At 60.0% G+C, this 57149-nt stretch carries 57 protein-coding genes (2 of these 57 cut by a window edge); 19 read left to right on the forward strand and 38 right to left on the reverse strand.

Going from position 1 to position 57149, the window contains the following annotated elements; translation table 11 throughout:
• The 4 genes from RHM62_RS14505 to RHM62_RS14520 all read right to left on the reverse strand — a co-directional run.
• On the reverse strand, positions 1–1893 hold the 5' portion of the coding sequence (locus RHM62_RS14505; protein WP_322122786.1) for a branched-chain amino acid ABC transporter ATP-binding protein/permease. 72 nt of this gene lie to the left of the window's left edge; only the first 1893 of its 1965 coding nucleotides appear in the window; the start codon lies at positions 1891–1893; its stop codon lies beyond the left edge, outside the window.
• 2 nt (positions 1894–1895) lie between these two features.
• Entirely contained in the window at positions 1896–2786 is an 891-nt protein-coding gene (locus RHM62_RS14510; RefSeq protein WP_322122787.1) for a branched-chain amino acid ABC transporter permease, read from the reverse strand.
• 226 nt (positions 2787–3012) lie between these two features.
• Positions 3013–4170: an ABC transporter substrate-binding protein gene (locus RHM62_RS14515; protein ID WP_322122788.1), complete on the reverse strand. Its 1158-nt coding sequence runs from the start codon at positions 4168–4170 to the stop codon at positions 3013–3015.
• Between the two features lie 524 nt (positions 4171–4694).
• A complete protein-coding gene (locus RHM62_RS14520) occupies positions 4695–4898 on the reverse strand; it encodes a cold-shock protein (RefSeq protein WP_009665193.1) in 204 nt (67 codons plus the stop codon).
• An 811-nt stretch (positions 4899–5709) separates the two neighbouring features.
• On the opposite strand from RHM62_RS14520, the gene RHM62_RS14525 reads away from it, so the two are divergent.
• A complete protein-coding gene (locus RHM62_RS14525; protein ID WP_322122789.1) occupies positions 5710–8487 on the forward strand; it encodes an EAL domain-containing protein in 2778 nt (925 codons plus the stop codon).
• 68 nt (positions 8488–8555) lie between these two features.
• Positions 8556–9566 (forward strand): AI-2E family transporter, encoded by a 1011-nt coding sequence (locus RHM62_RS14530; RefSeq protein WP_322122790.1) that lies wholly within the window; start codon positions 8556–8558, stop codon positions 9564–9566.
• Between the two features lie 42 nt (positions 9567–9608).
• Here the strand turns inward: RHM62_RS14530 and RHM62_RS14535 are convergent, their stop codons facing one another.
• Both RHM62_RS14535 and RHM62_RS14540 read right to left on the reverse strand, forming a co-directional pair.
• On the reverse strand, positions 9609–9794 hold the full coding sequence (locus RHM62_RS14535; RefSeq protein WP_322122791.1) for a Thivi_2564 family membrane protein: 186 nt from the start codon (positions 9792–9794) through the stop codon (positions 9609–9611).
• 125 nt (positions 9795–9919) lie between these two features.
• Positions 9920–10222, reverse strand: coding sequence for a collagen-like protein (locus RHM62_RS14540; RefSeq protein ID WP_322122792.1), 303 nt, complete (start codon positions 10220–10222; stop codon positions 9920–9922).
• Between the two features lie 322 nt (positions 10223–10544).
• Between RHM62_RS14540 and RHM62_RS14545 the strand changes: the two genes are divergently transcribed.
• Positions 10545–11288, forward strand: coding sequence for an SDR family oxidoreductase (locus RHM62_RS14545; RefSeq protein ID WP_322122793.1), 744 nt, complete (start codon positions 10545–10547; stop codon positions 11286–11288).
• On the opposite strand, the gene RHM62_RS14550 is transcribed toward RHM62_RS14545, so the two are convergent.
• The 10 genes from RHM62_RS14550 to RHM62_RS14595 are packed head-to-tail and all read right to left on the reverse strand — an operon-like array spanning position 11285 to position 20950.
• Complete coding sequence (locus RHM62_RS14550) at positions 11285–12304, reverse strand: XdhC family protein (RefSeq protein ID WP_322122794.1); 1020 nt, start codon at positions 12302–12304, stop codon at positions 11285–11287. The genes RHM62_RS14545 and RHM62_RS14550 overlap by 4 nt on opposite strands.
• Positions 12297–12752: a hypothetical protein gene (locus RHM62_RS14555; RefSeq protein ID WP_322122795.1), complete on the reverse strand. Its 456-nt coding sequence runs from the start codon at positions 12750–12752 to the stop codon at positions 12297–12299. Before RHM62_RS14555 ends, RHM62_RS14550 begins: the two co-directional genes overlap by 8 nt.
• The gene (locus RHM62_RS14560) at positions 12739–13452 is read right to left on the reverse strand and encodes a putative 2OG-Fe(II) oxygenase (protein WP_322122796.1); all 714 of its coding nucleotides are present in this window, start codon (positions 13450–13452) and stop codon (positions 12739–12741) included. Before RHM62_RS14560 ends, RHM62_RS14555 begins: the two co-directional genes overlap by 14 nt.
• Positions 13449–14393 carry an XdhC family protein gene (locus RHM62_RS14565; protein WP_322122797.1) on the reverse strand — a complete coding sequence of 315 codons (945 nt, stop codon included), beginning with the start codon at positions 14391–14393 and terminating at the stop codon, positions 13449–13451. Before RHM62_RS14565 ends, RHM62_RS14560 begins: the two co-directional genes overlap by 4 nt.
• A 2-nt stretch (positions 14394–14395) precedes the next feature.
• Positions 14396–15550: a vWA domain-containing protein gene (locus tag RHM62_RS14570; protein ID WP_322122798.1), complete on the reverse strand. Its 1155-nt coding sequence runs from the start codon at positions 15548–15550 to the stop codon at positions 14396–14398.
• A 17-nt stretch (positions 15551–15567) separates the two neighbouring features.
• Entirely contained in the window at positions 15568–16461 is an 894-nt protein-coding gene (locus RHM62_RS14575) for an AAA family ATPase (protein WP_009665183.1), read from the reverse strand.
• Positions 16462–16468: 7 nt separating this feature from the next.
• Entirely contained in the window at positions 16469–17038 is a 570-nt protein-coding gene (locus RHM62_RS14580; RefSeq protein WP_322122799.1) for an SRPBCC family protein, read from the reverse strand.
• Positions 17039–17089: 51 nt separating this feature from the next.
• Entirely contained in the window at positions 17090–19519 is a 2430-nt protein-coding gene (locus RHM62_RS14585; RefSeq protein ID WP_322122800.1) for an aerobic carbon-monoxide dehydrogenase large subunit, read from the reverse strand.
• A gap of 26 nt (positions 19520–19545) precedes the next feature.
• Positions 19546–20067, reverse strand: coding sequence for a (2Fe-2S)-binding protein (locus RHM62_RS14590; RefSeq protein WP_322122801.1), 522 nt, complete (start codon positions 20065–20067; stop codon positions 19546–19548).
• A gap of 16 nt (positions 20068–20083) precedes the next feature.
• Entirely contained in the window at positions 20084–20950 is an 867-nt protein-coding gene (locus RHM62_RS14595; protein WP_322122802.1) for a xanthine dehydrogenase family protein subunit M, read from the reverse strand.
• Positions 20951–21200: 250 nt separating this feature from the next.
• Between RHM62_RS14595 and RHM62_RS14600 the strand changes: the two genes are divergently transcribed.
• Complete coding sequence (locus RHM62_RS14600; protein WP_322122803.1) at positions 21201–22037, forward strand: LytTR family DNA-binding domain-containing protein; 837 nt, start codon at positions 21201–21203, stop codon at positions 22035–22037.
• Positions 22038–22090: 53 nt separating this feature from the next.
• On the opposite strand, the gene RHM62_RS14605 is transcribed toward RHM62_RS14600, so the two are convergent.
• From RHM62_RS14605 to RHM62_RS14635, 7 genes are all read right to left on the reverse strand, one after another.
• Positions 22091–24391 (reverse strand): xanthine dehydrogenase family protein molybdopterin-binding subunit, encoded by a 2301-nt coding sequence (locus RHM62_RS14605; protein ID WP_322122804.1) that lies wholly within the window; start codon positions 24389–24391, stop codon positions 22091–22093.
• Complete coding sequence (locus RHM62_RS14610) at positions 24384–24854, reverse strand: (2Fe-2S)-binding protein (RefSeq protein WP_322122805.1); 471 nt, start codon at positions 24852–24854, stop codon at positions 24384–24386. The genes RHM62_RS14605 and RHM62_RS14610 overlap by 8 nt, the downstream gene beginning before the upstream one ends.
• A gap of 297 nt (positions 24855–25151) precedes the next feature.
• A complete protein-coding gene (gene hemW, locus RHM62_RS14615; protein WP_322122806.1) occupies positions 25152–26408 on the reverse strand; it encodes a radical SAM family heme chaperone HemW in 1257 nt (418 codons plus the stop codon).
• Entirely contained in the window at positions 26405–26989 is a 585-nt protein-coding gene (gene rdgB / locus RHM62_RS14620; RefSeq protein ID WP_322122807.1) for an RdgB/HAM1 family non-canonical purine NTP pyrophosphatase, read from the reverse strand. Before rdgB ends, hemW begins: the two co-directional genes overlap by 4 nt.
• 8 nt (positions 26990–26997) lie before the next feature.
• Complete coding sequence (rph, locus tag RHM62_RS14625) at positions 26998–27732, reverse strand: ribonuclease PH (protein WP_322122808.1); 735 nt, start codon at positions 27730–27732, stop codon at positions 26998–27000.
• Between the two features lie 3 nt (positions 27733–27735).
• Complete coding sequence (locus tag RHM62_RS14630; protein WP_322122809.1) at positions 27736–28665, reverse strand: PP2C family serine/threonine-protein phosphatase; 930 nt, start codon at positions 28663–28665, stop codon at positions 27736–27738.
• Between the two features lie 45 nt (positions 28666–28710).
• Complete coding sequence (locus RHM62_RS14635) at positions 28711–29682, reverse strand: serine/threonine-protein kinase (RefSeq protein ID WP_322122810.1); 972 nt, start codon at positions 29680–29682, stop codon at positions 28711–28713.
• A 126-nt stretch (positions 29683–29808) separates the two neighbouring features.
• Between RHM62_RS14635 and RHM62_RS14640 the strand changes: the two genes are divergently transcribed.
• From RHM62_RS14640 to RHM62_RS14655, 4 genes are all read left to right on the forward strand, one after another.
• The gene (locus RHM62_RS14640) at positions 29809–30720 is read left to right on the forward strand and encodes a YicC/YloC family endoribonuclease (RefSeq protein WP_322122811.1); all 912 of its coding nucleotides are present in this window, start codon (positions 29809–29811) and stop codon (positions 30718–30720) included.
• Positions 30721–30864: 144 nt separating this feature from the next.
• Positions 30865–31509 carry a guanylate kinase gene (gene gmk / locus RHM62_RS14645; RefSeq protein WP_322122812.1) on the forward strand — a complete coding sequence of 215 codons (645 nt, stop codon included), beginning with the start codon at positions 30865–30867 and terminating at the stop codon, positions 31507–31509.
• A gap of 23 nt (positions 31510–31532) precedes the next feature.
• Positions 31533–31736, forward strand: coding sequence for a DNA-directed RNA polymerase subunit omega (rpoZ, locus tag RHM62_RS14650; protein ID WP_009664720.1), 204 nt, complete (start codon positions 31533–31535; stop codon positions 31734–31736).
• A 49-nt stretch (positions 31737–31785) separates the two neighbouring features.
• Complete coding sequence (locus RHM62_RS14655; RefSeq protein WP_322122813.1) at positions 31786–34083, forward strand: bifunctional (p)ppGpp synthetase/guanosine-3',5'-bis(diphosphate) 3'-pyrophosphohydrolase; 2298 nt, start codon at positions 31786–31788, stop codon at positions 34081–34083.
• A gap of 16 nt (positions 34084–34099) precedes the next feature.
• Here the strand turns inward: RHM62_RS14655 and greB are convergent, their stop codons facing one another.
• The 4 genes from greB to modA all read right to left on the reverse strand — a co-directional run bounded on the left by greB (position 34100) and on the right by modA (position 37168).
• Positions 34100–34663 carry a transcription elongation factor GreB gene (greB, locus tag RHM62_RS14660; RefSeq protein WP_322122814.1) on the reverse strand — a complete coding sequence of 188 codons (564 nt, stop codon included), beginning with the start codon at positions 34661–34663 and terminating at the stop codon, positions 34100–34102.
• A gap of 11 nt (positions 34664–34674) precedes the next feature.
• Complete coding sequence (locus tag RHM62_RS14665; RefSeq protein ID WP_322122815.1) at positions 34675–35592, reverse strand: 23S rRNA (adenine(2030)-N(6))-methyltransferase RlmJ; 918 nt, start codon at positions 35590–35592, stop codon at positions 34675–34677.
• Between the two features lie 110 nt (positions 35593–35702).
• Positions 35703–36422: a molybdate ABC transporter permease subunit gene (gene modB / locus RHM62_RS14670; protein ID WP_322122816.1), complete on the reverse strand. Its 720-nt coding sequence runs from the start codon at positions 36420–36422 to the stop codon at positions 35703–35705.
• Positions 36419–37168, reverse strand: coding sequence for a molybdate ABC transporter substrate-binding protein (modA, locus tag RHM62_RS14675; RefSeq protein ID WP_322122817.1), 750 nt, complete (start codon positions 37166–37168; stop codon positions 36419–36421). The genes modB and modA overlap by 4 nt, the downstream gene beginning before the upstream one ends.
• Positions 37169–37431: 263 nt before the next feature.
• On the opposite strand from modA, the gene RHM62_RS14680 reads away from it, so the two are divergent.
• The 4 genes from RHM62_RS14680 to RHM62_RS14695 are packed head-to-tail and all read left to right on the forward strand — an operon-like array spanning position 37432 to position 39582.
• Positions 37432–38118 carry a hypothetical protein gene (locus RHM62_RS14680; protein WP_322122818.1) on the forward strand — a complete coding sequence of 229 codons (687 nt, stop codon included), beginning with the start codon at positions 37432–37434 and terminating at the stop codon, positions 38116–38118.
• A gap of 31 nt (positions 38119–38149) precedes the next feature.
• Positions 38150–38758 (forward strand): hypothetical protein, encoded by a 609-nt coding sequence (locus RHM62_RS14685; RefSeq protein ID WP_322122819.1) that lies wholly within the window; start codon positions 38150–38152, stop codon positions 38756–38758.
• Positions 38739–39236 carry a hypothetical protein gene (locus tag RHM62_RS14690; RefSeq protein ID WP_322122820.1) on the forward strand — a complete coding sequence of 166 codons (498 nt, stop codon included), beginning with the start codon at positions 38739–38741 and terminating at the stop codon, positions 39234–39236. Before RHM62_RS14685 ends, RHM62_RS14690 begins: the two co-directional genes overlap by 20 nt.
• Before the next feature lies 1 nt (position 39237).
• Entirely contained in the window at positions 39238–39582 is a 345-nt protein-coding gene (locus RHM62_RS14695) for a hypothetical protein (protein ID WP_322122821.1), read from the forward strand.
• 8 nt (positions 39583–39590) lie between these two features.
• Here the strand turns inward: RHM62_RS14695 and RHM62_RS14700 are convergent, their stop codons facing one another.
• From RHM62_RS14700 to RHM62_RS14710, 3 genes are all read right to left on the reverse strand, one after another.
• Entirely contained in the window at positions 39591–41498 is a 1908-nt protein-coding gene (locus RHM62_RS14700; RefSeq protein ID WP_322125418.1) for an MFS transporter, read from the reverse strand.
• Positions 41495–42487 carry an NAD(P)/FAD-dependent oxidoreductase gene (locus RHM62_RS14705; protein ID WP_322122822.1) on the reverse strand — a complete coding sequence of 331 codons (993 nt, stop codon included), beginning with the start codon at positions 42485–42487 and terminating at the stop codon, positions 41495–41497. The genes RHM62_RS14700 and RHM62_RS14705 overlap by 4 nt, the downstream gene beginning before the upstream one ends.
• A gap of 132 nt (positions 42488–42619) precedes the next feature.
• Complete coding sequence (locus tag RHM62_RS14710; protein ID WP_040722195.1) at positions 42620–43066, reverse strand: CBS domain-containing protein; 447 nt, start codon at positions 43064–43066, stop codon at positions 42620–42622.
• A gap of 143 nt (positions 43067–43209) precedes the next feature.
• On the opposite strand from RHM62_RS14710, the gene RHM62_RS14715 reads away from it, so the two are divergent.
• Positions 43210–44529: an O-acetylhomoserine aminocarboxypropyltransferase gene (locus RHM62_RS14715; RefSeq protein WP_322122823.1), complete on the forward strand. Its 1320-nt coding sequence runs from the start codon at positions 43210–43212 to the stop codon at positions 44527–44529.
• Position 44530: 1 nt separating this feature from the next.
• The gene (locus RHM62_RS14720; RefSeq protein ID WP_322122824.1) at positions 44531–45364 is read left to right on the forward strand and encodes an alpha/beta hydrolase; all 834 of its coding nucleotides are present in this window, start codon (positions 44531–44533) and stop codon (positions 45362–45364) included.
• Here RHM62_RS14720 and RHM62_RS14725 read toward each other — a convergent pair.
• Complete coding sequence (locus RHM62_RS14725; RefSeq protein ID WP_322122825.1) at positions 45339–46643, reverse strand: YihY family inner membrane protein; 1305 nt, start codon at positions 46641–46643, stop codon at positions 45339–45341. The two genes, RHM62_RS14720 and RHM62_RS14725, sit on opposite strands and share 26 nt — an antisense overlap.
• Before the next feature lie 116 nt (positions 46644–46759).
• Between RHM62_RS14725 and wrbA the strand changes: the two genes are divergently transcribed.
• From wrbA to otnI, 5 genes are read left to right on the forward strand one after another with little or no spacing between them, the layout of a single operon-like run.
• Positions 46760–47368 (forward strand): NAD(P)H:quinone oxidoreductase, encoded by a 609-nt coding sequence (gene wrbA, locus RHM62_RS14730; protein ID WP_322122826.1) that lies wholly within the window; start codon positions 46760–46762, stop codon positions 47366–47368.
• Positions 47368–47775, forward strand: coding sequence for a DUF2069 domain-containing protein (locus RHM62_RS14735; RefSeq protein ID WP_322122827.1), 408 nt, complete (start codon positions 47368–47370; stop codon positions 47773–47775). The genes wrbA and RHM62_RS14735 overlap by 1 nt, the downstream gene beginning before the upstream one ends.
• A complete protein-coding gene (locus tag RHM62_RS14740) occupies positions 47772–49178 on the forward strand; it encodes an FAD-binding oxidoreductase (protein WP_322122828.1) in 1407 nt (468 codons plus the stop codon). Before RHM62_RS14735 ends, RHM62_RS14740 begins: the two co-directional genes overlap by 4 nt.
• Before the next feature lie 2 nt (positions 49179–49180).
• The gene (locus RHM62_RS14745; protein ID WP_322122829.1) at positions 49181–49636 is read left to right on the forward strand and encodes a hypothetical protein; all 456 of its coding nucleotides are present in this window, start codon (positions 49181–49183) and stop codon (positions 49634–49636) included.
• Positions 49637–49695: 59 nt separating this feature from the next.
• Positions 49696–50478 carry a 2-oxo-tetronate isomerase gene (gene otnI / locus RHM62_RS14750; protein ID WP_322122830.1) on the forward strand — a complete coding sequence of 261 codons (783 nt, stop codon included), beginning with the start codon at positions 49696–49698 and terminating at the stop codon, positions 50476–50478.
• A gap of 15 nt (positions 50479–50493) precedes the next feature.
• Here otnI and RHM62_RS14755 read toward each other — a convergent pair whose 3' ends face one another.
• The 7 genes in view from RHM62_RS14755 to RHM62_RS14785 are tightly spaced (at most 41 nt apart) and all read right to left on the reverse strand, a layout consistent with a single transcriptional unit that may run on beyond the window.
• Positions 50494–51279 carry an enoyl-CoA hydratase/isomerase family protein gene (locus tag RHM62_RS14755; protein WP_322122831.1) on the reverse strand — a complete coding sequence of 262 codons (786 nt, stop codon included), beginning with the start codon at positions 51277–51279 and terminating at the stop codon, positions 50494–50496.
• Between the two features lie 41 nt (positions 51280–51320).
• The gene (locus tag RHM62_RS14760; protein ID WP_322122832.1) at positions 51321–52040 is read right to left on the reverse strand and encodes a TetR/AcrR family transcriptional regulator; all 720 of its coding nucleotides are present in this window, start codon (positions 52038–52040) and stop codon (positions 51321–51323) included.
• Between the two features lie 5 nt (positions 52041–52045).
• Positions 52046–53848, reverse strand: a complete 1803-nt coding sequence (locus tag RHM62_RS14765; RefSeq protein WP_322122833.1) for an AMP-dependent synthetase/ligase — start codon at positions 53846–53848, stop codon at positions 52046–52048.
• A 1-nt stretch (position 53849) separates the two neighbouring features.
• Positions 53850–54647, reverse strand: a complete 798-nt coding sequence (locus RHM62_RS14770; protein WP_040722202.1) for an ABC transporter ATP-binding protein — start codon at positions 54645–54647, stop codon at positions 53850–53852.
• A 28-nt stretch (positions 54648–54675) separates the two neighbouring features.
• Positions 54676–55848 (reverse strand): ABC transporter substrate-binding protein, encoded by a 1173-nt coding sequence (locus RHM62_RS14775; RefSeq protein ID WP_322122834.1) that lies wholly within the window; start codon positions 55846–55848, stop codon positions 54676–54678.
• A gap of 24 nt (positions 55849–55872) precedes the next feature.
• Positions 55873–56913, reverse strand: a complete 1041-nt coding sequence (locus RHM62_RS14780) for a branched-chain amino acid ABC transporter permease (RefSeq protein WP_322122835.1) — start codon at positions 56911–56913, stop codon at positions 55873–55875.
• Positions 56913–57149, reverse strand: the 3' end of a protein-coding gene (locus RHM62_RS14785; protein ID WP_322122836.1) for a branched-chain amino acid ABC transporter permease. It continues 648 nt past the right edge of the window; the window shows 237 of its 885 coding nt (coding positions 649–885); its start codon lies off the right edge, out of view; its stop codon occupies positions 56913–56915. The genes RHM62_RS14780 and RHM62_RS14785 overlap by 1 nt, the downstream gene beginning before the upstream one ends.

Below are 57149 nucleotides of genomic sequence, written 5' to 3' on the forward strand. Positions count from 1 at the left end.
TTTTGGATCGGCTTGCACCGCAGCCGGTTTTCCTTCAGCAATTTTCTGCCCGAAATCAAGCACAGTCACGGTATCCGAAATCGACATCACGACGTCCATGTGATGCTCGATCAGAATGATCGTGATGCCGTGCTGCTTGATCTTGCGAATGATGGCGATGAGTTCCTTAATATCAGGAGCAGTCAGTCCGGCAGCAGGTTCATCGAGCAATAGCAACTGTGGATTCAGTCCGAGTGCACGGCCGATCTCAAGTACGCGCTGCTTACCGTATGGCAAGTTGCGTGCTTCTTCGTCGGCCAGCGATGCCAGACCAGCGAACTGCAGAATCCCAGCGGCCCGCTCGCGTGCCCGGGCTTCTTCACGCCGGTAACGCGGCGTACTCAACATCACATCGAGCACGTTGCTGCGGAAAGTATTATGCAGGCCGACCAACACATTTTCAGTCGAGGTCATTTCACCGAAAAGTTGCACGTTCTGGAAGGTCCGCGCTACACCGCCAAGTGCAATTGACGAAGGTGTCCGCCCAGAAATTACTTCACCATTGAATTCAACGGTGCCAGCTGTCGGTTTATATATACCGGTGAGGACGTTCATCATCGTGCTCTTGCCGGATCCATTTGGTCCGATCAGGCCATGTACCGTCCCTTTAGCGATCACGAGATCAACTTGATTGAGCGCCTTAAGGCCACCGAATTGCATCAAAATGCTCTTCGCATCAAGCAAGGTTGACCCGATACCGGCAGTGCTTGGCGCAACCGCCCAGGCTTTTGACTCATCGCCTTGCGTACCAGCACGGTTTGCATCACGAACGGAACCCTTGACGAACAAACTACGCAAGAATCCGATGATGCCGTCTTGGAGGTAGTACACGACAAACAAGGTCATAAGTCCAAATACCGTCAAGCGCCAGTCAGTGATATTTTGGAGCTTGTACGAAAACACTGCCATCCCGACTGTGGCAACCACAGGCACGGCAACCTCTCGCAATGTTTTACGCCCCTTGGCCAGCATGAAACCGGCACTCAGCACGCCAACGACTGCGGCCACGGTCGCAATCTTGCGGAACAATTCGATATCAGCAAGCAGGCTTGGCAGCATCACGACAATCAGCGCACCCAGCAACGCCCCGCTGCGTGTCTTACGTCCACCCATGATGACGGCCAGCAGAAACAAGATGGTTAGCTCGAAGTTATAGGTATTCGGCGAAATATATTCTTCCGAATACGCATAGAGGCTACCGGCCAAGCCCGCCAGGCCAGCACTGATGACGAACGCGTACACCTTGTAGCGGTACACCGAGACTCCCATACAGTCGGAAGCAATCGGGCTGTCGCGCAAAGCTTGGAAAGCCCGACCCAAATGTGATTTGAGAATGCGATCAACGACAATCAGTGACAACACCATCAACACGGCGACAAGATAAAAGAATTCGACTTCGTTGACCTTATGTCCGAAAAATTCCGGTTTGGCTACTTTCAAGCCAAGAGGTCCTTCGGTAAGGAAAGTCATCTCGTTAATCAAAATCTGGACGATGGTTCCGAACGCCAGCGTGACCATCGCCAGATATGGTCCCGTTACGCGTAATGCAGGCAATGCCAACAGCGCCCCGAACAGCGCGGTAACAGCAATACTGGCTGGTGCCGCGATCAGGATAGGCAAGCCGAATTTCAGGTAGAGCACACCTGTCGTATAGGAACCGATACCGAACAAAGCCGAATGTCCAAGTGACACTTGCCCGGTGTAGCCCACGACGATATCGAGACCAAACAGCAAAATCGCGTAAATCAGGATGGTTTCAGCGAGGTGAATATAGTAAGGGTTGTGAAATACCAGAGGGAATGCCGCCAGTACCGCAATTCCAATAACGGAAGCGACGAGTGTTTTCTTGTCCATGCTCATACTTTCTTGATCGTAGCTTTACCGAACAGTCCGGCTGGTTTGATTGCCAGCACGAGCAAGAGCAGTACCAATCCAGGTACTTCCTTGTAGCCAGTCGAAATATAAAATCCTGTGGTGGTTTCGGCGATACCGAGAATCAGTCCGCCAACAATGACACCCATACCGGACGTGAGTCCGCCGATAATTGCTACTGCAAAGGCTTTTAATCCCAAGGCGGTTCCCATCGTCGCGCCTGTCAACGTCAGCGGCGCGATCAAAACCCCGGCCAGCGCAGCCGTCGCTGATGACAATGCATAAGAAAAGGTAATCACCATGCTGGTGTTGATACCCATCAGCCCAGCGGCATCGCGATCGTTTGAGGTTGCCACAACGGCCTTGCCGTATATCGATTTGCGATTGAACACCTCGACCGCCAACATCATTGCCAGCGCACCCAGTACAACGACCACCTGCATTGGCTGCACGTTTGCACCAAGTACCTGGAAAGGAGTTGCAGGCAAAGGAGTAGGAAACGGAAGGTCATCCTTACCCCAAATATTTTCAGCGACATTCTTGAAAATGATGGCCAGTGCGATTGTCGACATGATCCAGCCAAATTCGGACTTGATTTTGATCGCAGGCCGGACGCCTATCCATTCAACGAATACACCCTGCATCGCACCAAATACGATAACCACCGGAATCATCAACCAGTAATTCAAATACGGACCACCGTGGATGTTCCCAACAAGACTGAGACCAACCAGCGCGCCAAGCATCAACGCCTCGCCCTGTCCAAAGTTCAGGGTACCTGAGGTAGCAAAAGTGAGCTGGTAACCAAAAGCGATAACGGCATAAATCATGCCTAGTGCAACGCCACTAAAAACGAGTTGCAAGAAAATTTCCATTATTTCCACCTGTATTACAGCCGCCGCAGCAGCAGGTTTCAGTTATGCCAAGGGCCTATCCCGATATGATGCCCCCACACTTCAACGTGGAAAGCAGCAGCCGCACCAGTGCTGGTGCGACCTGCACAAATGTATCGGGATAGACGCTCGATGCCGGAGCCAGATCTGACAACCGGCAATCATGAACAACATAGCTATAGCGCCGCAGCGCTAAGGCACTGGCTAATTATTTCGCCAGAATAACGCGACCATCTTTGACTTCACCAAAAACCGGGACGTCAATTTTAATAGCCTCGTGATCGTCCTTGCTGAACGGTTTGTTGTACGAAGTAACAACGCCATCGACTTTCTCTTTCAGGCTTTCGAGTGCTTCGCGCACTTTCGGTCCATCAGTCGTACCAGCTTGCTTAATCGCAGCGGCCAAAAGGAAAATGGAGTCATATCCCTGCGCAGCTGACACAGGCGACGGGATGCGGCTAGCTGGCGGGCTATAGGTCTTGACGTAGGCATCGATAAATGTCTTCCGCTTTGGCGTTGTTGGCTCCTGGATAAAGGTTTGCGGCATCAAGGTACCGTCACCATTTTTGCCAGCATTGTCAATGAAGTTTGCCATCGACAAAGTCCAGCTACCGATCAGTGGCACTTTCCAGCCGAGCTTTTCCATGCCATTGGCGATTTGTGCCAGCTCTGGGCCGATACCATAAGTCAGCACTGCTTGAGCGCCAGCTTGCTTGGATTTCAACAACTGGGCTGTCATGTCGACATCCTTGATGTTGTACTTCTCAATCGCAACCGCTTTGATACCTTTTTTGTCGAGCGCTTTTTCTAGATCTTCGCGTCCGAGCTGACCGTAGTTAGTCGAATCAGCCAGAATCGCCAGCTTTGTGAATTTTCGTTTGGTGACTGCTTCTTCGACAATCATTGCCGACTGAATCGAGTCGTTGGCAGCATTGCGGAAGATGTAATTTTCAGGCTGGTCAGCGAACTGCTTGGTGACGATGGATCCTGTCGCCACGTTGTTCATGACCGGGATCTTGGCTTCCTGATAGAAACGCTGGGAGGCCAGTGCAACGCCGGTGTTAATGAATCCGACGGTCGCCACGACTTTTTCTTTGTTGATCAGTTCCTGGGCAACCTGAACACCACGTTCGTTCTTGGCTTCATCATCGCGTTCAATCAACTGGATCTGACGGCCAAGCAAACCACCTTTTGAGTTGATTTCAGTGACTGCAAGCTTAACTCCATCGCGCATCGACACGCCCATCGGTGCGGAACCACCTGTGAACGGCCCGGACACACCAATTTTGATCGGCTCCGCAGCGATACCCGTAGCCGACCAGACTAATACTGCTGACGCAACCAGTGCTTTGATTTTGTATGACATGTCATCCTCTATGTTTTTAAATGCGAAACGTTATTAGCAAGCCAATCCAACTTTATTTGTCTGCCACGGGATTGTATGAGCCGCATGCTGTACCGGCAATAGAAACCTCATGCGGCACCGCAACATACAATACGTAAGTAAAACTACTCACATCCGACTTACCAACGGCCATTTCCAGCAAATCAATCAAATATTCGGCCTACCAAGACCAAACACTTCAATTGCAGAGGCACCCTTCATCGCTAGAGCCAAACTATTCAAGCGCAATAGATTCAATTACGAGGAGAAACTTTCATGATCGAATGAAAATAATTCAGGTTATTTTCATTCGCACGACTCGTAACCCACTTTGAGTGTCGGCGAAAGAAGTGCAGTGAGGTGTGTGTAATATCAATATTTAAGCGCATTGATCTTTAGAAATCCTCGTTCGAAGAAAAGCGTATGCGCTGCAAATAACTTTATAACTAAAAAAAAGGCGAAAAAAAACCTCGGCGGACCGAGGTTTTGGTAACGCTTAATTCAGCTTAGATAGGCTGAATGTTCGAAGCTTGCTTGCCTTTAGGGCCGGCGGTAACTTCGAAAGAAACGCGTTGATTTTCTTGCAGCGATTTGAAACCACTCGACTGGATAGCCGAGAAGTGAGCGAACAAATCTTCGCCGCCTTCGTCAGGTGTGATAAAGCCAAAACCCTTCGAATCATTGAACCATTTTACGATGCCAGTTGCCATTACAATTCCTATTTCAGTTAAGTTGGGCTGTTGCCCGTTAGATCGTTTCAACCAAGACAGGAAGAACAGACTGATACTGCGCTGCTAGCTCGAATCTCAACGATGGCTCGATTATAGCCGAATAAAACAGAAAATCTACAACTCCTTCAATCTAAATATTTCAGTAACGTCATCACTCCCGATAATTCTGCGTTCATTTCACAGTGGAAAAATATTCCTGCCAGTCGAAATGATCAACTGCCAAATGCATCCCTGAATAATGCATCGCAAAATACCCTGCACCCGCCATTCGACGCCAACATGGACCTGTTAAAGTCTGTCGCTTGTTAATTTTTACCAGACGGGTAAATCAGACCAGAAAAAATAGTGAAAGGGCCGGTTGCATGCAAACGAGTGAGATCTCAATGGTCCAAAACAGCCTGGTCCCAGCACGTCCCGCCCTGTTTTCCCGGGCTACCCGGTGAAAAGCCGGACTGGTTCGATCAGCGCCTTGGTACTGGTGCTTTGTGTAGGGACGACACTACTCGCCATTTTCAGTCAGACCTGGTGGACGATACGCGTGGACCGCAGCGTCTCCATCGAACAAATAAAAAAAGACCAGCTAACCACGATACGGTCGATCGAAGAACACGCATTTCAGACTGTACAAGACGCCGACCGTGCTATCAGCGCATCCATCGAAGCTATCGAAAGTGATGGTGGTTTGCTCTTACAAAATCCGGCGGCATTACGCCAGGTCTTGATACGGGAACGACAAAACACCACACAAATACAGTCACTGCGATTCATCAGCCCCGCCGGAATTAGCTCGGTGACGACATTTGAAGATCCGATGGTCAAAATTGACATCAGCGATCGTACCCATGTCCGTCAAATAATCAATGATCCGGCAAGCCGGACAGTCCATATCGGCCCTCCGGTCAAGAGTCGCTACGATGGTAAGTGGGTACTTCCCGTCAGCCGCAACATCCATGGGCGCGACGGCACGCGGCTCGGCATGCTGTGTGCGTACCTGACACTGGACTATTTCGACGAGTACTACCATCGCATTGCCGAAAGTCGCAAGGCTACGGTATCGGTGCACTCGGACGAGGGTATCGTCATGATCGACTGGCCATTCGATGCCCGACGGCTAGGCGAAGATATCAGCGCGACAGCAAGTGCAATCCGAATACAAGCGGGGCCGCGCGAAGGATTCTTCGAATCAGTCGAAATGAACGACAACGCCGCGCCAGTCTTTCTGGCCTATCGCAAGCTGGCAGCCTTGCCATTGACAGTCGTTTATACGTATCGACTCGATGAAGCGCTCCTGCCCTGGCAGCAACGCACTTCGAACAGATTACTTTTTTCCGGCGCAATCACCGGATTGATCCTGCTGCTGACACTCCTGCTCCTGCAGCACATACGCCGCCTGCATCGATTCGAAGAACATCTGGTCGCCAATGAAAACCGCTATCGCATGCTGTACGAAAGTGCCACCGACGCAATCCTGCTGATTAATCGCCGCCGGGAATATGTCGATTGCAACCCGGCGGCGCTGATCCTGTTCGATGTGACTAACAAAAACCAGTTGGTCGGCAAGCACTTCGACGACACCATGCCCTCTATTTCACTGGCTGATGGCAAGCAACACGCACCCGATAAATTGATTGCTCTCGCGCTGGATGGCCAGTCACAATTATTCGAATGGGCCATGTTGCGCAGAGGCGTTCCGTTTTTTAATGAGGTCACGCTCAGCCGCGCACGCATCAATAACGAGGAGTTACTCGTTGCCGTCTTTCGCGACATCAACGCACGCAAACGCGCCGAGCGGCTGCAGGAAAGTCAGAACCAGATCCTCCACATGATCAGTGCCGGCATCGGGCTGCAACCCATCGTGCACACCATTACGCAGTTTCTTGCACGGCATGCGCCTGGCACCCGCAGCATGGTGCTGCTGGTCGATACCGGAAGGCCACGTTTCACCGGCGCGATTGGTGCCAATTTCGCAACCGGATTTTTGGACAGTGCGGCCCGACTGGAGATCATCGATCACACCACCACGATGTCCGAAGCCGTCCTGACTCGCGCTCCCGTGATGTCGACCGGATCCGGAGCGAGCGCAGCAGCATTTCCGGGGCGCTGCAGCTCCTGGCCCATCCTGACACAGCGCGGACAAGTCCTGGCGGTACTCAGTATTTTCCATTTACCCGAAGACCGTCCGGGCAGCGATCTGATGCAACTGATCGACATCGCGATCGATCTCGCCGGCATCACCATCGAAAGCCGTTATGCCGAGCAGCACATCCGTCGTCTGGCGCACTACGACGAACTGACCGGGCTGCCGAACCGGGTGCTGTACAGCCAGCAGCTCGACAAGGCACTGCTGCATGCGCAGCGACACGCGCGCCAGGTGGGCGTCCTGTTCATCGACCTTGACCGATTCAAGAATATCAACGAGACCTTCGGCCATGATGCCGGCGATAGCGTCCTGCGCGAAGTGAGTTCGCGCTTTCTGGATACCCTGCGACCCAGCGACCTGATCGCCTGCGCCGGCGGTGATGAATTCATTGTCCTGGTCGATGGCTATGACGATCCGCTCGAACCTGGCGACATCGCCAGGTGTTTGCTGCAGGCCGCGTCACGCCCGTTCACTATCAACGGCCAGGAATGTCAGCTGGGTGCCAGCATCGGCATCGCCACATTTCCACAAGACGGGAACACTGCGCAGGCGCTACTGAAAAACGCTGACATCGCCATGCACCGCGCCAAAGATGCCGGCAAGAATAGTGTCCAGTACTACAGCATCGACATGCATACGCACAGCGTGGAGCGCCTGGCTCTCGAAGTGCGGCTGCAACGGGCCATCGGGCGACGCGAACTGGTCATCCACTACCAGCCAAAAATCGATGTCACCACTGGCCGGATCACCGGTGCAGAAGCACTGGTACGCTGGAACCATCCCGAACGTGGCCTGCTCTATCCGACCGAATTCATCGACCTGGCCGAAGATACCGGCCTCATCGGCGCGCTCGGCATGCTGGTACTCGACACCACCTGTGCCGACATCCATGAGTTCCGTCTTGCCGGCATCGAGGTGGGCCGGATCGCCATCAACCTGTCCGGCAGCCAGTTCAACGACAGCCGTTTGCTCGACAACATGCTGCAGGTCATCCGGACAAGGCAGGTCGACCCGTGCTCCCTCGAATTCGAAATCACCGAAGGCATGGTGATGCATAAGCCCGAGCAGGCCATCGCGCTGATGGAAGAAATGATCCGGCAGGGCTTCACGCTGGCCATCGATGACTTCGGCACCGGTTATTCGTCGCTGGCGTATCTCAAGCGCTTTCCGGTCGGTAGCGTCAAGATCGACAAGTCCTTTATCAACGACATTCCGGACGACCCGAACGACTCCGCCATTGTGCGGGCGATCATCGTGATGGCTCGTTCACTGGGCATGAAAGTCGTCGCCGAAGGGGTCGAAACCCGCACCCAACTGGCTACCCTTGAAGCCTTTGGCTGCGATGAATACCAGGGCTATTTTTTCAGCAAGCCGGTCGCGGCCGCTGACTTCATTGCCCTCGCGCGACATGCCGCAACTGCGCGATGACTGTGCGGCAAACTTCGCGCCAGGCGAAATCTGCGTTAGATTCGACTTTTCGACAAACAGACAACGCCATGCGCAATGCAACATCCCCGACCCCGGTCGACTACGCCGCCTACCTCCTCGCTGCAGCCGCCTTGTTGCTCATTCTGATCAAAGGCTTGCTGGCGGCGCTGTTTTCGGGACTGCTGGTGTATTCGCTGGTGCACATGACGACGCCGCTGCTGGGCAAGCAGATCAGCAGTACGCGCGCGCGCATGGTCGCCGTTGCCGCAATTGGCATCCTGACCGTCGCCCTGCTGTGTCTCGCCATCTGGGGCTCGATGACATTTTTCAGCAGCGAGGCGGGCAGTTTGCCGGTCCTGCTCCAAAAGATGGCCGACATCATCGAAAAATCACGCGACCAGATTCCGCTCTGGCTCAGTGCGTATTTGCCGGAGAGCGCCGATGCCTTGCGACTGATGATCACAGATTGGCTGCGGGTCCATGCACTGGAAGCGAAAATCATCGGGCAGGAAACCGGCCGGATTCTTGCGCACATCCTCATCGGCATGATCATCGGTGCCATGGTGGCCCTGTATGACAGCAGCCCGAAAACCTACCTGCCGCTTGCCGCCGCCTTGCGCGCGCGCTTGCATCATTTGAGCGAAGCCTTCCAGCGCATCGTCTTCGCCCAGGTCCGCATCGCCGCGATCAACACGGTACTCATCAGTATCTATCTGCTGATCATCCTGCCACTGCTCGATATCCATCTGCCGCTGACCAAGACACTGATTGCCCTGACATTTTTCACTGGCCTGCTCCCCGTATTCGGCAACCTGATCTCCAACTCGCTGCTAGTGGTCATCGGTCTGGCCCACTCGCTGCACACGGCCATCGGGTCGCTGGTGTTCATGATCGTCGTGCACAAGTTCGAGTACTTCCTGAACGCCAAAATCATCGGCAGCCACATCAATGCCCGCTCCTGGGAATTGCTGATTGCGATGTTGGTCATGGAATCGGTCTTCGGCATGCACGGCATCATCGCCGCGCCGGTGCTCTACGCGTACTTGAAAAGGGAATTATGCGAACGCCACCTGGTATGAAAAAACCCGGCGCGAAGGCCGGGTTGACAAGGAAGACGAGCGTTACAGTTTGAATTGCGGGACGTAGCCGCCCGGCAGAATCCCGAACGCTGACAGCAAGATCAGGATCAGCATGATGATGAACAGCACGCGCACAATCTGTGCGACTGGCGATGGCAGCGGCAGCATGCCGACCAGCCACCAGACCAGGCCGAAAACCACCAGGGTAATAATTAAGCTGACAATCATTGGCATTCCCTTGGACTGAATTGGATATCAAAAAAAGGAAACCCCCGCACCGGAGGTTTCCTCGTCGTATCGCTCTGTCGTTGCCCTGCGCCTCGACGCAGACGCAAAGCGATTAACGCAATAAGTTACTTGGCGGCAGGAACGACGATGACGGTGTCGCCCGTCTTGCCGGTGTCGCCGGTAGCACCCGTTGCACCCGTTGCACCTGCTGCGCCGGAGTCACCGGTTGCACCGGTAGCACCCTTTGCACCATCCATGCCGGCTGAACCGGAACCGGTCGATCCCGTCGAGCCAGTAGCACCAGTGGCGCCAGTGGCACCGGCAGGACCAGGAACTGCGACCGGCACGGCAACTGTCGTAGAAGGACGCTCACATGCCGTCAGTGCCAGCGAACCAACCAGGGCAAGCAAAAGAATTGAATATTTCATGGTGAACCTCTCTCAGTGGGCCAACTCCTGCAACAGCAGGAAAATTAAATAACGGGTGTCGCTATCGACTCCCGAAAACAGCTTATCGGACTGGTCCGGACCCTCCCGGCCCGGCGTGAGCAGACAATGCGCCGGAAGTTCCTGCCGTTCTGTTCGACAGCGAACTTAATCCTGAACTCACGCAGGTAAATCATGATAATGTGGTAACGAAACGTTACCGCGAGACGCCGGATTTACCGCCATAGCTATGTACGGTTAGGTATAAACACCTGGCAGCCGGATGTGCCACCATGCAGGCTCAAAAAAGCAAGGGGTCGAAACTATGAGCAACAACATCGCAGGCAAAGTCGTCGTCATTACCGGTGCCAGCAGCGGACTGGGCGAAGCCACCGCGCGCCACCTGTCGCAGCTTGGCGCCATCGTGGTGCTGGGCGCGCGTCGCATCGAACGCATCACCGCACTGGCCGGCGAACTGGCTGGCAGCACCGGACAGGCGCTCGCTGTACAAACCGACGTCACCGACAGCAAGCAGGTCCAGCGATTGGTCGACGCGGCAGTCAATTTCTATGGCCGCATCGACGTGATGATCAACAATGCCGGCCTGATGCCGCACTCGCCGCTGGAGAGACTGAAGATCGCCGACTGGGACCAGATGATCGACGTCAATCTGAAAGGCGTGCTGTACGGAATCGCAGCCGCCCTGCCCTATATGCAGGCTCAAAAATCCGGCCACATCATCAACGTGTCCTCGGTCGCCGGCCACAAGGTCCGACCTGGCGCTGCCGTCTACGCCGCCACCAAGCATGCGGTGCGCGCGCTCTCCGAAGGCCTGCGCCTCGAAGTCAAGCCGTACAACATCCGCACCACCGTGATCTCGCCGGGCGCAGTCGCCACCGAACTGCCGGACAGCATCACCGAGCCGGATGTCGCCGCCAACGTCAAAAAAATCTATGAAGTCGCGATCCCGCCGGACGCCTTCGCCCGCGCTGTCATCTATGCGATGAGCCAGCCGGACGATGTCGACATCAATGAAATCCTGTTCCGTCCGACCTTGCAGGAAGTCTAGTAAGCAGTCACCACATCAATCGCCAGCATGCGTTGGTGACGCTGGCCATCGGGAATCTCGCGCTTCTGCAGCACCGGTACCTGATGCCTGACGGCGGTGATTTCGGCCAGTATCGAGATCGCCATTTCGGCCGGCGTATTCGCACCGAGGTACAGGCCGACCGGACCATGCAGGCGATCGATCTGCTGCGCCGTCAAGTCAAATTCCAGCAGCCGCTCCCTGCGCCGTGCCGTGTTGGCCCGGCTGCCGAGCGCGCCGACATAGAACGCCGCCGACTTCAATCCTTCCATCAACGCCAGGTCATCGAGCTTGGGATCATGCGTCAACGCGACGATGGCGGTATGACTATCAACCGCGAGTTCGAGGATCACGTCGTCCGGCATTCCGCGCGACAAAGTCACATCAGCCGATGTCAACGCCGTGCCGAATTCTTCACGCGGATCGATCACGATCACTTCGTAATCCGCGCCTAGCGCCATCTGCGCGACATGCTGCGACAGCTCGCCGGCACCGATCAGCACCATGCGCCAGCGCGGTCCGTGGATGGCACGCAAGAAGCGTTCGTCGAACTGCAAGACATCGCTGCGCCCGGCTGCAGCCAGCGTGGCGATGCCGGTCTGCAGGTCAAGCACGCGTGCCGTGATCTGCTTGGCACGGATGCGCGCCAGTAGCGCCGCGAGCAACGCCAGGTCGGGACGCGGTTCCAGCACCAGCCGCAACGTACCGCCGCAAGGCAAGCCGAAGCGCGCAGCTTCGTCGCGCGAGACGCCATACCGGACGATCTGCGGCAAGGTCGCCACCGGCAAATCGGCCCGTACCTGTTCGATCAAATCATCCTCGACGCAGCCGCCGGAGACCGACCCGACCAGCTGACCGTCATCCCGGATGGCCAGCCACGCGCCGACCGGACGCGGTGCCGATCCCCAGGTCTGGACCACGGTAGCCAGCATCACCTGATGGCCGGATTCCAGCCAGCCTATGCAGGTTGTCAACACAGCGAGATCAGTACTATCCATGCACAAGCTCCGGTTTGCCACGTAAAAATCGGGTCAAAAAAATCAGCCGGCGCATCGCTCTGCCGGCCAGCATCCCGCCCGCCATGCCCGCACCCATCATGACCAGCATGCCGACCGGCAACGCCGGCCAGCCCGGCAGCATCGCGGCCGCCATCGCCCCGCCCGTCATGCCGGCCATCATCCAGGCCGAACAGACCAGCTGGCGCAGCAGCGGCGCAGCGCGACCATGGCGGGCCGACCAGCCCAGCGGCAGCACGATCATCCCGACATGCATCGCCGGCAGCCACATCCAGTGCAGCCGCAGCGTCACCAGCAAATCGGGCGCCGCATCGACGCGACACAGCGACGACAGGATCGCCAGCCCCGGACCATGCAAGTCCAGCAGCAGACCCAGCGCCATGCCGGCCAGGCCGAGCAACAGCAAGACCAAGGTCTCAGGAAAAATCATACGGTTTGAACGCCGTGCGGCCGTCCGTTTCGACGCTGGCATTAAATGAAATTGCCACCCGGTCGCGCGTACCGGCATACGGAAATGCCTGATGCTTCAGCGACGACGGGAACAGCACCAGCAAGCCCGGCTCCGGCGCGATATCCCGATGCGCGTCCATCAGGTAGGTATTCCCGGCATCGATATGGGCACCGGCCAGCTGGTCAAACCAGGGCCCGTAAAACCGCAGCATTCCGTTGCGCGCACCATAAACCGGATGCGCCAGTCGTTGCGAGGCCGGATCGATATCAACGTAATACACGCCCGACCACGAGCAATTGCCATGCGTATGCACATCATGAAAAGCGCCATCGTTCTGCACCTGAAACCAGCTGCCGGCGATCGCAATGCGTGCACCGCTGACGCCGTGATCGTGCCAGGCTTGCCGGTTCAGCGACGACACCAGCGCCCCGAGGCGCGCGCCGATAAAAGCAAACAGCGTCTGCATTTCGGCAATATCGCAGCGCGACAGCAGGTCATCGGCACTCACGTAAAAGGAGGCCGGGGTGGCGCTCGCCGGACGCGGATCGCACTGCCGCATCATCGCAAATGCGCGCAACAGTTCGGCATTAACCGGTGCCGCATCCGGCAGCAGCGCGCTCGCCAGCGGGATGCCCCACAGCGTCTCGATGGCCATGCCGGCCTGCGCATCGCCACTCATGCCGGTACCCCGCGCGCAATCGCCAGGTACTTGTCGGGGGCGTCTTCAAACCGCAGCTTGCAACCGTCGCAGCAAAAATAATGCGACATGCCGCCGAAGGCGATCACGTGTTTTGCGGTGGCCGGATCGACCGCCATGCCGCACACCGGATTGACATACGCAGGCGCAGCCACGACCGGCACCACGGCTTCGGTTGTACGGCGCAACGCCACTACCGCTGCGATCGCACCGAGCGCGACTTCAGCCGGCGTACGCGCATGCAGATACGGTCCGGCCGGTGCCTGTAAGACGGCCAGCCGGTCTTCAGCAATGCCTTGCAATTGCATGCGCTCGCGCAGTTGTGCTGCCTTGCGCGGACTGGCAATGAGCAGCACCGCCGGACAAGGGCTGCGCAGCGCCGCATCGAGCGCCGCTTCGTCGCCCTCGCCTTGCGTGACGATCAGCACGAAGGCCGGCTGCAGCAATTCCAGCGTCGCCAGATCGGACTGGCTGTCGGCCAGCGCACTGACCCGCAAGCCCATCCGTTGTCCAAGCACGCGCGCTTCGGCCGCTGCCGGTGTCGCGCCCAGCACCACCAGCAACGGTGCCGGCACCACCGGCTGGATGAACAGTTCCAGCGTGCCGTTGCTGGCGCAAGGCATCGCATGCTGTTCGACATCGGCGTCGGCGTCGGCCAGCGCACCGTCATTGCTGATGCGAATACGCCGTGGCAAACCGGCGACTATCGCCTGCTGCGCCGCCTGCACCACCACCGCTTTCGCACAGCCGCCGCCGACCCAGCCATGCAGCGTGCCATCGGCTTCGATGATGGCTTGAGCGCCGACCACGGTCGAACTCGGCGCGCTGACGCGGATCACGGTGGCAAGGGCGAACGGACGCTGTGCCGCGATCAGTTGCGGTGCCAGCGCCAGCATGGCGAATTCGGTGGGCAAGTTGGACATGGTCAATGGAGTGCCTGCAAGAGTTGAGGCAGCACCCGCGCAATACTGGCGAGGTCGCTGCCGGGAGCAAACAGATCGAGGTGCGGCAGCGCAGCTTGCATGCCCGCACTCGATGGCGTGTAACCGGGTCGGCTGGCCAGCGGATTGAGCCAGACCACGCGACGCGCGCGCCGCCGCAAGCCGACCAGCGCACTGACCAGCCGCTGCGGCGCACCGGTGTCATAGCCATCGCTGACGATGATGACGGCGCTGCGGGCATGCAGCAACCGGCCGGCATGGTGCTCATTGAATTCGGCCAGGCAGTCGCCGATGCGGGTCCCGCCGGCCCAGCCGGCCGACAGCAATTGCAGCCGCTCCTGCGCGCGCCACGCATCCGGATCGCGCAGCGCTTCGGCCACGCCGATCAGCCGCGTGTGATACAGAAAACAATGCACATCGGTCAGCAGCAGCGACAGCGCGCGCGCCAGCCGCAAATAAAAAAAACTGTACAGACTCATCGAACGGCTGACATCGAGCAGCAGCACCAATCGCGGACGCTGGGTGCGCGGCTTGCGCCAGGCCAGATCCAGCGGCACGCCGCCATGCGCGATGCTGCGGCGTATCGTGCGGGCCAGATCGATGCGGCGACCGGTGCTGGCAAGCTGCTCGCGGCGCAGCGCCAGCAGGCGCAGCCGGCGGGCAAATTGCCGCATCAGCGCATCGAGCGCCTGCAGTTCCTCGGGCTGGTGCAGATGCCGGAAATCCGCCTGCCCCAATGCCTCGTCGAGACTGGCACCGTGCTGCGCCGTCGCGCCGTCGGTGTCGTCGCCATCGGTGCCGCCGGCCGACGCCAGCGGCGTGCCGTCGCTGCTGTCGCGCAAGCCACCGGCCTCACCGGCCAGGTCGACATGACCCGCACCGCCGGCATGGGTCTCGACAGTTTTCTGCCGGTTCGGCGGCAAAAAATACGCATCGAATAATCCATCAAAACGCCGCCAATCTTCGGCCCTTGAACACAGCAGCGCGCGTAAATTCCAGCGCAACAGCGACGCATCGAATTGACCCGATTGCTCGGCCACCCGCAGCGCATCGGCGCCATCCGCACTGGCAACCTGCATACCGTTTTCACGCAGGAAGCCGATAAAGCCGACGTAGCGCGCGGCCAGCCTGCGAGACAACTCAGGAGCCAACTCCGTCAGCACGCCGCCGCCAGTTTCTGCACCACGACACGACTCAGGCTGGCACCATCAGCCTGCGTTTTCACCAGCGCCGACAGCGACGCCATGATGCCGTCCAGACCTTCTTCGTCGAAGCGACTCACGCCCAGTTGCAGCAAGGCCGCCGCCCAGTCCAGCGTTTCGGCGATGCCGGGTTTTTTCTGCAAATCCATCTGGCGCAAGGCCTGGACAAACTCGACCACCTGCCGCGCCAGCTGCAGCGGCATCTGCGGCAAGCGTGTCTCGACGATCAGCAATTCCTTCTCGAAACCCGGGTAGTCGACGTATTGGTACAGGCAGCGCCGTCGCAACGCATCCGACAATTCGCGCGTGCCATTCGAGGTCAGGATCACGATCGGTCGCGACACCGCCTTGATGGTACCCAGCTCCGGAATCGACACCTGAAAGTCGGACAGCAACTCCATCAGATAGGCTTCGAAGGCTTCGTCGGCGCGGTCGATTTCATCGATCAGCAAGACCACCGGCGTCGGGCTGCTGATCGCTTCGAGCAAGGGCCGGCGCAGCAAATAGCGCTCGGAAAAAATGTCCTGCTCTTTCTCGGCGACGGAGCGCGTATCGTCATCGAGCAGTTTGATGGCCAGCAGCTGGCGCTGGTAATTCCATTCGTACAGCGTCGAATGCGCGTCCAGTCCTTCGTAGCATTGCAGCCGGATCAGCCGGGTCTGATGTACCTGCGCCAGCACCTTGGCGATCTCAGTCTTGCCGACACCGGCCTCGCCTTCGAGCAGCAGCGGCCGCCCCATCGCCGTCATCAGCAACAGCGTCGCGGCCAGCCCCGGCTCGGCCACATACCCGAGCTGCTGCAGTTGTCGCTGCAGCGTCAGGACCGTGTGCATGCGCGCGCTCGTCATGCTTGCCTCAAGCCGACTTGCCGGCAAAGAGGCCGCGCCACCAGTCGCGCACCACCGCCCACGCCAGCGCCAGTCCGTTCATTTCGGATTGCACCGGTGCTGGCGCGATCTGCTGCGATTGCAGCGCCTCCACCTGCAGCGCAAAGTTGGCCGCGAACTGCTTGAGGATCTGCTCGGCCACCGAGTTCATCACGCGCCCGCCGAAGGCAGCGGCCTTGCCGGTCATGCCGACCTCGCTCTTGCCGACCAGTTCGCATGTCGTGCCGCCGGTGTCCTTCACGGTGGCCACCAGATCCATCGACGCACCCGAAGTACCGGTCACGTCGGAGCCGGTACCGATCAGGTGCAAGGTGCGGGTGGCGGCATCGACTTCGCGCACTTCGATATTGCCGCGAAAGGACATCGAGGCCGGTCCGACCTTGACGCTGACGGTGCCCTTGTGATTCTTGTCATCGACGCGCTCGGTGATCTTCGCGCCCGGCATGCAATTGCCGACGCCTTCGATATTCTGCAAGAACTGCCACGCAGTATCAGCGCTGCAGGGCATAGCAAAAACTTTTTCTATGACGACATTCATGCGTGATTCCTTATTCTGAATTGAGGCTGTCCGGCGGGATCAATCACTGGCCTAGCGCTGATCCAGGTTCAGTGCATGGCTTTGCTGCCAGACCCGGAAACTGTTGTGCGGCATGTTCATGTGAGTCACGCCGAGATGGGCAAACGCATCGACCATCGCCGCCGTGAAGCATGGAATCGACCCGACGTGCGGCGACTCGGCGACACCCTTGGCACCGATCGGATGATGCGGCGACGGCGTGACGGTGAAGTCGGTTTCCCAGTGCGGCGTTTCCATGCTGGTCGGCAGGAAGTAATCCATCAGCGTGCCGCCGAGTACGTTGCCGGCATCGTCATAAGTCAGCTGCTGCCCCATCGCCACCGCAAAGCCTTCGGTCAGTCCGCCATGAATCTGGCCTTCGATGATCATCGGATTGATGCGGGTGCCGCAATCATCGAGCGCATAAAAACGCCGGATCTTGGTCTCGCCGGAATAGCGGTCGACATCGACCACGCAGATGTAGGTGCCGAACGGGAAAGTGAAATTCGGCGGGTCGTAATAGTCGACTGCTTCGAGTCCCATCTCCATCCCTTCGGGGACATTGTTGTAGGCCGCCCAGGCGACTTCCTTGATGCTCTTGGCCTGGTCCGGCGCACCCTTGACGACAAAGCGATCGAGGTCGAATTCGACATCATCCGGACTGACTTCGAGCAAATGCGCGGCGATCTTGCGGGCCTTCTCGCGGATCTTGTGCGAGGCACGCGCGATCGCGGCACCGGCCACCGGCGTCGAGCGTGAACCGTAAGTGCCGAGTCCGTACGGCGCGGTGGCGGTATCGCCCTCCTCGACCGTGATCAGTGACGCCGGGATGCCCGCCACCGACGCGATGATCTGCGCATACGTGGTCTGATGCCCCTGCCCCTGACTGATCGTACCCATGCGGGCAATCGCCGAGCCATCCGGATGGACGCGGATCTCGCACGAATCAAACATGCCGATGCCGAGGATGTCGCACATCTTCGACGGACCGGCACCGACGATTTCGGTGAAGGTGCAGATGCCGATACCCATCAGCGTGGCGGCATCCGGATCGGCCCGGCGCGCGGCCTGTTCGGCCCGCAAGGCCGGATAATCAAGCGCCGCCAATCCCTTGCGCAGCGCCGGTTCGTAATCACCCGAATCGTATTCCAGACCGAGCGCGGTCTGGTACGGGAACTGGTCTTTGCGCAGGAAATTGCGGAAGCGGATTTCGGCCTTGTCGATGCCCAGTTTTTGCGCCAGCACGTCGACCATGCGCTCGATCAGATAGACCGCTTCGGTGACGCGGAACGAACAGCGGTACGACACGCCGCCCGGACATTTGTTGGTGTAGATACCGTCCACCGAGACGAAGGCATTCGGAATATCGTACGACCCGGTGACGACGTGGAACATGCCGGCCGGCCATTTGCTCGGATCGGCGCAGGCATCGAAAGCACCATGGTCGGCGGTCACATGGACCCGCAACGCCTTGATTTTGCCGTCCTTGTCAGCGGCCAGTTCGCCGGTCATGTGATAGTCGCGGGCGAACGCGGTGGTGGTCAGGTTTTCGGTGCGCGACTCGATCCATTTGACCGGCCGGCCCAGCACGATCGCCGCGACGATCGCGCACACATAGCCGGGATAAATGCCGACCTTGTTACCAAAGCCGCCGCCGATGTCCGGCGAGATGATGCGGATTTTTGATTCGGGAATCGACGACAGCATGCCGACCACGGTGCGCACCACGTGCGGTGCCTGCGACGTGATGTAGACCAGCAGATCGCCACGGATCTTGTCGAACGAAGCGACGCAACCGCAGGTCTCCAATGGACACGGATGGACGCGCTGGTAAATCATGTCCTGCTTGACCGTGACTTCTGCATTATCGAAAGCGCGGTCGGTCTTGTCCTTGTCGCCGATGTCCCACGTGAAGATGTGGTTCGGATGCTTGCGTGCGCCGTGCGCGCCGACGTCCTTGTCCTTGATATCGTCGCGCACGGTCGGCGCATCGGGTGCCATCGCCTTCAGAGGATCGACCAGCACCGCCAGCGGCTCGTACTCGACCTCGACCAGCTCGGCCGCGTCGGCGGCGATGTAGCGGTCTTCGGCCACCACGAACGCGACTTCCTGATTCTGGAACACCACCTTGCCATCGGCCAGTACGGCCTGCACATCGCCGGCCAGTGTCGGCATCCAGTGCAGCTTCAGCGGCTTGAGGTCGTCGGCCGTCAGCACCGCATACACGCCGGGATGGGCCAGCGCCTTGCTGGTGTCGATGCTCTTGATGCGGGCATGCGCATACGGACTGCGCACCATGACCCCGACCAGCATATTGGGCATCTTGATGTCGTCGACGTAATTGCCCTTGCCTTGAATGAAGCGCGGATCTTCGTAGCGCTTGCGCGAACAGCCCATGCCTTCGAGCTTGGCCAGGCGCTCTTCGTTACTCGGTACTGCCTTGCTGTCGATTGTTGCGTCCATGATTGTCTCCGTCAGTCTCAGTGCGCTCAATGCGTCGTGGTTTCCATCAGCGGATACGAGGTCTGTACCGGCTCGCCGCGCAACTTGCGGGCGGCGTACTGGACCGCCTTGACGATGTTCTGGTAGCCGGTACAGCGGCACAGATTGCCGGCCATCCAGTAGCGGATCTCGGCTTCGGTCGGGTCGGGATTTTCTTTCAGCAGACGATAGGCGCGGGTGATCATGCCGGGCGTGCAGAAGCCGCATTGCAGGCCGTGTTCCTGCATGAAGCCTTCTTGCAGCGCATGCAGTTCGCCGCCTTGCGCAAAGCCTTCGATGGTCAGCAACTCGGATCCGTCGGCCTGCACTGTCAGCATCGTGCAGGACTTGACCGACATGCCGTCGACATCGACGGTGCAGGCACCGCAGTGCGACGAATCGCAACCGATGTGCGGGCCGGTGTGCAGGCATTTTTCACGCAAGGTGTGGATCAGCAGTTCGCGCGGCTCGACCACCACATCGGTGGACTTGCCGTTGAGTTTGAAGGTCACCATCATTTTTTTAATCATCGCAATTCTCCAGAGTTCAGGCGCTGCAGCGCGACAGCGCGGTGCGCAAGGCGCGTTGCGTCATCTCGCCGGCCATCGCGGTTTTGTACTCGATGTCGCCGCGCAGGTCGGCGGCCGGTTCGCAGATCGCCATCGCCAGCCGCGCGGCTTCGCGAATCGTCGCGTCGTCGAGCGGTTTGCCGCGCAGGTAGTTTTCGGCGTCGTTGGCCTTGAGCGCGGTTTCGCCGAGATTGGTCAGCGTGATGGCGACCTCGGCGACCACGCCGCCTTGCATGCGCAGCAGCACGGCGGCTGCGGCGGTGGCGTAGTCGCCGGTCTTGCGCTTGAGCTTGGCGTAGCAGGAACCGCTGCCGGCGGCCGGGATCGGGATGCGGATCTCGGTCATGATTTCGCCGGCTTCGAGCAAGGTGTAATACAGCCCGAGGAAGTAGCCGTCGGCGCTGACCACACGCTCGCCGGCCGCGCTGGTCAGCACGAACGAGGCGCCCAGCGCGATCATCAGCGCCGGATGATCGTTGGCCGGGTCGGCATGCGAGATGTCGCCACCGAGCGTGCCCATGTAGCGCACCTGCGGGTCCGAGATCAGGCCGGCGCCTTCGACCAGCAGCGGACACTTTTGCTGCAACAGCGGCGACCAGATCAATTCGTTTTCGGTCGTCATCGCACCGATGCGGATTTCATTGCCGACCTCGCGGATGCCCTTCAGCGCGGCGATCTTGCGCAGGTCGATCAGGTGGGCCGGCTCGGCAAAACGGAGCTTCATCATCGGCAGCATGCTGTGGCCGCCGGCCAGCAGTTTGGCTTCGTCACCGTATTGATCCAGCAGCGCAATAGCCGCAGGCACAGTGGTTGGGGCGTGGTATTCGAATGGGCGCGGGATCACGCTGTCTCCTCGTTGTTATGGGTATGCCAGCACGATGCCAGTGGCTGGAGTGGCCATAATTGCATGCGAAGTGGTGCCAACGAGCAAGCAATTCCCGAACGGTAGAAGCGGCTTCCCGAGTCGCGGGAAAGCTTGCACGAACGGCGGAAAGCGGCGATTATAAAAAAACAAAAAATCAACAACCAGCCAGAACAAACTGGCAACCGGAGACACGCATGACCCTAGTGATCCATCCATCGGCATCACACCGATGAAGCCTTTCGAACCGGCCGTCCAGGAAACCTTCCTCCACAAACTCGAACAGTTCAATCCCGGCATGGTCTGGCTGGACCCAACCAACCATGTCACGGCGATGAACGATGTCGCGGCCCAGTTACTGGGACCGGCGGCCCAGTATTCGATGGGTACCGATCCCGATAAATTGCTCGGCATCGACGTGCTGCAAATGCATCCCGAAAAAAGCCGCGACAAATTGCGCCTGCTGCTGCAGACCGGACAGGACGGCGCCTGCCCGATGAAGTCGCCGGCACCGGTGGCGATGATGATCAACATTCCGGACCGGATACTGGTCGTGAAGGTCTCGAAGATGGTGGGGATCGCCGGCGTGGTCGGCACCTGCATGATTTTTTATGACCTGACCGATATCACAACCGCACCGGCTGGCGCACCGGCAAGTGCGCGGTCCGATCCGCCACCGCGCCGCTTGCTGAAGATTCCGGTGTATCGCAAGAACCGCGTGATGCTGATCGACATGAAGGACGTGGTGCGCTTTCAGGCCGATGGCCACTACACCACCATCGTCACCGCCGACGACCAGTACCTGTCGAACCTGTCGCTGACCGATCTGGAAGCGCGGCTCGACCCGGCGATTTATTTCCGCACTCATCGCAGCCATATCGTGAGCCTGCCGCATGCGCTCGAACTGGTCATGAAAGACGAGTCGGTCAGCCTGATGATGGCCGATCATCAACAGACCGTGGTGCCGGTCAGCCGGCCCAATACCGCGCATCTGAAGGAGTTGCTGGGGATCGCGCAGGTCGGTCCCAAAAGCGCAGCCGAGAAACAAAACAGCCCGGTACGCGCTTGATGCGCGGACCGGGCTGTCGGCTTACTGCTTGCTGATTAGTTCAGCACGAAAGGTCAGGCTACCGGCTTTTTCCCCATTGCCTTGAGCAAGGCGGCAGGCCGCATCGGCAAGTCGCGCAAGCGCACGCCGACGGCGGCATGAATCGCGTTGGCAATGGCCGGACCGACCACGGTCGTCGGTGGTTCGCCCATGCCGGTGGCGGTGGCGGTGCTGGCGACGAACTCGATGTCCATCTCCGGCACGTCGGCCATGCGCAGCGGTGTGTAGGCACCGAGATTGGTGTCACGCACCTGGCCATCAACAAACTCGGTGCCTTCGTGCAGCGCCATGCTCATGCCCCACAAGGCACCGCCCTCGGCCTGCGCCAGCGCGCCATCCGGATGAATGATGGTGCCGGCATCGATGACCATGAACAACTTGACCACAGTGATGGCGCCGGAAGCGCTGTCGACCTTGACGCGGGCCACGCAGGCAGTCCAGGTCGGCATGTCGCGTTCCTGGCCAAAGGTGCTGGCGATACCGAGTCCGGTACCGGCCGGCATCGGCTTGCCCCAGCCGGCTTTTTCAGCAGCACGACGCAGCACATGCGCCATCCGTGCGGCACCGCCAACCGAATTGGGTGCGCTACCGGCGTTCTTGCCGCGGCCATCAAGCAGCGCCAGACGGAATGCCAGCGGATCGGCCTTGGTCGCCAGTGCGGCTTCGTCGATGAAGCTTTCCACGGCCCAGTTGGTCCAGCCCGGTCCGACCGAACGCAACCAGCCAGGACGGAAAGTGCTGTTGGCGAGGTCGTTCGAAATCGCCCGCACGCGATGCGCACCAACCGTGTACCAGTGATCGGCACCGGAAATGGCGAACGGATCATACGGCTCGCCGTTCTTCCCCTTCGGCATGAAGGCCGGCACCATGACTTGGGTCGGCCAACCGGCGCTGGCGTGATGTTCCATCGCCGTGACCGCACCCTTCTTATCGAAAGCCATGCGCAGTCGCTGCAGCGAAGGTGATCGCGGCGAATCGAAGCGGGCGTCGTCGGAACGGGTGCAGATCATCTTCACCGGACGGCCCATTTCCTTGGCGGCCAGTGCAGCAGGAATCGCGTAATCGCCATTGAGCCGGCGACCGAAACCGCCACCGAGCAGATAGGTGTGCATGATTACGTTGGCTTCCGGCACGGCGAGTGCTTTTGCCAGTGTCGGCAGCGCCAGCGATTGCCACTGATTGCCGGTATGGATATGCCAGATACCGTCTTTTTCGAGCGCCAGTGCATTGACCGGTTCGAGCTGGAAATGCAGCACAGTGCTGGTGGTGTACTCGTGTTCGATGCGCGAACCGGCTGTCGAGAACGCTGCTTCGACGCCGTCGTCGGCGACCACCAGCGATCCTTTCGAGGTATCGCCGATGAGCTTGCTGGCATGCGACAGGATGTCGGCTTCGGACACGCCGGCAGTCGCGCCGGCTTGCCACTTGATCTCCACCAGGTCGGCCGCGCGCATGGCTGCCGAGTAGGAATCGGCATACACCATGACCCAGCCCGGCACCGTGTCGGACGGATCCTTGAGGGCGACCGACTTGAGGTAACCCTTGACCTTGCGGGCGGCGCTGTCATCGATCGACAGTACGGTCGAACCGTAGCGGGTCGGCGGGATGCGCGGACGGGCGTAGACCATGCCTTCGACGACCGCATCAATGCCGTAAATCGCGGCACCATTGGTCTTCGATGGCACATCGACGGCCTGCACGTCGCGGCCGATCAGGCGGCGCTGGTCCGGTGTTTTCAGGACGATGGCTTTCAGTGCTTCGGGCGTGAAGGTGCGGCCGAGCTTGCCGGTGCGGACGATCTCGGCATACGTGATCGACTTGCTGCCGGCGGTGATGACACCGTCGCGGGCCTGGCAATCGGTGACCTTGACCTTGAGCAGACGCGCTGCCTCGTCGATCAGTGCGATGCGACCGGCGGCACCGGCGCGGCTGAGCGGATCGAAGCTCTGCCAGACCGACCAGCTACCGCCGGTAATCATCATGCCCCACTTCGGATCGGTATCGACGTAGTTCAATCGTACTGATGACCAGCTCACTTCGAGCTCGTCGGCGACGATGCGCGCCAGCGCGGTACCGATGTGCTGGCCCATTTCGGCCTTGGCAATATTGACGGTGACGATACCGTCGCGGTCGATCCGGAACCAGATAGTCGGATCAAATACCGGCGCGTCAGCGCTACCTGCCTGGCCGGCAGCCAGCGCCAGTGTCGGGCTCAGGAAAGCCATCGTGAAACCGGTGCCGGCAGCAGCGATCATGAAGCTGCGACGGGTCAGCGAACCGACCGGCGGCTGTTGTTTGATGAGTCGATCAAGCACGGGTAGCTCCCTTCATTTCGGTCGCGGCCAACTTGATGGCTTTGCGGATCCGCACATAGGCCATGCAGCGGCACAGGTTGCCGCTCATGACGGCGTCGATGTTGGCATCGGTTGCCTCCGGAAAATCCTTGAGCAGCGTGGCTGCCTGCATGATCTGGCCCGACTGGCAGTAACCGCATTGCGGTGCCTGCGTGGCGATCCAGGCTTTTTGCAGCGGATGCTGGCCATCGACCGACAGGCCTTCGATAGTAGTGATCGCCTTATTGGCGACGATGCTGACAGGCGTGATGCACGAACGGATGGCGCGCCCATCGACGTGCACGGTGCAGGCACCGCACATGCCGATGCCGCAACCGAACTTGGTGCCCTTGAGGCCGATTTCATCGCGGATCACCCACAGCAGCGGGGTGACGGGATCAACCCCGGTAACAATGGCGTTGCCATTGACGGTAAATGTGGTCATGTTGTTTCACTTTGCAAAATGGGAAAAGGGCCGGTTCAGGGCGAAGATTTTTTTCTTGCCAGGGCAATGCTGGCATCCAGGTTTTCCGGACTGGCAGTGCGGTTGAGCGCAAATGCTTTCGTCCCGACCGACGCGGCGCAGGATAACCCGAATCAGGTTAGCCGGCTGAGCAGTCACCAACACTTGCGGATAGGCCGGGTGCCATTGCGGGCGCCGCTCAGTGATCCGTGAAGCATAAAAAAAAATGTGCGCGCTGTCTGTTAGACAGCGCGCAGAGGGAGTCAGAACGCGCGTCGCTTAATCGGCCAGGAACATTTGCTGCAGATCGTTCAGGAAGCGCTGGCCAAGCTGCGTCGGCCGGATGGTTTTGTGGTCGCGATACAGCAAGCCCTTGGCCTCGGCTAACTGCAAAGCCGACTCGACCGCATTGAGTCCCAGCCCGGTCCGTTCGGCAAACAGGTTGACCTCGAATCCGCTGGTCAGACGCAAGGTGTTGAGCATGAATTCGAAGCCGAGTTCGCCGCGCGCGATCTCGTTTTCTTCCTGGATCGCGCTGCCGCGCGCCATGTTTTCCATGTAGGACTTCGGTTGCTTGAAGCGGGCCTGGCGAATGATCCGGTGCGGGAATGACAGCTTCGAATGTGCGCCGGCACCGACGCCGAGATAGTCGCCGAACTGCCAGTAATTGAGATTGTGGCGCGACTGCCGGCCGGCTTGCGCGTAGGCCGAGACTTCGTAATGCCCGTAGCCGGCAGCGCCGGTCTCGGCGGCAATCATGTCCTGCATGTCGGCACTGAGGTCATCGTCCGGCAAGGCTGGCGGGAACTTGGCAAAGACCGTGTTCGGCTCCATTGTCAGGTGGTACAGCGACAGATGCGGCGGCGCATAGCCGAGTGCGGTGCGGATATCCTGCGTGGCTTCGGCCAGCGTTTGCGATGGCAGCGCGTACATCAGATCGAGGTTGAAATTATCGAAGGTCGCGTGCGCGATATCGACCGCACGACGGGCTTCGTCGTGGTCGTGAATGCGACCCAGCGCACGCAGATGATCGCCATTGAAACTCTGGATACCGATCGATAAACGGTTGATGCCGCTGGCGCGGAAGCTGCGGAATTTCTCGACTTCGAAGGTACCGGGATTGGCTTCCATCGTGATCTCGGCCGCGCCATCGAGTGGCAGCAGCGTGCGCACATCCGACATCAGCCGGTCGAGTCCGGCCGCCGACATCAGGCTGGGCGTGCCGCCACCGATGAAGACCGTGTAGATCTTACGGCCCCAGATCAGCGGCAACGCGCTTTCGAGATCGGCGCGTACGGCATCGAGGTAAGCCTCTTCCGGAAAACCGGACTGCGACTGGCCGGCCACTTCATGCGAATTGAAATCACAGTACGGACATTTTTTGACGCACCACGGAAAGTGGATGTACAGCGCCAGTGGTGGCAAGGCCGACAGGTTCAGGATGCCGGGACGCAGATAGGCATTGGCTGCGGTCGCGGCATCAGCAACCGGCACCGCCGTACTGCGTGCCGGCTGGATCGGAATAATCGGGATCATCGTAATTTGTCGAGCAGCACGCGCAGCGCCTGAGCCCGGTGCGACAGCTGATTCTTTTCTGCCGCGCCGAGTTCGGCGGCCGTCTTGCCGAGGCCATCGACCTCGAAATAGGCGTCGTAACCGAAGCCGTTGCTGCCGCGTGGCACATCAATGATCGTGCCCTTCCAGCGACCATCGGCGATGACCGGTTGCGGATCATCGGCATGACGCACGTAGACCAGCACGCAATAGTAGTAGGCCGATTTATCGGTATGGGTTTGCAGGTCGGCGATCAGTTTTTCGCTGTTGCGGACATCCGATTTGGGCGCGCCGGCATAGCGTGCCGATTGCACGCCGGGCTGGCCGGCTAGCGCATTGACGCAGACACCGGAGTCATCGGCCAGTGCCGGCAAGCCGGTCAGGCGTGCTGCGTGACGGGCTTTTTCAAGCGCGTTTTCGACGAAGGTGTGGAACGGTTCGTCGGCTTCAGGAACATTGAATTGGCCTTGCGGACGCACATCGAATCCGATCGTTGCCAGCAGCGTACCGAACTCGGCCAGCTTGCCCGGATTGTTCGAAGCGAGGACCAGTTTGCTTGTCATCTTTACGCTCATGCGGGCAAACCCAGTTCGCGCCGTTGCAGGGCGATCAGGTCGCGGATGCCGCTGTCGGCCAGGTCGAGCAACTGGTTCATCGTGGCGCGATCGAAGGCCGCACCTTCGGCCGTGCCCTGCACTTCAATGAAGTGGCCGGCATCAGTCATGACGATGTTCATGTCGGTGTCGCAGGTCGAGTCTTCGTCGTAATCGAGGTCGAGCACCGGTGTGCCCTGGAACACGCCGACCGAGATCGCGGCAACGAAATGCTTGAGCGGCATCGCACTCAACACGCCGGTGTCAACCAGCTTCGAGAACGCGTCATGCGCGGCCACCATGGCACCGGTGATCGACGCGGTGCGGGTACCGCCATCGGCCTGGATCACGTCGCAATCGAGGTGCAAGGTGCGCTCGCCGAAGGCTGACAGGTCGAACGCGGCGCGCAGCGAGCGGCCGATCAGGCGCTGGATTTCCTGGGTGCGGCCGGACTGCTTGCCCTTGGCCGCTTCGCGAGCCATGCGGGTGTGCGTCGAGCGCGGCAGCATGCCGTATTCGGCGGTCATCCAGCCCTGCCCCTTGCCTTTCAAAAAGCCCGGCACCTTGTCTTCGATGCTGGCGGTGCAGATGACCTTGGTGTCGCCGAATTCGATCAGGACCGAGCCTTCGGCATGTTTGGTGTAGTGGCGTGTGAGGCGTACCGGACGCAATGCATCGGCGGGGCGACCGCTCGGACGGAGTTGAACTGACATGGCTTAATTCCTGGAAGTGATGCGTGCAGATTTTTCAATGGCGCCGCGAATTTCTTCGATGGCTTTTTCTATGGCGCTGTCGTCGTAGCCGTCGACCGGTTCCGCAGCCGACTGCAAGGCCGACTGGATCGTGGTGGTGACGGCACCCGGCGGCAGTACGTTGGTGGTGATGCTGTTCGGGTCAGCCAGACTGGAACCGCTTTCCCACATCATCGCCAGCGCGGTGACATTATCGCTGTTCTTGCCGGCGATGCTGGTGGCACTGCTGATGAGCTCCGGCACGGCGCGCACGATGGTCTTGTTTTGCAGGCTTTGGACCAGTACGTTATCGGGCAGCACACCCCACAGGCCATCCGAACAGAGCAACATCACGTCGCCGGCCTGCAGGCTGGCACGCCGTGAAATTTCGACGATCGGCAGGTTGGGCGCACCGAGGCAATTGAACAGCTTGTTGCGATCGGGATGCGTAGCCCGTTCGGACGGATCGGCGCGGCCCTGGGCGATCAGCGTTTCGATGCGCGAGTGGTCACGCGTGCGGGCCAGGATCTCGCCATCGCGCATCCAGTACAGGCGCGAATCGCCGCAATGCGCCCAGTACGCGGTGTTGTGCTGGACCACGCAGGTGACGATGGTGGTGCGCGGCGTTTCCGGCAGGCTGTGGGCGGCGCGATAACGATGGATTTCGCGGTGGGCAGCGAAGAAACTGTCTTCCAGAAAGCGTTCGGGTTTCTTGATGTAGGGGTCAGCCTGCTGCTGGAACATCGCTCCTATCGTCTGCATCGCAATGGTGGCGGCGATTTCGCCGTGCGCGTGGCCGCCCATGCCGTCGGCCAGTAACAGCAGTAAGGCATCGCGCGTGTAGCTGTAGCCCATGCGGTCCTGATTGACCTTGCGGCCACCGATCTGGCTTTCCTGGTAGACGGAGAATCTCATTGCATGCTCGCTAAAAAAAGAGGGACAGGCATGACCACATTGATCTCAGAGTGCTTGGCCGGATCGGCCGAACAGGCTTTTGAGCCGGTCGAGCGTGGCACTAAATTTACCGGCTGCGGGTTTTTCCAGCACCGGTTCCTGCAAGGCTTTTTGCAACGCAAAGACACTTTGCGGCCGCTCCAGCGGATCGATCATCAGGCTCCAACGGATCACCTGGATCAGGTCGGGGGAGTAAATACCCTCGAGCTTTTGCAGATGGCCATCCATCTTGTCGTTGAGCTTACGCTGGTCGGCCGGTTGCGGCGGCGCGCCAACCATGCACGCAAACATCGAGGCACCGATGCTGTAGATGTCGGTCCACGGACCGAGGTTGCCGTTCTTCGAATACAGCTCGGGCGGCGCAAATCCGGGCGTATACATCGGATATAACTTCGGCAGATCGGCTTTCAGCGTTTGCCGTGCCGCGCCGAAGTCGAGCAGGATGGGCGTGCCATCGACGCGCAGATAAATATTGGCGGGCTTCAAATCGAGGTGCAGCAACTTGTTGGTGTGGACTTCGCGCAGGCCATTCATGACCTGGCTGAACATCTTGCGGATAAAGCGTTCCGATACCAGCGGCTTTTCGCCTTTGTCGCGGCGGCGCAGGATGTGGTCCTGCAGCGAGCGTCCGGACTCGTAGGCCATGACCATGTAGACGGTATCGTTGGCCCTGAAAAAATTGACCACGCTGACCACGTTCGGATGCGAGATGCGCGCCAGTGCGCGACCCTCTTCAAAAAAACATTTCAGGCCGATGCGAAAGATAGGCAGGTTTTCCGGCGAGATGGTCGGTGCCAGTTCGCCCGCTTCGCGCAGTGCCAGCGAGGATGGCAGGTACTCCTTGATTGCGACGGCGTTACCGTCTTCGTCATAGGCAAGATAGACGATACTGAACCCGCCGGAGGCGATCTTCTTTACAATGCGATATCCCGAAATTTGCAGTCCGTCAGGAAGGGGTGCGTTGTTTTGTGCTGCCATGTTTTCCTAAAACGTGTTGGCCGGACCGCAGCAAAAACCGCAGCCAGCGAACCGCCGGACCGCCGTCTGGTCCGATGGATTGTGTGGACTTATCCCTGATTTGTAAAGTACAACCGAGGACTCAATTTGGCTATCAGCAGCATGACCGGCTATGCCGTCGTCACCCGTGAAACCTCCGGTGGCACCCTGACCATCGAAGTCAAGAGCGTCAATTCCCGCTTCCTCGACCTGCAGTTCCGTATCAACGATGACCTGCGCGCGTTCGAACCGATGCTGCGCGAAGCGATCATGGGCCGCCTCACGCGTGGCAAGGTCGAATGTCGCGTCAGCTTCGGCCGCAAGGCGGCCACCGGTGCATCGCAACGCATCAATACCGGACTGCTCAAATCATTGGCACTGCTGCAGGCCGAAGTGCGCTCGCACGTGTCGTCGGCCACGCCGATGTCGGTCGGTGAACTGCTGCGCTGGCCCGGCATGATCGAGGATGCCGAACTCGGCCAGGACACTTTGCAGACCGATGCCGCTGCCGCGATCGGCGAGACACTGGCCGCTTTCATCGAATCGCGCGAACGCGAAGGTGCAGCGCTTGCAGCCACACTGATCACACGCATCGACGCGATGGACGGGATCGTGCGCCGTATCGCGCCGCTGATCCCGCAAGTCATCGCGCAATTCCAGCAAAGGTCGGTCGAGCGCCTCGAAGAAGCGCTCGGACTGGCGCTGCAACAACCCGGTGTAAGCGCCAATCTTTCCCGTGACGAAGTCATCGAACGGATCCGCCAGGAAGTGACGCTATACGGCATCCGCATCGACGTCGCCGAAGAACTGTCGCGCCTGGCAACGCATCTTGACGAAACCCGGCACATCCTGAAAAAAGGCGGCCAGGTTGGCAAGCGACTCGACTTCATGATGCAGGAGCTCAACCGCGAAGCCAATACGGTCGGCTCGAAAGCGGCACTGAAGGAACTGGCCGATGCGGCCATGGAGCTCAAGCTACTGATCGACCAGATGCGCGAGCAGGTCCAGAACCTCGAGTAAATGCGGATGGCCCACGCGCTGCCGAACACATTCGGCAGCGGGAATAGCTGCCTTTTTTGCGCTTATCGTGTAGCCTCGGTACACCCTATTTTTCCACCACGCTGCAGCCACTGTGGCTGCAGCTGTTTCACTTCCGGGATTTCTATGCACGACGACAATACCTCCTCCGGCAGCCTGTTCATGGTGGTCGCCCCTTCCGGTGCGGGCAAGTCAACGCTGGTCAATGCATTGCTGGCGCAGGAGCCTGTCCTGAAACTGTCGATCTCGTACACGACACGTCCGCCGCGCCCCGGCGAACAGCACGGCCGCGAGTATTACTTCACGACTGCTGCTGATTTTCTGGCACGGCGCGACGCCGGCGAATTCCTCGAATCGGCCGAAGTGCATGGCAATTACTACGGCACTTCGCGCGTGATGATCGCCGACCAGATCAAGTCGGGCACCGACGTGCTGCTGGAAATCGACTGGCAAGGCGCGCAGCAGGTCAAGAAGCAGTTTCCGTACGGCGTCGGGATATTCATTTTGCCGCCGTCGATCGATGCACTCGAAGAACGCCTGAACAAACGTGGACAGGACGAGCCACACATCATCACGCGCCGTTTGCTAGCCGCTGGCGGCGAAATGGCGCATGCCGGTGAGTTTGAATATGTTATTATTAATCAAGACTTTGCGTGTGCCTTGGCAGAACTTGCCGCAATAATTCAGGCAACCCGCTGCAGATTCTCGCAACAAGCCGCTCGCAACGCATCCCTCTTTGCCCAGTTGGGCATCCACGCCGCAGTACATTGACACCGCAATTTCAGGAGCATCTTATGGCCCGCATTACTATCGAAGACTGCACCAAATACATTCCGAATCGCTTCCAGCTGACCCTCGCCGCCACCTATCGCGCGCGCCAGTTGCTGCAAGGTCATACACCAAAAGTCGATGCCAAGGACAAGCCTACCGTCGTCGCGCTGCGTGAAATCGCTGCAGGCAAAGTCGGCATTGAGATGCTCAAGAAAGTCCCGAACTGAGCAACGTCCCCCGTAATTCGAATGACCCTGGCGCAGTGAATGGACCGGTATGAACCTGACTCCTGCAGACTCCCTGATATCGGCTTTGACCAGCCGCATTGCGCCTGAGCGCCTGACGCCGAAAACGCCAGGCGCTTTCTTTTCTCCCGACCCGGGCAACCCGGTCACGCCTGGCGTGGCGTCGGTCAGCCAGCTCAACGCCAAACTCTCTGAATACCTGTCGCCCTCGGACCTGAAAAAGGTCAAGGAAGCCTATCGCTTTTCGGATGAAATGCACCTGGGCCAGATGCGCGTGTCCGGCGAACCGTACATTTCGCATCCGATTGCCGTGGCCGAAATCTGCGCTGACTGGAAGCTCGATGCGCAAGCGATCATGGCGGCATTGCTGCATGACGTGATGGAAGACCAGGACGTCAAGAAAGAGGAACTGATCGAGCGCTTCGGTGCGCCGGTTGCGGCGCTGGTCGACGGCTTGTCCAAGCTCGAAAAAATCGAATTCCAAAGCCAGATCGAAGCCCAGGCCGAGAACTTCCGCAAGATGCTGCTGGCAATGGCGCGCGATGTGCGCGTGATCCTGATCAAGCTGGCTGATCGCCTGCACAACATGCGTACGCTCGGCTCGATGAAGCCCGAAAAAAAGCGGCGTATCGCCGGCGAGACGATGGAAGTCTACGTGCCGATTGCACACCGTCTTGGCTTGAACAATATTTACCGCGAACTGCAAGACCTGTCGTTCTCGCACCTGCATCCGCTGCGCTACCGCACGCTCGCCAAGGCCGTCAAAGCGGCCCGTGGCAACCGCCGCGAAGTCGTCAGCAAGATCATGGAGTCGGTCAAGAACACGCTGCTGTCGGCTGACATGCAGGCCCAGGTCTACGGTCGCGAAAAAACGCTGTACGGCATTTATCGCAAGATGCGCAGCAAGCGCCTGTCGTTTTCCCAGGTGCTGGATGTCTACGGCTTTCGTATCGTCGTCGACAACTTCGCCCACTGCTATGTCGCGCTCGGAACACTGCATGCGCTGTACAAGCCAATGCCGGGCAAGTTCAAGGATTACATCGCGATCCCCAAGCTCAATGGCTATCAGTCGCTGCACACGACACTGATCGGCCCGTACGGCACGCCAGTCGAATTCCAGATTCGCACCCAGGAAATGCACCGTGTCGCCGAATCCGGCGTCGCCGCGCACTGGCTTTACAAAGATGACGAGAACAGCCTGACTGACCTGCAGCAACGCACCCATGCGTGGCTGCAATCGCTGCTCGACATCCAGAAACAGACCGGTGATTCGGCCGAATTCCTCGAGCATGTGAAGGTCGACCTGTTCCCGGATTCAGTTTATGTGTTCACGCCGAAATCGAAAATCATCGCGCTGCCGCGTGGAGCAACCGCACTCGACTTTGCGTACTCGATCCATACCGATATCGGTGATCAAACCGTCGCCACACGCATCAACCACGAACATGCACCGCTGCGCACCGAACTGCGCAACGGCGATATCGTCGAAATCATCACATCAGCCAGTTCACGCCCGAGCCCGACCTGGCTGACCTTCGTGCGGACCGGCAAGGCCCGTTCGGCGATCCGGCATCATCTGCGCACGATCAACCTGTCGGAATCGGTCGAACTGGGCGCACTGCTACTCGGTCAGGCACTGGCGGCGCTGAACCTCGATTCGACTATCCCTGCCCCGGCGGTAGAGCGACTGCTCAACGAATCGAGCGCCCGCTCACTCGATGAACTGCATGCCGACATCGGCATCGGCAAGCGCATGGCGGCACTGGTGGCGCGCCACATCATGGGCCTCAATGACACGATGGGCCAACCGTTGCAGGCGCGAATCACCGGCAAGGCAAATGACGTCCCCACCAAGCTCGACCCCGTCATCATTTACGGCAGTGACGGCGTGGCAGTGCAATTGGCACAATGCTGCCTGCCCATCCCCGGCGACAAAATCACCGGCCAGCTCAAACGCGACCAGGGTCTGGTCGTGCACAGCCAGGAATGTGATGTCGCACGACGCAGTCGTGACAAGGAGCCGGAACGCTGGATCGATGTGGTGTGGGGCGATGACCTGAACCGGCGCTTCGATTGCCGGGTGGTCGTGCTGATCACCAACGAACGCGGTGTGCTGGCAAGAGTCGCCGCAGAGATCGGTGAATCCGATGCCAATATCACATTCGTCGGGATGGATGAAGACCACGATTCGATCATGACGCAATTGCGTTTTACGGTGCAGGTCGAAGACCGCGTTCATCTGGCGCGCATGATGCGCAACGTCCGCAGTACGCCTGGCGTGACGCGTATCTTGCGCGAGCGCGGCCAGTGGAGCAATTCAGCCAACTGACCGCTGGCGACCGGCATCAGTGCGCTGCCGGCGCCGGGTAGGTCACCTCGAGTATCTGTAATTCTTCAATCCCCGACGGCGTCTTCAGCGTAATCGTATCGCCTTCGCGCGACTTCGTGATGGCCCGCGCCACCGGTGAAATCCAGCTGATCTTGCCATGCAAAGGATCAAGCTCATCGATCCCGACAATGGTGATCACATGCTGCTCTCCGGCGCTATTCTCGTAGCGCACCGTCGCGCCAAAAAACACTTGTTCATTGCCATGATGGAGGGTCGGGTCGACCACCTCGGCAAGGTCGAGGCGCTTGGTCAGGAAGCGGATGCGCCTGTCGATTTCGCGCAGGCGCCGCTTGCCGTAAATGTAGTCACCATTTTCGGACCGGTCACCATTCGAGGCCGCCCAATGGACGATGTGCACGACCTCCGGCCTATCGACATCGATCAGGTGTAGCAACTCTGAGCGCATGCGCTGGAAGCCGGCAGGCGTCATGTAGTTGCGGGTACCGGCCGGAATGTCCGGCAACGCGAGCGCATCGTCATCGTCGTCGTCATCGGATTCCTTGACAAATGCCTTGTTCATCGTGATTCGCTTCAGACCCGCCGGGTGCCAGTATAAGGAACGGCCGTCGTACCGGTTTCGAGGGTGAAGCCGGCACCGCTGTCGCGGCCAAGTGTCTTGACCAGAAATGGCATCAATTCTTTTAGCATAGCCTCGAGTCCGAACGGCGGATTGATCACGAACATACCGCTGCTATGCAAACCGAATCCATCCGGTGAGGCTTCGGCGATCGACAAGGTGACATTGAGCCAGCCGTTGGCCTGCAGACGCTTGAGCTTGTCGGGCAACTGGCGCGACTCCATCCGGTGCAGCACCGGATACCAGACCGCATACGTACCGGTGGCGAAGCGCCCCAACGCATCCTGCAGCGTGTCCTTGACGCGCTTGTAATCGGACTTGTCTTCGTAAGGAGGATCGATCAATACCAGTCCGCGCCGCGATGGTGGTGGCAGCAGCGCCTTCAGGCCGAGGAAGCCGTCACCCTTCTGGATCATGATGCGCTTGCCGCGCACCGTGGCGCGTACGCCCTGCTCCGCCGCATGGGCTTCGACCTTGCGGAAATTATCCTGCAGGATACGGGCGTCCGACGGATGCAGTTCAAACAGGCGCAAGCGGTCGGCTTCGCGCATGACCTTGTCGGCCACATACGGCGAACCCGGGTAATAGCGCAGCTTCCCGCTCGGATTCATTTTCTTGATCATCTGTATGTATTCATGCAGGACCGGAGGCAAGTCCTTGCGGCTCCACAGCGGCGCAACACCGCTTTCGAATTCGGCATTCTTGGCCGCGTAACCGCCATCGAGGGCATACACACCGGCACCGGCATGGGTATCGATGTACATGTAGGGCGTGTCTTTTTGATTGAGGTAACGCAGCAGCTGCATCGTCACGACGTGCTTGAGGACGTCGGCATGATTGCCCGCATGGAAGGCATGGCGGTAACTCAACATAACTTGGATCGATCTTGGTAAGGGGATGAAAGGAGGCGCGGCTGGCTGCGGCAATCCTGTGAATGACGCATTTTAACAAGTCCCGACCGCAACAAGTAATTGCACTGCAATCAGCGCAACGAAAAGTGCCCGAGCTGACGCCAGCGCTCCTGGCGTTTTTGCAGCGCGGTCGTAGCGCACAGCAAAATGAACGATAGCGCCAATAGCAATAGTGCGAAGCCGTGGGCATCCGGATAGTTCAATTTTTGCGCCTCGTCGTACAACGCAATCGAGGCCACCCGCGTCACGCCCGGAATGCCGCCGCCCAGCATCAGCACGACGCCGAACTCGCCGATCGTGTGGGCGAAGGCCAGGATCGCGCCCGAGTAGACACCGGCTTTTGATAGCGGAAGCAACACGTGCAGAAAAGCCTGCCAGCGGGTCATGCCCAGCGAATAAGCCGCCTGGGCGATCTCCGGACGCAACATCCGGAATGCCGCCATCACCGGTTGCAACGCAAACGGCAAACTGTAGACGCACGAGCCGATCACCAGTCCGGCAAAGGAAAACGGCAAGGTCTGCCCGAACAACTGTTGCCACCACTGCCCGAGCGCATGCTGTGGCGACAGCAGCGTCAGCAGATAGAAACCGATCACGGTAGGCGGCAACACCAGCGGCAGCGACATCAGGATTTCCAGCAGCAAGGCGGCGCGGTGCCGGGTCGTTGCCAGCCACCAGCCCAGCGGCAGCACGATCAGCATCAGGATCACGGTCGAGACAGCCGCAAGCTGAAGGGTCAGCCCGAGCGCCACCCACAACTCATCCGGCAATAGCCAGACCGGTGTGATCACCGCCGCAACCCGGGCAACACGAAGCCGTACTTGAGCAAAATCGCCCGGCCACTTTCACTGCGCAGGAAGTCCACATATTGCCGGGCCAGCGGATTGCTGCGCCCCCGGTCCGTCACGATCGCGCCCTGCTCGATGAGCGGATACCAGCTCTGGGGCACCGTCCAGCTGCGGCCGGGCCGCGCCACGCCGGGCTTGAAATGGGCCGCGCTGATCAAGCCGACCTGCGCGTTGCCGGTCGCGATGAATTGCCCGGTCTGGGCGACGTTATCGCCAAATACCAGACGCGGCTGAATCGCCTCCCATACACCAGCATGCTGCAAGGCATCGCGCGCAGCACGACCGTATGGCGCGAAATCGGGGTTGGCAATCGCAATCCGCTTCACCCGCGCATCGTCGAACAGCTTGAATCCTGCCGCCGGATCGAGCGCCATGTCGGCCGTCCACAGCACCAGTTGGCCATGGGCATACGTGATCAGCGAAGACAGGTCGGCGTGCCCGGCCTTGGCCAGTGCAACCGGATAAGCCAGATCGGCCGACAGAAAGACGTCAAACGGCGCGCCATTGGTGATCTGCGCATAAAAATTTCCCGATGAACCAATGCTGGCCGTCACCGCGACATCCCCGTGCGCAACAGAAAACCCTGCGTTCAATTCATCGATGCACTGTGCCAGATCGGCCGCCGCGGCGATCTGCAGAGCAGGCTTCGCCTGCGCCTGACCGACACAAAGCAGCAGTCCAAACAGCAAGGAAAACGTCGATCGAAAAAAGCGTGAAGAGGTCATGGCGGGAAATTAAAAACGGGACACCGGATTGTAGCAAGCCCTTGCCGCTACCGGCGCACGGACCTGCTTCGATCAAATCAGCAGGCATCCGTCATGCCTTGCGCGGAATAGGCGTGCATTGCTTTTCTATGCATTTTTTCTGTGGTCACCGAACTTGTCTGTTTGTCAGTGCCACTGATCGCTACAACAATTTTAGTTGTCATAAAACTACTTTAAATAGGAAATCCATGAATATCTCCTCACTCGTACTGCTGATTACAACCGCCAGCCTGCTTGCTTCGGCAAGTGTCCATGCCACCGAACCAAGCGCCAGCGCCAGTGGCAACGTGGCAATTCAAAACACCATCAAGGGCAACATCAGCCTCGGTACCAACGGCAGCTCCACCTCTTTTGCACGCAACGCCGAAGCCGCCACGGCCAAAGTCGGCACCAGCGCAAATTACCAACCCCATTTCCGCGAAGTCAACGCCAGCACCGCTGGCCAGGCAAGTACCGACAGCGCCGGCATGGCCTACAACACCAGCACCGGCTCAGGTTACGGAACGGCCAGCTCAATGGGCAGCGCCCGCACGCTAATCGCCGGCAGCACCGCGATACACGGCGTCACACAAGGCCTCAATGGCGGCAGCGCAAGCGTACAGACCGATAACCGCATCGTCGCCGGCACCAACCAGGGCAGCTATGCAGAAGGACAAACCAAGTCCGGCTTCGACCTGCAACTGCATTACACCCGCAACGCCGGCCCTTCATCGGTGAGCATCAGCGATGACAAGTCCGGTTTTGTGAGCGCCGCCAATAGCAGCGGTGCGCTGAAAGACATGAATGCCGCCGGTGTCGCCAGCATCGGCTCTGCCGGCCAGTTCTTTGTCCGCGCCAATCTGGCCGGATCCACCGGCAGCACCAGCGCTCCGTGACCGAAGCGCCCACTGCATCCAAGGAGAAATCATGACGATCAAGACATGCATCCTGCTGGCAAGCCTTTCCACGATAGCAATGACGGGCAACAATGCCTGCGCCGACGGTATTCCGCTCCAGCCGGCCTGGGCACTGTCCGGGCCGGTAGCCACACCCGGCACTAAAAAATCAGCAGCAGTGACTGCCCGGGCCAATGCGAGGGCAGAAGCCGCAGCCAATTCATCGAGTAGCGGTGGCGCAGCACAAGGCGTCGGCAGTCAGGGTCAATCGCTCTCGATTGACAGCCACGCCAGGTACGAAGCCCAGGCACGTAGTCCCGTTGCCACCGCGATGGCACCGGCACTGACCAGCAGCAACGACACCTGTATGGGATCGACCTCGGTCGGTGCCAGCGCGGTCTCGTTCGGCTTCAGCGTCGGCAGCAGCTGGACTGACAGCAACTGCCTGATGCTGAAAAATGCCCGCGAAATCTGGAACATGGGCTTCAAGGGTGCGGCGCTGGCACGGCTGTGCATGGACAAGCTGAACCGGGAAGCGTTCGAAGTCACCGGCGTGCATTGTCCTGACCGGGAAGCCGCGACGCTACCCGGAAATCCCACCGCCGGTCTCCATGGAGCCGATGCGAACTATCGCTATTAATGACGCGCTCGACGACACCCCTGTTCTGGAAGGACGTACCGTGAACCACACTTTTGCCAGTCTCGCGCTGGCCCTCCTGTCCATCACCGGACCGGCTTCTGCGGATAGCGTGTCCGATGCCGCCAACGGTATCGAGGTCACGAAAATGGCGCTCGGCTCGGGCACGCCGGCGATGTCGACCAGCGGCACCGAAACAGCCCGGCTGGTCGGCGATGGCCTGTATCACGTGCCGAACTATCTACCCGGCTTTCCGACCGCAGCGACCATCTGGCCGCGCGCGCTATCGCTGTCGTGCGAACCGGAATCGGCGGAGGACAAACTGACCTGCGACGGCTTCCAGGTGATTCCTGCGCTGGGTCGTGGCGAGTACATTTTCGTCCGGCCGGAAAGAAAACTCCTGCCGGTGATCGTCACTGTTCCAGCACCAGCACCAGCGCCGGCCCCCATCGAGGTCACGCACAAGAAACCGCGCGGCTGAGATGGTCCTCGTCAGCCTCGCGACGGCATCGATCTGTTTTTTGGGAGCCTGTTATCCGGCACTGGTCGGCAAGACGACGCCGGCCGGCACGTTTTCGCTGTCACTGCAACGGACTCCGGAGCCCGGCTATGGCGGCGACGTGCTGGTCTATCATGAAGACCGGCAAAACCTGTGGGCCATCCATCGGGTCTACACACGCAACGCCTCGGAACACCGGATCGAGCGGCTCAATGATCAGCGGACCGAGCAACGCCGCAGCGTCACGCAAGGCTGCATCAACGTGATGCCCGAGGTCTACCGCAAGCTGGTCGATTGCTGCAGCAACGACATCCTGGTCATCCACTGACCAAGCTCTTATCGGGTCTGGCCACGCAATGTCTGCACGCGCTCGCGCAGCAAATCGGGCGTGACCTCGCCCGGCGGCAAGGCTGCACCCGCAACCAGCATCAGTCGCGACCGCAAGCCGCGCCGGAATACGCGATCAAACGGGTTGCTCTTTGCCCGTGAAAACAGGCTTCCCCACAGACCGCACAAGGCCAGCGGGATCACCGGCACCGGCGAACGCTGCAGGATTTTCATGATGCCGCCACGGAAGACATTGATTTCACCCGTCACGGTCAGTTTCCCTTCCGGAAAAATGCAGATCAGCTCGCCATTGTCCAGCGCCTGCGCGATGGCGGTGTAGGCGTTTTCCATCACCACCGGATCTTCGCTGGCGGGAGCGATCGGAATCGCGCGGGCGCTCCTGAACACCCGGGACAGCAGTGGAATCTGAAAGATGCGGTGGTCCATCACGAAGCGGATAGGCCGCGGACTGGCCGCCAGGATCACGAACGCATCGACATAGCTGACGTGATTGCAAACCAGTACCGCAGCCCCCTGCGCCGGAATATGCGCGGCGTCGATACTGCGCACCCGATGAATCGTGTGGATCAATAACCAGGCGAGGAAGCGGATCAGGAACTCCGGCACCAGCGAATAAATATAGAGCGCCACCAGCGCATTGAGCAGTGCGGTGATCAGGAACAATTGCGGAATCGTCACGCCGTTCTTGAGCAGCAGCATCGCCAGCAGGGCCGCCACCACCATGAACAACGCATTGAGGATATTCATGCCGGCAATCGTGCGCGACAGGTGGCGGGGATCGCAGCGGGTCTGGATCAGCGCAAACAGCGGCACGATGTACAGTCCGCCCGAAACACCGATCATCAGGCAGGAAAACAGGATGCGCAGGCTCCCGGTTTGCGCCAGAAAGCCGGCCACGTCGACCGGTAACGTGTTGGTGTAAGCGAGGCTGGACAGGAACAGTTCGACACCGAACACCGACAGCCCGATCGAGCCGAATGGCACCAGCCCGATCTCGATACGATGACCGGACAGCCGTTCGCACAGCAGCGAGCCGGCACCGATTCCGAGCGAAAATACCGTCAGCAGCAACACGAACACGCCGTGATCGCCGTGCAGATAATTTTTGGCATACAGCGGAAATTGCGCAAGGACGATCGCGCCATAAAACCAGAACCAGGAATTGCCCAGCAGGGATAAAAACACCGTCCGGTTCTGGCGCGAATAATTCAGGTTGCGCAAGGTCTCGGTGAACGGATTCCAGTTCACTTTCAGGTCCGGCACCGGCGCTGGCGATGGCGGGATCGCGCGACTTAACAGCCAGCCCAGCACGGCTAGCACCAGCGTCCCTGCAGCGATCAGTTCGACACCCCACGGCTTATGCACGATCAGCAGCGCGCCCAGAATTTCGCCGAGCAGGATGCCGACGAAGGTACCGCTCTCGACCAGTCCGTTGCCACCGACCAGCTCGGTGCGCCGCAGGTGCTGCGGCAGGTATGCATATTTGACCGGCCCGAACAGTGTCGAGTGCAAACCCATGCCGACAATGGCCAGCACCAGCAAGGGCAGGTTGTGCGTCATCCAGCCGAAGCCGGCCAGCGCCATGATGGCGATCTCGAGCAGCTTCACCAATCGTGCGACGCGGCCCTTGTCAAACTTGTCAGCCAGTTGACCGGCCGTGGCCGAGAACAGCACGAATGGCAGAATGAACAGGCCCGGAATCAGGTTGGTCAGCAGGACCGGATCGAGCGTGGTCCAGCTCAGCGCGTCGTAAGTCAGGATCGTCAGCAACGCCGTCTTGAAGACGTTATCGTTGAGCGCGCCCAAAAATTGCGTCCAGAAAAACGGCGCAAAGCGCCGCTCAGTCAGCAACGCGAACTGGCTTCGCGCAGGCCCTACCGGCTCTCTGGAACTCAGGCGATCACCGCAGCCAGCGCGGCTCCACTCAGGTAGGCATTTTCAATTTTTCCGGCGCCGTCGAGTCCGGCGGCGAACCAGTCGCCACAGGCACCGATGCGCAATTTTTTATTCCACAGGCAATCGTCTTTCAGGGTGGTCGCGGCCTGCGCGTAGCGCCAGCGATGCACGGTCGAAAATACCGGCTGCACCTGGCTGCCGGTGGCTTCATGGAATGCCTTCAATAGTTTTTCGCGGACCCGGTCCGGCTCGTCTTCCAGATGCTCGATGCTCCATGCCGCCGAGGCCTGGCCGATCCAGTGTTCGCCCGGACGACGGCCCGGTTTGGACGCATCGTGCGCCAGCCATGACAACCGCGAATTGTTGACCCAGGCACCGTCGTAGCCCAGCTCCAGCGAATCCTGGAACGCGGCCATCAAGGTCCAGCACGGCACCAGAAAGACTTTTTTGGCGGCCTTTGCGAAGGCCGGTACGACCTCCAGCAACGCAGTCGCCTGATCGGCCGGTACGGCCACGATGACGGCATCGAACGGCCCGGCGCTGGCCGCGACCGGTACCGTGTCGCAGTGCACGGCCAGCAGCCACTGCTCTCCGTGGGCTTCGATATGGTCGACCCGTTGTCCGGTTCGTACGTCCAGCCCTTGTGCCAGATGCACGCCAACCGAGCGCATGCCCGGCACACCGACATGGCGGCTACCCGCCTTGCCGGCCTCGGTCGCGGTGCCGTGGTCGAGTGCGACAAACTTGCCTTGCCAAGGCGCGACCCAGCCGGCTTTGGTCCAGCTGGCGACATCTTCCTTAAAGGTGTCACTGCTGGCCGTAAAGTACTGCGCGCCGTGATCGAAGCCACCGAAGTCGGTCTGGCGGGTACTCATGCGCCCGCTAACCGCATGGCTTTTTTCGTAGACGATAACGCTGTGTCCCTGCTCGTGCAAACGACGGGCACAAGTCAGGCCGGACAGACCGGCGCCGATGATGGCGATATGCATGATGCTAGCTCCCTGAAAAAACGACCGCTTCCGGACGTCCTCGTACAAATGAAAATGCCGTTACAGACTGCCTTTGTTCAGGCAAGCAGTAACGGCGCAGTGATGGTCGCAGTGATGGTTAGTCCGGACAAGTTATTCGTCGCCTTCGGCAGGCCAGTCGCGGATATAGGCTTTCAGCATTTTGTTTTCGAAACTCTGCGCTTCGACGACAGCGCGGGCGACGTCGTAAAACGAAATCACGCCCAGCAGCATCTTGGCATCGAGGACCGGCACGTAGCGTGCATGGCGCTCCAGCATCAGGCGGCGCACTTCATTGATTTCGGTTTCCGGCGTGACCGTGATCGGATGGTCATCCATGTGCTTGCGTACCAGGGTCTTACCGATTTCACCGCCGTTTTCGTGCAGTGTTTTCATGACTTCACGAAAGCTCAGCATGCCGACCAGTTCGCCGAACTCCATGACAACCAGCGAGCCGATATCTTTTTCGGCCATCGTGATGACGGCTTCGAGCATCGGTGTTTCGGGTGTGACGGTGTAGAGGATATTGCCCTTGACTTGCAGGATTTCAGATACTTTCATTTTTCGCGTCCTGGCTCGTTGTTGTTCTATCGTTTGCAATGTAGCGCAAGCAGGTCGAAAAATCTAGCGCGCTTCCGGCCACTGCCGGCATGCTCTGCCGCAAGTGCTAGGATTCAGCCATTCCAGACAGGAGACACAGCCCCATGAGCGGACCCCAGTACCCCGGATTCGATACCCTTGCGCTGCACGCCGGTGCCGCCCCCGATCCTGCCACCGGCGCGCGCGCCACACCGATCTACCTGACCAGTTCGTTCGTCTTCAAGGACTCGGACCATGCAGCGTCACTGTTCAACATGGAGCGTTCCGGCCATGTGTATTCGCGTATCTCGAACCCGACCAACGCGGTGCTGGAAGAACGCATCGCCGCGCTCGAAGGCGGCGTCGCCGGCCTGGCCACTGCCAGCGGCCAGGCCGCAATGCACCTCGGGCTGGTGACGATTGCCGGCGCCGGTTCGCACATCGTCGCGTCGCGCGCGCTGTACGGCGGCTCGCAAAATCTGCTCGGCTATACGCTCAAACGCTTCGGCATCGAGACCACCTTCGTCGATCCGCGCGACCTCGATGCCTGGCGCGCCGCGATCCGTCCGAACACCAAGGTCCTGTTCGCCGAAACCCTGGGCAATCCCGGCCTCGACGTGCTCGACATCGATCGCGTCGCGGCGCTGGCGCATGAACACTACCTGCCGCTGATGGTCGATGCGACCTTCACAACGCCCTACCTGCTGCGTCCGTTCGATCATGGCGCGGACCTGATTTTTCATTCGGCCACCAAATTCCTGTGCGGTCACGGCACTGCCATCGGCGGCCTGCTGGTCGATGGCGGCACCTTCGACTGGCAACTGGCCTACGAAAAAACCGGCCGCTTTGCCGAGCTGTGCGAACCCTATGAGGGCTTCCACGGCATGGTGTTTTCGGAAGAATCGACGGTCGCGGCGTTCGCGCTGCGGGCACGTCGCGAAGGCTTGCGCGACTTCGGTGCGGTGATGAGTCCGCACAATGCATTCGCGATTTTGCAGGGCATCGAAACCCTGGGCCTGCGCATGGACCGGCATGTTGCCAATACCCGCAAGGTGGTCGACTTCCTGGTCGCGCATCCGGCCGTGGAATCGGTTTCGTATCCGGAACTGCCGTCGCATCCGGATCATGCACTGGCCAAAAAACTGTTGCCCAAAGGCTGCGGTGCGGTCTTCACGTTCAGCATCAAGGGCGACCGCGCAGCCGGCCAGCGCTTCGTCGAGGCACTGAAAATATTCTCGCACCTGGCCAATGTCGGCGATGCGAAATCGCTGGTCATCCATCCGGCTTCGACCACGCATTTTCGGGTACCGACCGGCCAACTGCTGGCCTCCGGGATTACCGAAGGTACGATGCGGCTGTCGGTCGGGCTCGAAGATATCGACGACCTGATCGAGGATCTGGCCATCGGCCTGAAGGCCTCGCAACGCATCCCGAAAGGAGCCTGACATGCTGCTCAATGTTGCCGGCCATGATGCCTATTGCTACACCGGCGGCAAGCCGTTCGATGCCGCCTTGCCGACCGCTGTGTTCCTCCACGGCGCGCAGCACGACCACTCGGTCTGGATCCTGCAGACGCGTTACTTTGCCCATCATGGCTTTGGCGTGCTGGCCATCGACCTGCCCGGCCACGGCCGCAGCAAAGGTGCGCCGCTGGACTCGATCGAGGCAATGGCCGACTGGCTGCTGGCCGTGCTCGATGCGGCCGGCGTCACGCACGCGATGCTGGTCGGCCACAGTATGGGCTCGCTGATCGCGCTGGAAACCGCACACCGCGCGCCGGCACGGGTCGACAAGCTGGCGCTGCTGGCATGCGCGTATCCGATGAAAGTGTCGGAGGCATTGCTCGACGCGGCGCTCCACGACGAGCCGCGTGCCATCGACATGGTCAACATCTGGTCGCATTCGGGCATCGCGCAAAAACCATCGTCACCGGGGCCGGGATTTTCGGTCACCGGTGGCAACCAGCGGCTGATGCAGCGACTGGCCGCCGGCAATACGGCCGCCCTCTTCCACACTGATTTCGTTGCCTGCAACAGCTATGCGCAGGGCATGGAGGCGGCGGCTGCCGTGACATGTCCGACGCTCTTTTTGCTGGCGCAGCAGGACCAGATGACACCGCCGCGTGCCAGTGCCGCACTGATCGCGGCAATACCGGCGGCACGGGTCGAAAGACTAGCCGGTTGTGGCCATGCGTTGATGGCTGAACAGCCGGATGCGGTGCTGGCCAGCTTGTTCGGGTTTGCGATGGCGACGATCACGCTGACGTCGCACTCAGCTTGAACGGCCGCACCGGCTCGTGATCAAAGTACGCGGCCAGGCTCTGGTCGAGACCCCGCTCGATCGCGCTTTCGACGTGCGTTGCCAGCGGTGACGCACTGAACGCATCGAACACGAACAGCTGGTAGATATCGGCCAGCTTGAGTTGCTGCGGATTGACCAGCAAGGTCCAGCGATCCAGGCTGCCATTGTCGGATTTGGCCCAGCGCAGTCGCCGCTTGGGCGTCTCGTTGCGGATGCGTCCCACCCAGCCGGCGTCCAGCATCTGCTCGAGCAACTGCTCTGACTCATCAAAACCCAGCCGGGTCCCGTTGCGGATCATCGTGGCATTGACTTCGGCGGAACTGGCCACGCTGCGCGCCCGGTACAGCATGCGCAGGATATCGATCGCATCGACGAAGGCACTGCCGGGCCGCGCGACATGCCACCAGCGTTCGTATTTGACGACCGGCAAGGCCGCTGCCAGTAACGCGCCGCCTAGCGTGATCATCCAGAACATGTAGATCCACAGCAGGAAAATCGGCACTGCCGCCACCGAGCCGTACACCATTGTGTAGGTTGGAAACCGGACCACGTAGGTGGCGAACACACGCTTTGCAATTTCGAAAGCGACGCCGGCCAGCAAGCCGCCCCACAACGCATCAGGCCAGTCGATAGTACGGTTCGGTACGGACACATAGAGCAACGCAAACGCTCCGGTCGTCAGTGCCACCGAAATGATCGTGTACGCCACTGCACCAATCAGCGGGATCGCCAGTACCGCGCCATTGGTGGCCTTGAACAGGTAAGAGGTCAGCGAAATCGACACGCCGATCAGCAGCGGCCCGAGCGTGACGATGGCCCAGTAGACCAGCACCCGCTGCAGGAACGGCCGGCTCACGCGTACACCCCAGATACGGTTGAAGACACGGTCTATCGTCGACATCATCGCCACGGCGGTGACGATCAGCACGCCGCCGCCGATGGCCGACAGGCCGGTCGACTTGGCGGCAAACTGGGTCAGGTATTCGAGCACGGTATTGGCGATCGCCTTCGGCATCAGGTTCTGGACGAAATACGCCTCCAGCGAGGTGCGAAAAGTATTGAACAACGGGAAGGCCGTAAAGATCGCCAGCGCGATTGTCAGCAATGGCACCAGCGCCAGCACCGAAGTGAAGGTGAGGCTGCCGGCAACCTGCGGCAAATGTTCTTCGTCGAGGCGGCGGGCTGCAAAGCGGAACAGGTCACGCGCTTGTACCCAGGTCAGGCCGCGGATCAAGGAAAAACGGGGAGCTCGTAGCATGCAAAAGACTCGGTCGTGGGTGGCGCAGAGGTGGCTGAAAGCGGCATATTCGGGATGCAAAAGCGGATGCAAAGCGAGATGCAGAGCGGAATGCAAAGCACCCTATAATATCGCGGATGAACTCACCTAACTTGTCCATTCTGGTTTTGTACTACTCCCGTCACGGCTCGACCCGCAAGATGGCGGAATTGCTGGCGCAAGGCATCGAAAGCGTCGCCGGTTGCGATGCGCTGCTGCGTACCGTGCCGGCGATTTCTACCGTCACCGAAGCGACCGAACCCGAGATCCCCGCACAGGGCGCGCCGTATGTCGAATTGCAAGACCTGGCCGATTGCGCCGGTCTGGCCTTCGGGTCACCGACCCGCTTCGGCAACATGGCCTCGCCGCTCAAGTATTTCTGGGACGGCACCAGCGCGCAATGGCTAGCCGGCACACTGGCCGGCAAACCGGCCTGCGTGTTCACCTCGACCGGTAGCCTGCATGGTGGCCAGGAAAGTACCTTACTGACGATGATGATGCCGCTGCTGCATCACGGCATGATGATCCTTGGCCTGCCCTACACCCATCCTGAACTGATGACCACTTCCTCCGGCGGAACACCCTACGGTGCCAGTCATTGGTCCGGTCTCAATGGTAACCATCCGATCTCCGACGACAGCCGGACCCTCACCATCGCGCTGGGCCGGCGACTGGCCGAAACTGCACAAAAACTACGATCCCGCTGATGCAAACCCTATTTCAAAAATCCTGCTACCACGCAGCCGTCTCCAGCCTGGTCGGCCTGATCGTGCTCGGTATCGCCTGGGAACTGTGGCTGGCACCGCTGCGGCCGGGCGGTTCATGGATGGTACTGAAAGTGATCCCGCTACTGCTGCCTTTGCGCGGCGTGATCAAGCGTGACATTTACACTCTCCAATGGTCGTCAATGTTGATCCTGATCTATTTCACTGAAGGCATCGTGCGCGCCACCAGCGATCGCGTACCGCTTTCTGCGACACTCGGCTGGATCGAAGTCGCGCTGGTCTGCATTTATTTTTTCTCGGTGATCTATTACCTCAAACCGTACAAGAAAGCCGCCAAGAAAATCACCCGCGAAGTGATCGCCAAAGCCACTGAAAAAGCTGCCAAATGACTGAATTCCTCGAACAATGCCGCACCGTGATCGGCGCGCAATACGTGATCGCCGACGCCACCGACATGGCCGCTTATCTGACCGACTGGCGTCGCCGCTTTACCGGCAAGGCGCTGGCCGTACTCAAGCCTGGCAACACCGATGAAGTCGCCGCGCTGGTGCGTCTGTGTAACGCGCATCGCGTGCCACTGGTACCGCAAGGCGGCAATACCGGCCTCGTGCTGGGCAGCGTTCCCGACGACAGCGGCACGGCCGTCGTGCTGTCGCTGACGCGGCTCAATGCGATCCGCGCCACCGATCTGATCAACAACACGATGACGGTTGAAGCCGGCTGCATCCTGCAGCACGTCCAGGAGGCTGCCAGCGCAGCCGACCGCCTGTTCCCGCTATCGCTGGCCGCCGAAGGCAGCTGCACGATAGGCGGCAACCTCGCCACGAATGCCGGCGGCACTGCGGTTCTGCGTTACGGCAACATGCGTGACCTGTGCCTGGGACTTGAAGTCGTCACCGCACAAGGCGAAGTCTGGAGCGGCTTGCGCGGTCTGCGCAAGGACAATACCGGCTTCGATCTGCGCGATTTGTTCATCGGTGCCGAAGGCACGCTGGGGATCATCACGGCAGCGGTCCTCAAGCTGTATCCGCAACCGAAAGCCCGCCTGACCGCACTGGCGGCGATGAACACGCCGGAAGATGCGCTGCGCCTGCTCACGCTGGCGCAAGCTCATTGCGGCGCGACGCTGACCGGTTTTGAACTGATGTCGGATTTCTGCCTGCAACTGGTGGCCACGCATTACCCGCAAATGAAGCTGCCGTTCGCGCAATCGTCACCGCAATACGTGTTGCTCGAATTGTCCGACAACGAGTCGGTCGAGCATGCCGAAGCGCTGCTGGAACGCCTGATGGCTGATGCACTGGAACAGGAAGTGATCCACGATGCGGTCGTCGCGTCGTCGATCGCGCAGTCGAAAGCCTTGTGGCAGTTGCGCGAACACATCCCGCTCGCGCAAGCCGACGAAGGCAAGAACATCAAGCACGACGTGTCGGTACCGATCTCGGATATCGGCGCCTTCATCACGCGCACCGACGCGCTGTTGGCCACAGCGTTTCCGGGCTGCCGGCTGGTCACCTTCGGTCATCTCGGCGACGGCAATTTGCACTACAACGTCTCGCCGCCGACCGGCGAAGCCGGCGATGCACTCATTGCGCGTCAGGACGACATCAACCGTGTCGTGCATGACAGCGTCGACCATTTCGGTGGCTCGATCTCGGCCGAGCACGGACTCGGTGCGATGAAGCGCGATGAAATCCGGCGCTATAAATCACCGGTCGAAATGCGCCTGATGGAAAGCATCAAGACCGCGCTTGATCCACTGAACCTGATGAATCCAGGGAAGGTAGTGTGAACATGGCGCATGCCTTTCTGATCCGGCGTGGCGCCTTGGCCGTGCTGATGCTGACTGCTTCGATGTCGGTTCACGCGGCTTTCCGGTGCGACGACAATGGCAAGGTCACCTACAGCGATATCGCTTGTGCCGGGGGTGCCACCGTGCCGACCACTGACCTGCGCGCGCCCGCCACGATCAAGGCGGAGCAGGATGACGCCCTGCGCCGGGCTGCCGCCGACAAGGTCCGGTTGCAGCGGCTCGAAGCAGACCGTAGCAAGGCCGAGCGCACCGAACGCAAGGAGCGCTTGCACGCCAGCGCTGTGGCCAGTGCCCAGCGCCGCAAATGCGAGACCCTGGCGCAGCGACGCAAATGGGCAGATGACGATGTGGCCACCGCCTCAAGCCGCAACGCCGAGAAGGCCAGGCGCAAGGCGCGCCGGATCGCCGAACAATACACCCTCGACTGTCAGGCCTGACAGGTAGACAGATCACTCTTTAGCCCTCATCGGGTACGCTTTCTGCCATCAGGACGACCATGCCAAAATTTGCCGCCAACCTCACGATGATGTTCACCGAGGTCGCTTTTCCGCAGCGCTTTGCTGCCGCCGCTGCTGCGGGTTTCAGTGCCGTCGAATTCCTGTCTCCGTATGACTATCCGCCTGCGCAAGTAGCCACGTGGCTGCAGGAAAATCATCTCGAATGCGTCCTCTTCAACTTGCCAACCGGTGACTGGGCTGCCGGCGAACGCGGTCTGGCTGCCCTGCCCGGTCGTGAGGACGAATGCCGTGCCGGTGTCGCCCGCGCCATCGAGTACGCGCTGGCGACCGGCACGACGCGTCTGCACATGATGGCCGGGCTGATGCCTGCCGGTGCCGATGCGGCTGCGTATCGCGCCACCTTCCTGGCCAACTTGCGCGATGCGGCGCATGCCGTCGGCCGGCATGGTCTGACACTGCTGATCGAACCGATCAACCCGCGCGATATCCCCGGCTATTTTCTGAACACGCAAGCGCAGGCGCACGCACTGCGGGAAGAATCCGGTGCGGCTAACGTCAAGGTGCAGATGGATTTTTATCATGCGCAAATCGTCGAAGGTGACCTGGCCACCACATTCAAAAAACACATCGCGGACATCGGCCATGTGCAGATCGCCAGCGTGCCGGGACGCAATGAACCGGACGATGGCGAGATCAACTATCCGTATCTGTTCCGCTTGCTGGACGAACTGGGGTACGAGGGCTGGATCGGTTGCGAGTACCGGCCGCGCGGACGTACCGAAGACGGACTCGGCTGGTTGGCGAAGGCCGGATTAGGCTGATACGCGGGCGCTGCTTCAGCGCCCGACAAACACCGGCTTGCGCTTGCTGAAAAAAGCATCAATCGCTTCGGCGAAATCCGCCGTCTTCGTGCTGTCCCGAAAATTATCCCGCTCCAGATCAAGCTGCGTCGGCAAGTCATTGTCGAGCGACTGACGCAGCAAACGCTTCAGTCTTCCGATCGCCTGCGTCGGACCGTTCCCCAATCGCTGCACCAGCGCCAACGCAGTCGACTCCAGCTCGGCTGCCGGTACGATCCTGTTGAGCAGACCGAGTCGCAAGGCTTCGGGCGCATCAAAGGTGTCACCAAGCAGCGCGATCGCCATCGCATTGCGCAGTCCGACCAGGCGCGGCAAGTGCCATGAGCCGGACAGATCGCAGTTGGCGGCGACATTGACGTAGGCCAGATTGAAGCGCGTGTTATCGGCGGCGATCGCCAGGTCGCACGCCATCGCCAGGCTCAGGCTGCCGCCGGCGACGGTGCCATGCAGGCAGGCGATGACCGGTGCATTCATCGACGTCAGCAGCAGGATCGAGGCATGTAAAGGCGGGATCAGCGCCATCGCCGTTGCCGTGGGATCGGTACGCAGCGACGCCAAATCGCCACCGACACCGAAGGCCTTGCCGGCCCCCTTGAGCAAGACCGCGCGCACGCTGTCATCGGCGGCCAGTTCGTTACAGCAGGCCAGAAAAGCCTGTGCGGTCGGCAGGTCGAGCGCGTTCAGGCTGCCCGGTCGATTGAGAATCAGCGTGGCGATGGCGCCGTCACGTTGCAGGATGACGAGGGGTTCGGTGGTGGGCATGGGGATCCTTAATGTGGTCTGTGTCGAGTCCGGGCGCCGCGCTACAGCGGCGGCGGATGTTTCTTGCGTGCCGGCGCAACCGGCGTCTTGCGGGTGATCTTTTTTACGGCGCTCACGGTCGTGGCGTCGGTCCTGGTGCTCAGGCCGGCAGTGAACAAGGCGATCATCCGGTCGGCAATCTCGGCCGGCGAATCCGGTCCGTCCGGCCGGTACCAGCGCCCGATCCAGCTCAGTGCACCGGCAATGGCGAACGCCGCCAGCTTCGGATCGCAATCGACCATCGAGCCTTCGGCGATGCCCTGCCGGATCAGCTCGCGGAACTCGAGGTCGATGCCGCCCTTGATGCGACGCAGCGCCTTGCGGCTGTCGGGCGGCAGCGGATCTTCGCCGACCCGGATCACGCACATGCCGAAATCCATCGTTGTGATTTCGGCGTACTGCCGCATCGCTGCGACCAGCTTGTCGTGCGCGCTACCACCGGACAGAGTGACCACGCGGATCGCGTCCTGCATCATGGCGAGTCCGCGGCTGACGCACTGGAACAGGATGTCGTCCTTGTTCTTGATGTAGTAGTACAGCGTCGGCTTGGTGATTTGCAAGCGCTCGGCGACTTCATCGAGCGAGGTCGCGTGGAAGCCTTTTTCATTGAACAGCTGCGCGGCGGCATGCAGCACCGCCGCGCGCTTGGCCTCGCGCTCCTGGTCGGGATCGCGCTTGCGGTGCCACGGTGACGGGGTCGATGACACAGGTTTGATGGCCATGTCGATTAGCGATACATCGCTTCGATGTCGCCGGCATAGGTCTTGGTGATGCTGCTGCGCCGGACCTTCATCGTCGCCGTGACTTCGCCATCGTCGTGGTCCAACTCCTTGGCCAGCAGATGGAATTTGCGAATGTGCGAGACCTGCGCCAGCCGCGCATTGCCGACATCGATCTCGGCCTGCACCAGCTCCCGCACGGCCGGGGTGTCGATCAGCGAGCGGTAATGCGTGAACGCGATGTTGCGTGCCTCGGCCCATTGCGCGACCGCGTCGTAATCGATCTGGATCAGCGCGGCGACGTATTTGCGGGCATCGGCGATGACGATGCATTCCTTGATGAAGTGGCTGGACTTCATCGTGTTTTCGATCTCGGATGGCGTCAGGTTCTTGCCGCCGGCGGTGATCATGATGTCCTTCAGGCGATCGACGATCTTCAGTCCGCCTTCGCCGGCACTGACCACATCGCCGGTGTGCAGCCAGCCATCGATGATGGTGGCGGCAGTGGCTTCCGGATTCTTGTAATAGCCCTGGAAGACGACGCCGCCACGTATCTGCAATTCACCCTGTTCGGACAACCGGTGCTCGACACCGAGCGTCGGCAGGCCGACCCGGCCGATGCGCACGTCATCGAGCCGCTGCCCGAGTACCATGCCGCTCGATTCGGTCATGCCGTAGACCTCCACCAGCGGCACGCCGAGCGTGCGGAAAAACTGCACGATCGCCGGGGAAATCGGTGCTGCGCCGGTCAGTGCAATCTTCACCCGGCGCAGGCCGATGAAGTTTTGCAGCGCGCGGAAAATCAGCAGGTAGCAGAGCGCGAACGAGAGCTGCTGCAGCGGGCTGCGCTGGTGCGCGGCCTTCTCCGCGAACGGTGCGCAGGTGCGCATCGCGGTGCCGAATAGCCAGCGCCGCACGGGACCGGACTCGTGCATCTTGATCGAGATCGACGAGTGCAATTTTTCCCAGATGCGCGGCACGCCGAGGAACATCGACGGCCCGACTTCGCGCAGGTCTTCCTGCACCGTGCGGATCGATTCGCCGAAATCGACGCGCGAGCCGAGGTACAGCGGCACGAACGCCGTCAGCATTTGCTCGGCCACATGGCACAGCGGCAGGTAGGACAAATGCGTGGACGTGCCATCGAGATCGAGCCGGTCGGCCACGCCGGCGGCCATCGCCGCAATATTGGCGTAGCTGATCATCGCGCCCTTGGGCTTGCCGGTGGAACCGGACGTGTAGATCAGCAGCGCGGTGTCGTCCGGTTGCTGTGCATCGAGGCAGGCATCGACCTGGGCCGGATGCTGCTGGCCGTATTGCGCGCCCATCGCTTCGAGTTCGCTGAAACGCATCACGCGCTGCGGATCGAGCGCATGCGTTTCGTCGTAGCCCTTCTTTTCGAGCACGATGATTTTTTTTAGCAGCGGCAACTGGTCGATCGCAGCCAGCACCTTGTCGGCCTGTTCCTGGTCCTCGCAAATGATGACTTCGGCATCCGAGTCATTGAGCACGTAGGCGATTTCATTCGACGGACTGGTCGAATAGACGCCAACGGTAATCGCCCCGACCACGCCGGCACCGAGCTGCGTGAGCACCCACTCCAGACGGTTCTCGGACAGGATCGCAATGTGCGCGCCCTGCCCGAGGCCGAGTGCACGGAACCCGAGTCCGACATCGCACGCACGCCGGTAATACGCGGCCCACGAGACCGGTTGCCAGATGCCGAATTTTTTTTGCCGGATCGCCAGTGCATCGGGACGCTGTTGCGCCTGCTGGCGCAGCATTTGCGCCTGGGTTTTTTGATAGGTCATCTCAGGACAGCCAGCGCTTGCGGCGCTTGTAATGTTTGAGTTCACGGAAGCCCTTGGTGCCACCTTCGGCGCCGATGCCAAGATAAAACTCGCGCACGTCGGGGTCGGTTGCCAGCTTTTCTGCGCTGCCATCGATGACGACCTTGCCGGTCTCCATGATGTAGCCGTAGTCGGCCACGGCCAGCGCGACCGAGGCATTTTGCTCGACCAGTAGCATCGATACGCCGCGCTCGGCATTGATGCGCGCGATGATTTCAAATATCGTTTCCACCAGCACCGGCGACAACCCGAGCGACGGTTCATCGAGCAGGATCAGCTTCGGTTGCGCGATCAGTGCACGACCGATGGCCAGCATTTGCTGCTCGCCACCGGACAGGTAACCGGCCAGTCCGGTACGGCGTTCGAACAGGCGCGGAAAGTATTCATAGACCAGCTCGAACGCCGGCTTGATCGCACCCCTGCCGGACAGCGCATAGGTCGCGGCGACCAGGTTTTCTTCGACGGTCAGGTCTTCGAAAACCCGTCGTCCTTCCATCACATGGAACAGGCCGGCGCGCACCAGTTCATGCGGCTCGCTGCGGCTGATGTCGTGCCCGTCGAAGCGCACTTCGCCGCGCGTCATCGCGCCGTCTTCGAGGGCCAGCAAGCGCGACACGGCTTTCAGCATGGTCGACTTGCCGGCGCCGTTACTGCCGAGCAGCGCGACGATTTTCCCGCGCGGCACGGCCAGCGACAGGCCGCGCAGGACTTGCACGGTCTTGTTGTAGACCACCTCGATATTGTTGACTTCGAGGACCATGTCGGCGCTGGTGCTCACGATGATTTCCTTATTGTTCCAGCGTGATCCAGTCGGACACCGGCAGCATTTTCTTCTGCTTCATGTCGGCCTTGTAGATACGACCGACCGGGATCGAATTGCCCTTGATCGTGATCGGTGTGCCGATCAGGCCGCCGGTGTCGAAGTTGGCAATCGAGTTCAGCGCGGCCTTCATGTTCTTGCCATCGAGCGGCTTGCCGGCATCGAGCGTGCGCTTGACCGCTTCGGTCATCAGCATCGCCGACAGAAAGCCCTGCGTGTAGGCGGTGCTCTGGTACTCGGGATGCAGCTGGCGGATTTTTTCCAGCATCGGTGACTTGCCGTCGGTGTCGTAGTAGTAGCGATACGGCATGACGCCCATGAAGCCGTCGGCGCTGTCGCCCATCTTCATTACGGTCGAGTTATCCATGCTCCAGAACGTGCCCATGAAGGCGGTCTTCATGCCGAGCGCCTTGGCCTGCGTGACGAACTCGGGTATCGGCGCGAGGATGTAGCCGTGGAAAATCGTGTAGTCCGGATCGGCCCGACGCAGCTTGATGACTTCCGACGAGACATCGACGCTGCCCGGTGCGGTGACGATTTCGGTGACCAGGTTCAGGCCCAGCTTCTTGATGCTGGTGCGCGCCGCCTCGATCGGATCGCGGCCGAATTCGGTGTCGGAATAGACGATGGCGACTTTCGCGCCCGGCTTGGCCTTGGCGATGTAATTCAGTAGGATGCCGACCATTTCACTGTAGTCGGGGCCGACCATGAATTGCAGCGGATATTTTTTCGGATCGTTGAGTTCCTTGCCGAACGACGCGCCAGTCATCAGCATCGCGCCCGAGCGCTCGAGTTCCGGATTGACCGTCTTCGAGAATCCGGTCGAGTCGGCGTAATACAGGCTGACCTTGTTCTGGCTGGTGATTTTCTTGAAGGCCGCCATTGAGGCGTCGACCTTGTAGCCGGTGTCTTCGGGCACGTAGCGCAGTTTGCGGCCCTTGACGCCACCGGCATCGTTGACGATCTTCAGGTAATCCTTGATGCCGGCGTCGATGCCGATGCCGGCAAAGGCGAACACGCCGGTCAGCGGAATCGAACCGCCGAGCACGATGTCTTCCTGCGCCCAGGCCGACGACGCCGCAGCCAGCACGCTGGTGACGGCCAGCGAGGTGATCCATTTTTTCAGGTGAGTGCGCAACATGTTGTCTCCATTTTTTTATGAGTGCTATGTCCGGAACGGCCACAGGTGAAACAGACGGCGGATGCGACGCCAGATCTCCGCCAGACCATGCGGTTCGAAGATCAGGAACAGCACGATCATCGAACCGAAAACTATCGTGCGCACCGGTGACAGCACCAGCGTCGCGTTATCGCCGAGCGGCAACCAGCCGACGATCAGCTTGAGCAATTCCGGCACCAGCGTCATGAAGATCGCGCCGAAAATGCTGCCGCTGATGGTGCCCATGCCGCCGACGATGACGGCGGCCAGAAAGAAAATCGACATCAGCAGCGGAAAACTTTCCGGCGTGACGACGCGAAAGAAATAGGCGAACAGGCCACCGGCGACACCGGCATAGAACGACGAGATCGCGAACGACATCAGCTTGTACGGCATCAGCGGAATGCCGAGCACGGCGGCCGAAATATCGCGGTCGCGGATCGCGATGAAGGCGCGGCCGATGCGGGTACGGAACAGGTTGGCGGCACCGAACACCATCAGGATCATGATCGGCGCGATGACCCAGTACAGGCGGAACGAGGTATCGAGTTCGGCACCGAACAGGCGTGCCGGCGGTACTGTCATGCCACCATTACCACCGGTGATGCCGGCCCAGTGCGCGAATAAAAAATGCGTCATGAAGCCGGCCGCGATCGTCGCAATCGCCAGGTATAGGCCCTTGACCCGCAACGATGGCAAGCCGACCAGGATGCCACCCAGCATCGCGACGATGCCGCCGGCCAGCAGGTTCAGCAGGAATGGCGAGCCGTAGCGCACTTGCAAAATGGCGACCGTGTAGGCGCCTAATCCCATGAAGGCAGCCTGGCCGAGACTGACCAGGCCGGTGTAGCCGGTCAGCAAATTGAGGCCCGTCGTGCTGACGATATTGAGACCGACCAGGCAGGCCAGATAGAGCCAGTATTCGTTGGCCATGAACGGGAAGGCGACCAGCGCCAGCAACAGCACGCCGAACCAGGCGCGCTGCGGCGTGCTGTCGAACAGCGCCTGATCGGCCAGGTAACTTTGTTTTGCGGAGCCGATGCGCATTACAGCCTCTCTATGTCATGGGTGCCGAACAGGCCGTACGGCCGGATCAGCAGGATCAGCACCAGCAGGCTGAAGGTGGCGAGCAGCTTGTATTCGCCGCCGAGATAGGTGCCGGTCCATGCTTCGATCAGACCGATCAGCAAACCGCCGACCAACGCGCCGAGCACGCTGTCGAGCCCACCAAAGATCACCACCACCAGCACCGATAAACCGAAGATGCCCATCGACGACGAGAT

The organism is Actimicrobium sp. CCC2.4 (genome assembly GCF_034347385.1).
Taxonomy (GTDB): domain Bacteria; phylum Pseudomonadota; class Gammaproteobacteria; order Burkholderiales; family Burkholderiaceae_D; genus Actimicrobium.

Excerpts from the sequence above, each read along its gene's own strand:
- RHM62_RS14510 (WP_322122787.1), bottom strand. The coding sequence starts at position 2,786 with ATGGAAATTTTCTTGCAACTCGTTTTTAGTGGCGTTGCACTAGGCATG.
- RHM62_RS14515 (WP_322122788.1), bottom strand. The coding sequence starts at position 4,170 with ATGTCATACAAAATCAAAGCACTGGTTGCGTCAGCAGTATTAGTCTGG.
- RHM62_RS14520 (WP_009665193.1), bottom strand. The coding sequence starts at position 4,898 with ATGGCAACTGGCATCGTAAAATGGTTCAATGATTCGAAGGGTTTTGGC.
- RHM62_RS14530 (WP_322122790.1), top strand. The coding sequence starts at position 8,556 with ATGCGCAATGCAACATCCCCGACCCCGGTCGACTACGCCGCCTACCTC.
- RHM62_RS14535 (WP_322122791.1), bottom strand. The coding sequence starts at position 9,794 with ATGATTGTCAGCTTAATTATTACCCTGGTGGTTTTCGGCCTGGTCTGG.
- RHM62_RS14540 (WP_322122792.1), bottom strand. The coding sequence starts at position 10,222 with ATGAAATATTCAATTCTTTTGCTTGCCCTGGTTGGTTCGCTGGCACTG.
- RHM62_RS14545 (WP_322122793.1), top strand. The coding sequence starts at position 10,545 with ATGAGCAACAACATCGCAGGCAAAGTCGTCGTCATTACCGGTGCCAGC.
- RHM62_RS14550 (WP_322122794.1), bottom strand. The coding sequence starts at position 12,304 with ATGGATAGTACTGATCTCGCTGTGTTGACAACCTGCATAGGCTGGCTG.
- RHM62_RS14555 (WP_322122795.1), bottom strand. The coding sequence starts at position 12,752 with ATGATTTTTCCTGAGACCTTGGTCTTGCTGTTGCTCGGCCTGGCCGGC.
- RHM62_RS14560 (WP_322122796.1), bottom strand. The coding sequence starts at position 13,452 with ATGAGTGGCGATGCGCAGGCCGGCATGGCCATCGAGACGCTGTGGGGC.
- RHM62_RS14565 (WP_322122797.1), bottom strand. The coding sequence starts at position 14,393 with ATGTCCAACTTGCCCACCGAATTCGCCATGCTGGCGCTGGCACCGCAA.
- RHM62_RS14575 (WP_009665183.1), bottom strand. The coding sequence starts at position 16,461 with ATGACGAGCGCGCGCATGCACACGGTCCTGACGCTGCAGCGACAACTG.
- RHM62_RS14580 (WP_322122799.1), bottom strand. The coding sequence starts at position 17,038 with ATGAATGTCGTCATAGAAAAAGTTTTTGCTATGCCCTGCAGCGCTGAT.
- RHM62_RS14585 (WP_322122800.1), bottom strand. The coding sequence starts at position 19,519 with ATGGACGCAACAATCGACAGCAAGGCAGTACCGAGTAACGAAGAGCGC.
- RHM62_RS14590 (WP_322122801.1), bottom strand. The coding sequence starts at position 20,067 with ATGATTAAAAAAATGATGGTGACCTTCAAACTCAACGGCAAGTCCACC.
- RHM62_RS14600 (WP_322122803.1), top strand. The coding sequence starts at position 21,201 with ATGAAGCCTTTCGAACCGGCCGTCCAGGAAACCTTCCTCCACAAACTC.
- RHM62_RS14610 (WP_322122805.1), bottom strand. The coding sequence starts at position 24,854 with ATGACCACATTTACCGTCAATGGCAACGCCATTGTTACCGGGGTTGAT.
- hemW (WP_322122806.1), bottom strand. The coding sequence starts at position 26,408 with ATGATCCCGATTATTCCGATCCAGCCGGCACGCAGTACGGCGGTGCCG.
- rdgB (WP_322122807.1), bottom strand. The coding sequence starts at position 26,989 with ATGACAAGCAAACTGGTCCTCGCTTCGAACAATCCGGGCAAGCTGGCC.
- rph (WP_322122808.1), bottom strand. The coding sequence starts at position 27,732 with ATGTCAGTTCAACTCCGTCCGAGCGGTCGCCCCGCCGATGCATTGCGT.
- RHM62_RS14630 (WP_322122809.1), bottom strand. The coding sequence starts at position 28,665 with ATGAGATTCTCCGTCTACCAGGAAAGCCAGATCGGTGGCCGCAAGGTC.
- RHM62_RS14635 (WP_322122810.1), bottom strand. The coding sequence starts at position 29,682 with ATGGCAGCACAAAACAACGCACCCCTTCCTGACGGACTGCAAATTTCG.
- gmk (WP_322122812.1), top strand. The coding sequence starts at position 30,865 with ATGCACGACGACAATACCTCCTCCGGCAGCCTGTTCATGGTGGTCGCC.
- rpoZ (WP_009664720.1), top strand. The coding sequence starts at position 31,533 with ATGGCCCGCATTACTATCGAAGACTGCACCAAATACATTCCGAATCGC.
- RHM62_RS14655 (WP_322122813.1), top strand. The coding sequence starts at position 31,786 with ATGAACCTGACTCCTGCAGACTCCCTGATATCGGCTTTGACCAGCCGC.
- greB (WP_322122814.1), bottom strand. The coding sequence starts at position 34,663 with ATGAACAAGGCATTTGTCAAGGAATCCGATGACGACGACGATGACGAT.
- RHM62_RS14665 (WP_322122815.1), bottom strand. The coding sequence starts at position 35,592 with ATGTTGAGTTACCGCCATGCCTTCCATGCGGGCAATCATGCCGACGTC.
- RHM62_RS14680 (WP_322122818.1), top strand. The coding sequence starts at position 37,432 with ATGAATATCTCCTCACTCGTACTGCTGATTACAACCGCCAGCCTGCTT.
- RHM62_RS14685 (WP_322122819.1), top strand. The coding sequence starts at position 38,150 with ATGACGATCAAGACATGCATCCTGCTGGCAAGCCTTTCCACGATAGCA.
- RHM62_RS14690 (WP_322122820.1), top strand. The coding sequence starts at position 38,739 with ATGCGAACTATCGCTATTAATGACGCGCTCGACGACACCCCTGTTCTG.
- RHM62_RS14695 (WP_322122821.1), top strand. The coding sequence starts at position 39,238 with ATGGTCCTCGTCAGCCTCGCGACGGCATCGATCTGTTTTTTGGGAGCC.
- RHM62_RS14705 (WP_322122822.1), bottom strand. The coding sequence starts at position 42,487 with ATGCATATCGCCATCATCGGCGCCGGTCTGTCCGGCCTGACTTGTGCC.
- RHM62_RS14710 (WP_040722195.1), bottom strand. The coding sequence starts at position 43,066 with ATGAAAGTATCTGAAATCCTGCAAGTCAAGGGCAATATCCTCTACACC.
- RHM62_RS14715 (WP_322122823.1), top strand. The coding sequence starts at position 43,210 with ATGAGCGGACCCCAGTACCCCGGATTCGATACCCTTGCGCTGCACGCC.
- RHM62_RS14720 (WP_322122824.1), top strand. The coding sequence starts at position 44,531 with ATGCTGCTCAATGTTGCCGGCCATGATGCCTATTGCTACACCGGCGGC.
- RHM62_RS14725 (WP_322122825.1), bottom strand. The coding sequence starts at position 46,643 with ATGCTACGAGCTCCCCGTTTTTCCTTGATCCGCGGCCTGACCTGGGTA.
- wrbA (WP_322122826.1), top strand. The coding sequence starts at position 46,760 with ATGAACTCACCTAACTTGTCCATTCTGGTTTTGTACTACTCCCGTCAC.
- RHM62_RS14735 (WP_322122827.1), top strand. The coding sequence starts at position 47,368 with ATGCAAACCCTATTTCAAAAATCCTGCTACCACGCAGCCGTCTCCAGC.
- RHM62_RS14740 (WP_322122828.1), top strand. The coding sequence starts at position 47,772 with ATGACTGAATTCCTCGAACAATGCCGCACCGTGATCGGCGCGCAATAC.
- RHM62_RS14745 (WP_322122829.1), top strand. The coding sequence starts at position 49,181 with ATGGCGCATGCCTTTCTGATCCGGCGTGGCGCCTTGGCCGTGCTGATG.
- otnI (WP_322122830.1), top strand. The coding sequence starts at position 49,696 with ATGCCAAAATTTGCCGCCAACCTCACGATGATGTTCACCGAGGTCGCT.
- RHM62_RS14755 (WP_322122831.1), bottom strand. The coding sequence starts at position 51,279 with ATGCCCACCACCGAACCCCTCGTCATCCTGCAACGTGACGGCGCCATC.
- RHM62_RS14760 (WP_322122832.1), bottom strand. The coding sequence starts at position 52,040 with ATGGCCATCAAACCTGTGTCATCGACCCCGTCACCGTGGCACCGCAAG.
- RHM62_RS14765 (WP_322122833.1), bottom strand. The coding sequence starts at position 53,848 with ATGACCTATCAAAAAACCCAGGCGCAAATGCTGCGCCAGCAGGCGCAA.
- RHM62_RS14770 (WP_040722202.1), bottom strand. The coding sequence starts at position 54,647 with ATGGTCCTCGAAGTCAACAATATCGAGGTGGTCTACAACAAGACCGTG.
- RHM62_RS14775 (WP_322122834.1), bottom strand. The coding sequence starts at position 55,848 with ATGTTGCGCACTCACCTGAAAAAATGGATCACCTCGCTGGCCGTCACC.
- RHM62_RS14780 (WP_322122835.1), bottom strand. The coding sequence starts at position 56,913 with ATGCGCATCGGCTCCGCAAAACAAAGTTACCTGGCCGATCAGGCGCTG.